We start from the raw sequence: 57671 nt of genomic DNA, 5'->3' as shown, positions 1-57671 counted from the left end.
ACCGGTCTGCTGGATAGCACCGGAGTTCACGCGCTTAAGTTCTTTTACCGTCACGCGCAGGCGGGTAATACAGGCATCGACATTCACAATATTATCGCGCCCGCCGAGTGCATCAATTAATAACGCCACGTCAGTCGATGGCGGAACTTCATTGTCAGGCGTTTTATTCTTCGCAGAGAATACATGCATAAAGTCTTTAATATTTACCATGATGAACACTCTCTTTCAGGAATGAAAAAAAACGTGCAACCGGGAAATCCTGATTGCACGTCGCTGTTAAAAATAATGGGTTAAGAAATAACAGATAAACGCCGCGACAGGATCTGACAACCGAATGCCGGAAGCGTCAGTGTGCGCGGTAATATACCGCCGTGAACCATATCGCGGTAATCATCCGGCAATGTCACCGTCTGGCTGTCGGCGGCATAGTTTTGCAGGAAGATAAATTCACTTTCACCGTCGGTGCGTCGTGCGGCAGTGACACCTTCAGGCAGATCGGTGGCTATCGCCCGTGGCAGCTTCATTTCTTTCGCCAGCGCGGTATAAAAATCGGCGTGGAATTGCTGATCGTTTCGGGAAGCCAGATAATACGCCTGCCCTTTGCCAAACAGATTCACGGTCACGGCGGGCGTGCCGGCGTAGAAATCGTCACCGTACGTCGCCAGTGCGGCCGCACCTTCCAGGTGGATCACTTCACACAATTCGCTGGCACGATACGGGCCGTTTAACCCCAGCGCATTGCCTTCAGTGCCGCTGACGCTGTTGTGCTGATCGTCGGTCAGGCTGTCGATTTCTTCCGCCCAGATACCCAGTACCGGACGCAACGGTCCAGGGAATCCGTTGAGGAAACACAAATCGCTTTCGTTAACGATACCGCTCCAGTAAGTCGCGACGAACCGCCCGCCGGCCTGCACGAACGCGGTGATCCGCTCGCCGACGCCTGCCCTCACCATATACAGCATCGGCGCAATCACCAGGTCGTAACCGGTTAAATCGCAATCGGCATTGATCACATCGACCGCAATGCCCTGCGACCACAGTGCGCGGTAATGTCCGGCAACAGTGTTTTCATATTCCAGTCCCTGATTGCGCGGTCCGAGGGAATCGTCCATCGCCCAGCGGCTTTCCCAGTCGAAGATAATTGCCACTCTGGCTTCTACGCGGCTGCCCGCCACCGGAGCCAGCGCCGATAGAATCCCGCCCAGTTCGGCCACTTCGCGCCCGACACGGGTATCGATATGCCCGACGTGATCGACGACCGCGCCGTGGAATTTTTCTGACGAACCGCGGCTTTTACGCCACTGGAAATACTGCACAGAATCCGAACCATGAGCGACCGCCTGCAAAGAAGACAGAATATGCATGCCCGGCTTTTTCAGTTTGCTGACCGGCTGCCAGTTGGTGAAACTCGGTGTCGATTCCATCAGCACAAACGGCTGGCCCTGTTTCAGCGTACGCATTAAATCGTGATACATCGCGGTGTACGCCGCCAGACCGATATCATCTTTGCGGGTATGCCACATCGGATAGCTGTCCCACGAGATGAAATCCAGCACGCTGGCGAGTTTCCAGTAATCGTAATCGTAGAAATATTCCATGAAATTGGTGGTCGCCGGTAACGCCGGATTCTCCGCTTTGAGCGGGCGGATTTCCTCGCTGCAAAAACGCGTGACCTGATCGGTGTTAAAACGACGCCAGTCGAGATTCAGGCCGTGAATGCCGCTTTCGCCCTGCGGCGACGGCGATTCGATCTGCGCCCAGTCGGTATAGGTGTGGCTCCAGAAAGTGCTCCACCAGGCTTGATTCAGCGCATCAAGCGTGACGTAACGGGCTTTCAGCCAGTCGCGGAAACGGGTCTGGCAGTAATGGCAATGGCACTCGCCGCCGTATTCGTTGGAAATATGCCAGCCAATCACCGCCGGATGATGGGCGTAACGCTTCGCCAGCGCACTGTTCATCAGTTGCACTTTTTCGGCATACACCGGCGAACTCATACAGTGATTGTGACGCCCGCCGTGCAGTGCTTTTACGCGGTCACGCCCGACGCGCAGGACTTCAGGATACTTTTGCGACATCCACGCCGGACGTGCGCCGCTTGGTGTGGCAAGAAATACCGAGATGCCATTTTCATGCAATTTGTCCAGCACCTGATCCAGCCAGCCAAAGGTAAAATGACCTTCTTCAGGCTCCAGCGCTGACCAGCTAAAAATTCCGACTGACATGACATTACAGCGCGCCTCTTTCATCATTTCGACATCGCGAATCAGCACATCGGGGCTTTCCAGCCACTGTTCCGGGTTGTAATCCGCACCATGTAATAGCCCGGAAATCTTACTGCTCAGAAGAGGAAATTTCGTCATGCTTGGGTCCTTAGGAACTTTAAGAAATATCAACTCCCCGGCCAATCAAGCCGGGGAAAAAGGGATTAATTGAAGACTTTGATGGAAGGAAGAACCTGACCGTCACAGCTGAACAACGCCTGATTTTCGCGGGCATTGCCCTCTTTCCAGTGGTCGTTGATGTAGGTCATCCCGGCCGGGGTCGCCCAGCCTGCGCCGTCAACGGCGATCCAGGTCGGTTCCCAGTAGAACAGACCCTTGCCGCGATGATCCGGCACCGCGACCAGGCTTTTGATCATGTCGCTGAGGAAATCAGCCTGCCCCTGCACCGTGCCCGGATAGCCGCCGTCTTTGGCTTCTTTTTCGGTAAAGCTGTTTTCAGCCGCATCACAGTTTTTGGTGGTATAGCCGTAAGCCACTTCCACCACGATCACGTCTTTGTTGTAGCGCTTGCTGATGTCGTCCATGTTGGTCTGCAACGCGGAAACCGGACCGTTCCAGTAGGTATAAAATGACAGGCCAATCACGTCGTAAGGCACCTTGCGCTGATTAATTTCATCGAACCACCAGCGGAAGGTGTCGTTCTTAGTGCCTTCGGCCAGATGCAGCATGATTTTGATATCAGAAGGATTTTTTTCATCAGCACGCACACCGGCAATCGCCGCATTCAGCAACCCGGCCAGACGGTCAAACTCCCCGCCGCCTGCGCCCCAGCTTTTGCCTTCAGGCCATAAAATGCCGCCGTTCATTTCGTTGCCGACCTGCACCATATCCGGCACGGTGCCTTGTGCACGGAATCTGGCGATCACCTCGCGGCTGTAATCATGAATGGCAGTTTTCAGTTGCGGATAATCCATTTTCTCCCAGCTTTTTGGCTTGAACTGTTTACCCGGATCAGTCCAGAAATCGCTGTAATGGAAATCGAGCAGGATTTTAAAACCCTGCGCTTTGGCGCGTTTCGCCAGCTCCAGCGTGGTGGCCAGATCGTTATTACCGCCACCGTACGGATGCCCCTGCGCATCTTTCGGATCCACCCACAAGCGCAGACGCACGTAGTTGAAACCGTTTTGTCTGAGGATCACCATCGCGTCGGTCTGCTTGTGGTTTTGATCAAAGAACTTGCCGCCGTGTTTTTCGACGTCAATCAGCGTCGAGATATCCGCACCTTTGATGAAATCCGCCGGGACGTTGGCGACTTTTTTAATCACCACCTCCTGCGCCACCCCGGAAAATGACACCGCCAGCAGCACGCAGGCCATTGCGCTTTTGTTGAAAATCTTCTTAGAAAAGAAAGTCATCGGATTATCCTTTTGTACTGCCAGCCGTCAGGCCGGAAACGAAGTATTTTTGTAAAGCCAGATAGAAAATGGCGACAGGCACGGCGATCAGTACCGCGCCAGCGGCGTACATGGTGTAGTTGGCACCCATTTTTTGCGCGACCAGGTTGTACAGACCAATCGGTAAGGTGTACTTATCCGGTGTGCGTAAAATGGTGCTGGAAAGAATGAAATCACCCAGCGGTCCGGTGAAGGAAAACAGCGCGATCACGGCCAGAATCGGCTTGGACAAAGGCATGATGATTTCGATGAAAATGCGGAAATTGCCCGCGCCGTCCATCCGCGCTGATTCATCCAGATCTTTCGGAATGGCGTCGAGATAGCCTTTCATCAGATAGGTGTTCATCGGGATCATGCCGCCGACGTAAATCAGCACCAGTGCCAGATGACTGTTGATAAGCCCGAGTAACTGCGCCAGCACAAAGATGGCGATCAGCGCGGAAAACTGGGGGATCATCTGCAATAACAGAAACAGCATCAGCCCGTCTTTGCGGCCTTTAAAGCGAAAACGCGAGAAGGAATAGGCGGTGAAACTGACACAAATCAGGGTCAGGATCATGGTCAGAAAACTGATTTTCATCGAGTTCCAGTACCAGCCGACATAATTCACTTCGCCGTTAAACAGGTCTTTGTAATGCTGGAACGAGACGTTCTCCGGAATAATCGACGTGCTGAGCAGGCTGTTACCGGCATTCAGTGATGCGCCGACGGTCCAGATCAGCGGATAAATAATGATCACCGCCACAATCAGCAACAGGAAATAACTCAGCCCGAGGCGGATAAACCGGTTTCTTTTAATACTGCTGTTCTTACTCATGCCCTTCCCCCGGTTACGCCATATCATCTTGTTTAAATGAATTGGTTGAGCGGAATTGCCACAGAGCAATACCGACCACAAATATCGACAGCAAAATCGTAATGGTCGCGGCAATGGCATATTGTGAAGATGACATGGTGAGTTTATATATCCACGACACCAGAATATCCGTCCCGCCTGCATTCGAACCGGCCACTGCCGGGCCGCCGTTATTAAACAGATAGATAATATTGAAGTTATTAAAGTTGAAGGTGTATTGCGTAATAATAATCGGCGCAATGGAATATAAGACCAGCGGCAATGTAATGGTTTTAAGTTTCTTCCAGGTACTGGCACCATCCATTGTCGCGGCTTCATATAAATCGTTCGGAATGGCCTGCAATACGCCGGTAGTCATGGCAAACACAAACGGGAAGCCCAGCCAGGTCTGCATCAGGATCAGCGCCGTTTTGGTCCAGAACGGATCGGTCAGCCAGGCTTTAGGCTCAATTCCTAAGGCAGCCAGAATGCCGTTATTGATGACACCGAATGAATCATTGAACATGCCCGCAAACACCAGAATGGTGACAAAACCCGGCACCGCCCACGGCAAAATAAGCACGGTGCGGATCAGCGCCTTGAAGCGCAAATCTTTCTGGTTCACCAGAATTGCCAGCATCACGCCAACCGTACATTGCAGCGTGGTCGCCAGCACGGTCCAGACCACCGTCCATTGCAATACATCCAGCAAGGTCGAACGCCAGATATTGAGCGTGAAGATATTAATAAAGTTTTTGAACCCCACCCAGTCGACTAATTTAGCCGGCGGCGTGTGGTATAAATTATAATTGGTAAAAGCAATGGAGAAGCCGAATATAATCGGGAAGACCACCACAAACACCAGCAAAATAAAGCCCGGCGTAATCATCAGATAAGGGAAACCTTCACGCAGCAGCAAATGATATTGCTTGCGCACGCTGGGTAATTCCATCCCCTGGTCGCGGCGTTTACCATTTGCCCACGCATCGCGCAGACTCCAGTAATAAAAGGCCACGCCGAACGCGCCAATCAGCAGGCTGATAATGCCTTTGGCGAGCAGAAATATCGAATTATCACGCGGCACTTCTTCGCCCAGTGTATATAAACCCCATAATCCCTGACGCAGGAAATCATAGAAGACGCCGGCGAAACAAATAAGAATGATAAAAAACAGTATTCCCTTGGCCCATTGCCGGTTATAAAACTGCCCAAAACCGGGGATCAGCGCCACAGCCAGCGCCACCGGTGCATGGTGGCTGGCAGAGAGTGGCGCCTGGTTTTCCTCATGAAGACGCATAGACACAAAGATGTTCCTTTCACTGGTGAGGGAGTGAAATCACTCCCTCCGGTCAGACATACGTGGGTTTCAGCAGGCGTTGCCGGTTATTCGTTGCTGGCTTTCGCCGCTTCGATTTGCATCTGGATATTTTTCACCGCGTCGTTCAGCGCGGCATCAACCGGCTGTTTGCCAGTCACACCCAACTGGATGCCGTTGTTCGCAGGCCCCCAGACTTCCTGCATTTCAGGTACACCCGGCATCGCCGTGGCGCGGGTTGACTGCTCGGCTACCGCGTTGGCTTTTTCATCGTTTTTAATCATCGGATCGTTAACCAGCGCCGTCAGTGCCGGGATTTCCTTGGTCACTTCGTAACGCACCTTGGCGTACTTCGGCTGGTTGATGAAGGTGATGAATTTTTCCGCCAGCGGTTTTTGCTTGCTGTAGGTTGAAACCGCATAACCTTTTACGCCGAGGAACGAACTCATCGGTTTGCCGTTTGGCAACAGCGGCAGCGCTTTCACGCCATAGTTAATGCCAGCAGCTTCATACGGCTGGAAGGCCCAGGGACCGGTGATCACCGCAGCCGCTTTCTTTTCAGTAAACAGCGAGTCGATGGCGTTCAGGCCGTTATCGCCGACAATCCCTGCCGGGAATAACCCGTCGGCATAGAATTTCTTCAGGTAAGTAATGGCTTCAATGCTGCCCGGTTTATTCAGGCCGATATCTTCAACGTTGATTTCGCCTTTAGCATCCTTACCGAATATATAGCCGCCCATCGAAGCCATCGCGCCGTAGGCGTAATACACTTCGTCAAACTTGGCTAACAGACCATATTTACCTTTCGCCCTTTCGGCTTTGGAGAAGGTGTAATACTCGTCGAGCGTTGCCGGTGCCTGTGGCAGCAAATCTTTGTTGTAAATCAGCACCAGCGTTTCCACCGCTTTCGGCACACCATAGGTCTGGCCTTTAAGCTGGAAGGCGTTCAAGGCTGGCGGCGTAAAGCTCGCAAGAAACGCTTTGTCGAGATTCAGTGGCGCCAGTAAACCCTGTACCACTGCCGTGCCCAGCTGATCATTGGGGATCACGACGACGTCGGGGCCGATACCTGCCGGACCATCCAGACGTAATTTCTCCGTTTGTTGTGCATAAGGCGTTTCCTGCACCACGACTTTGACGTTGTTCTCTTTTTCAAAATCTTTCACCGCGTCGGAAATACCGGAAGATTTCTTAATATCTTCCCAGACAAGTAACTGTCCCTCTGCTGCCCGGACGGCCTGGCTGCTGAGACTTAATGACATCAGTACCAGGGCAGTAAGGTGGGTAATTTTCATTGTCGCTCCTGAATGTGAAGGTATAACATTTTTGTAGGGTACGTAACGACAGTCAGTCAACACTTTATACAAACAACCCTTTAAAATCTGATTTAGCAATGATGAATGTCGCCTTAAAAACTATGTTATACGTTAAACTTACACACCATAAATCACTACAAAAAGATGCGCATTGTGTGATCTTCTCTCCAAAATTCAAACCCGCCTGTGCAAACGCTTACACAAGGTGGTTATAGTCCGAAACATCAGCGGTATGAATTATTCATGAGGTCAAACATGTCCAGCATCAGACTTAAAAATGTGGTCAAGCGTTTCGATAAAACAGTGACGTTGCATGGCATCAATATTGATATTGAAGACGGCGAGTTCACCGTTTTCGTCGGGCCGTCGGGGTGCGGGAAATCCACCCTTCTGCGCATGATTGCCGGGCTGGAAGATATTACGGAAGGAGACGTTTACATTGGCGAGCAACGGGTGAATGACGTCGACCCTTCACGGCGTGGCGTGGCGATGGTGTTTCAGTCTTACGCGCTGTATCCGCACATGACCATTGCGGAAAACATGGGTTACGGGCTAAAAGTCAACGGCGTACCGAAAGAGGAAATTCGTCATCAGGTGGAGATGGTTGCCAAAACCTTGCAACTTTCTCATTTGCTGGACAGAAAACCGAAACAGCTTTCCGGCGGTCAGCGCCAGCGCACCGCGATTGGTCGTGCGATTGTGCGAAATCCGCAGGTGTTTATGTTTGATGAACCGCTGTCTAACCTGGATGCCGAGCTGCGGGTGGATATGCGTTTACACATTTCCAAGCTGCATCAGGAACTGAAAACCACCATGGTGTACGTGACGCACGATCAGACCGAAGCCATGACGCTGGCCGATAAAATCGTGGTGATGAATTACGGCAAAGTCGAGCAGACAGGCGCGCCGATGGATCTGTACTACAACCCGGTGAATCAGTTTGTGGCCGGATTTATCGGCTCGCCGAAGATGAATTTTCTGCCTGCAGAGGTGCTGAGCTGGCAGCCGGAGCGGCTCGAAGTGCGCCTGACGCCGGAGAAGACGCTGACGCTGGCGCTGAACACCAGCGAACTGGCAGCAGGCGCTAAAGTGACGCTCGGCATCCGACCTGAACATCTGCTGTCGCAGGAAACTGAAAACGTGCTGGAATTTAACTGCGAAGTGGTTGAACGGCTGGGCAACAGCACCTATCTGTTTGGTCAGTGTTATGGCACCGACGGTTTCAAAATGCTGCTGCCGGGCGACATGGCGTTCAATCCTTATCAGAGCCTGACCACCTGGTTCGATGCTAAACGTTGCATGGTATTCAGCGAAGACGGTATGCGCATCAGCGCACCGAGCCTTTCACATCTGCATTAATGTTGTCAGACCGCCCGCTGCGGCGGTCTCCTCCCGCACTTTCCCCGCTAAAGGGCTTTCCCCCATCAGATTCATTTACACCCTTTCCTTTATGCAGGGCTTTTGCGCCGCATAAAGGAAAGGGGCTTACCGGGACACTTCACCTCCCGGCAGTTTCAGTGCTATATCTCTTTATCATGATTTTCAGATAAGGGATCCCCATGCCATTGCAATGCCGCATTCTTGATGATTACCAGAACGTTTCCCTTTCGCTGGCTGACTGGCGCTCACTGGCACCGCAGGTGGAATGCCAGGCGCTGACGGAACATATTGCTGATGAAAATACCCTCGCTGAAACCCTGAAAGACGCCGATATCGTCGTGATTATGCGTGAACGCACACCGTTCACCGCCGCGCTGTTTACCCGTTTGCCCAAACTGAAACTGCTGATCACCTCCGGTATGCGCAATGCCTCAATAGATCTCGCGGCGGCGAAAAAGCATGGCGTGACAGTCTGTGGCACCGGCAGCGGGCAGTCTGCGCCGGTTGAGCTGACATGGGCACTGATCCTCGGGCTGGCGCGGCATCTGATGACTGAAAATAATGCGTTTCGCCACAACGGCTCGTGGCAAAGCACGCTGGGTTTTGGCCTGAGCGGCAAACGTCTTGGTCTGCTGGGACTGGGAAAAATTGGTCAGAAGATGGCACATATCGCGCAGGCGTTCGGTATGGATGTGTGTGCGTGGAGCCAGAACCTGACCGCAGAACGCGCGGCGGAACAGGGTGTGACACTTTGCGCATCGAAAGAAGAATTACTGCAAACCAGCGATGTGGTGTCCATTCATCTGGTGCTCGGCGAACGCACGCGCGGCTTGCTGGGTGCGCAGGAACTGGCGCAGATGAAGCCCTCCGCCCTGCTGATTAATACCTCGCGCGCCGCGATTGTCGATCAGCCCGCCCTGCTCAGTGCGTTGCAAAAGGGTGTGATTGCCGGTGCCGGACTGGATGTGTTTGATGTCGAGCCGCTGCCGGCAGATCATCCTTTCAGAACGCAACCCAACGTACTGGCGACGCCGCATCTGGGCTACGTTTCAGACGGCAATTATCAGGTGTATTTCACCGAAGCCGTCGAAGACATTCAGGCGTTTCTGGCCGGAAAACCGGTACGCGTTTTGGAATAAGGTAAACAACAGGCGTAAAAAAACCGGGCATCAACCCGGTTTTTGTATTCGGTCGCGACGAAACTACTTGGTTTCGTTGGCTTTGATTTCGCCCATTGCTTTCAGCTTTTTGGACATTTCACGACGTTCTTTCGACAGGTCCGCATTGCGGATGATGTAATCATCAACGCGATCTTCATAGTCGCCGCGCATGCTGGCAATGATCGCCTGAATTTCGTCGATGCTCATACCTGGTTTGATGTAATCACTCAGGTTGTCGAGCAGCAGAACACGTTTCTGGTTGTCACGGATTTTCTTTTCGTTGTCAGCAATTTCGCGTTGTAATTTGTTTTTACGACGGAAAATGCGCACAAACTCCAGAACGTCCTGGAAACTCGGCTTATTGATATTGTCCATTTTAACACCTTCGATTAAGTTACACAGATTCAGTGACTGACTTGTCGCAACCGCTTGTCCTGCCTTAACTGTCAGCTAGCAGAAGAGTAGCAAAGATCGGGCTGCGCGCTCAGATAATCGTCCAATAACGCCATCTTACCCGTTTTAGGCCACAGACAAAAATCCCTTCATGCTTTCGGCGTTTTACCGCTGATTATTTGAGCGTCTTCTTTTTGCATCGTCATGGTGATCAGGTCGCCCATAGCCCGCAGTTGTTCCGCCACCTGTGAGCTCAGCCACACGTAGCCATACACCTGCGCTTCCAGATGATTTGCTGCATTCATTTCCGCCATCAGCGCTTTCAGCTCTTCCGCAGATTCGTTGAGCTGATGATTGATCGTCAGTTCGTCGCCTCGCGTGCCGTTCATCAGCATCAGACTGAGCTTTTCCAGCGTATTGAGCATCAGCAGTTGCGCACTGCGCAGCGTGCGGGCATTGAGCATCAGGAAATGGCTTTCGCGCGAACTCCAGTAGGCATCGGCCAGCAGTTCCAGCGTACACAACAGATTACGGCTCAGGGTCTGGATCGCATCAAACACTTCACGCGGAATATGCGATTCCTTACTGGCGGGAGCGAACAGAGCGCGCATCTTGACCATCTGCCCCATTGTCGTTTTCATTTTACCGTGCAGATGCGGGCGTTCGAGCATATTCGGCGATAACCACGCGCTGTAGAGTTTGTTCAGCGACATCAGGTAATCGGCCATCTGCATGCGCCAGTGAATAAACGCGCGCTGCGGATAAATACTGGCGAAAAGCAGCGCCAGCAGGGAACCGAAAATTACATCGCCGGAACGCCACAGCGCGGTATTCATATCGCCCGGCCCTGCGCCACACACCACCGCCAGCGTAATGCCGATCAGCAGCGCCATATACGGACGCTTGCCAAGGGTCAGATAGCCGCTGACAAACATCACAATTCCGCACCACACCAGCATCAGCGGAAAGGAGTACAGCTCGAGCCATAAGGCAATCAGCCCGGAAACGGAACCCAATACCGTGCCGGTAATGCGCTCCAGCACCCGCTGAAGCACGTTTCCCCAAAACGACATCGGTCCCATCACCACGACCAGGGTGATCAGCGGCCAGGTACCTTCGGGGATTTTCGTCAGACGGACAATCAGGAATGTCAGAATAAATGCCACCGCGATCCGCAGGGCGTGAGTCATTCTGTAATTACGGTAAATGACGTTATCCAGCGCAGAAATTTTCTTGTCGAGACGCACGTTGAGCCTGCCGTAAGGCGTAAATTCAAAGAAGGCGGTAGTTTAGCCGAGTTACCAGAGGGGATCACCCTGGTTTTTGTCAGGGATTTGGGGGATCGGTGCGGTATTGCGGAACAACGGGCCGATTTTGATGATGTGTTCCATGCCTGCGCATTTTGTCATGACTTCATTGTGGCGGATGGTATCCTAGTCGCCGTCGAGTTCATTCATTCCGCACTGATTAAGGTTATTTCCGTCATGTCAGACAAGCCGCAAAAAACTTTTTATTTCCACGATTACGAGACATTCGGTAAAAACCCGGCGCTGGATCGCCCGGCACAATTTGCCGGTGTGAGAACTGACGAAGATTTCAATATTATCGAAGAACCGCTGGTGATTTATTGCCGCCCTTCTGACGATTATCTGCCTGAACCTGAAGCGGTGATGATCACCGGTATTACGCCACAAGTGGCGCTGGAACGCGGCCTGATCGAAGCAGAGTTTACCGCGCAAATCCATAAAGCTTTCAGCGTGCCGGGCACCTGCATTGTCGGATATAACAATATCCGTTTCGACGATGAAGTCAGCCGTAATATCCTTTATCGCAACTTTTACGATCCGTACGCCTACAGCTGGCAGAACGGCAATTCCCGCTGGGATTTGCTGGATGTGATGCGCGCCTGTTATGCGCTGCGTCCGGAAGGCATCAACTGGCCGGAAAATGATGACGGTTTTCCGAGCTTCCGTCTGGAACATCTGACCAAAGCCAACGGCATTGAACACGAAAATGCCCATGACGCGATGGCCGATGTCTACGCCACTATTGCCATGGCAAAGCTGGTGAAACAGGCGCAACCACGTTTGTTCAGCTTCCTGCTCGAGCATCGCAGCAAACATAAACTTAATACCCTGATCGACATTCCTGCCATGGCCCCGCTGGTGCATGTTTCCGGTATGTTCGGCGCGGCGCGCGGGAATACCGCGTGGGTCGCACCACTGGCGTGGCATCCTGAAAACAAGAACGCCGTGATCATGTGCGATCTGGCCGGTGATATGTCGACGCTGTTAGATCTCAATCCTGATGAGATGCGTGAGCGTCTGTACAGTCGCCGCGAGGCGTTGCAGGCCGGGCAATCTCCGTTGCCGGTCAAGCTGGTGCACATCAACAAATGTCCGGTGCTGGCACCGGCCAAAACACTGTTGCCGGAAAATGCCGAACGGCTGGGTATTGACCGTCAGCGTTGTCTTGAGAATTTGCAGTTACTGCGTCAGAACCCGCAGGTGCGCGAGAAAGTGGTCACGATGTTTGCTGAAGCAGAGCCGTTTACGCCTTCCGATGACGTAGACGCCCGTCTTTACGACGGTTTTTTCAGCGATGCCGATCGCGCGGCCATGCGCATCATTGTGGAAACCCGTCCGGAGAACCTTCCCGCGCTGGATCTGACCTTTAATGATTCCCGCATCGAACCGCTGTTGTTTCGTTTCCGCGCCCGCAACTACCCTGCCACGCTGACCGATGCCGAACAGAAACGCTGGATGTTGCATCGCCAGGAGAAACTGACGGACGAGCGTGTGCAGGCGTACATTTTAGAGCTTGAATCGCTCTATAACTTGCATGAGGGGGATGTTGAGAAGATGGCGCTTCTCAAGGCGCTGTTTGAATACGGGAAGAAACTGGTGGGTTAATTTTTGGGGATTCCCGAACAACCCCTTCCGGAATAGTGAGAATTTCGGTTTTTCAAAAGCAGTTCCCATGCGGCTTTTTGTGCCGAAACCGACGAGAGAGGAAAGTGCTTTTCCTCTCTCGACTCTCCTCGCTTTTTTCACTGCGCGCTTCGCTGGTCACAATGTTTCAGGTAGCACAGCGACAGGCTGGAAATCTTGCCGCTGCGCGGTTCCTTCTCTCGGTCTTCGAGCCACAGGTCTCGAAGCCGCTCCGTTCAGCAAGATTTCTGAACCGCCCGCACGATCTCAAATTCAAAGTCGGATTGTTTTTCATCTTTTAGAAAAGTGTATTGGCGTGATCAAAAATGGCACCGAATGAACGGTTCGAGACCCAAGGCTCGACACCTGAAATGAGGGAATCGCGAAGCGATGACATTTTACGCCACTCACTGTTGCCGGGAAATATGTCCGTCATGCCTGCGGTAGCGCGTGTTGAAAAAAGCGGGGGGAATGCAAAGGGGGAAAGCACTTCCCCCTTTGTTCGGTTTCGGCGCGACACATTCAATAATCACCGTTCGTGAGAAACCGAAATATTCTCGATCAGATTTGAAAAGTCGCAATCACAGCAACCTCTGCAAAGTAGAGCCGCCATTGCAGCGGCCTTTCTGCAAAGAAAGTTTCCTGCCCTTTTCAAAGGGCAAAAATCACGCTTCCGGCGCAATCTCACCGCTCATCTGCGGTGGCTGCTTGCGAAACGCATTGGTGATGAACGCCAGATATCCGAGGCCAATCGCCCCCCAGACTAAGCCCAGAGTCATCGAACTCGATTCCAGATTCAGCCACAACGCACCGACGGTCAGCGCACCAATCACCGGCAGGATCAGGTAACTGATGTGATCTTTCAGCGTACGGTTACGTTTTTCACGGATGTAGAACTGTGAAATTACCGACAGGTTCACAAAGGTGAACGCCACCAGCGCACCGAAGTTAATCAGCGCGGTCGCTGTCACCAGATCAAAGGTTATCGCAGACATCGCCACAACACCGACCAGCAATACGTTGAACGTCGGGGTACGCCATTTCGGATGCACGTAACCGAACAGTTTTTCCGGGAACACGCCATCGCGGCCCATTACGTACAGCAGACGGGAAACACCCGCATGTGCGGCCATGCCTGATGCCAGAACGGTTACACAACTGAAACACAGAATGACGGACTGGAAGAACTTACCTGCCACGTACAGCATGATTTCAGGCTGAGACGCGTCCGGATCTTTAAAGCGCGAGATGTCCGGGAAATACAGTTGCAGGAAGTAAGACACCACCACGAAGATGATGCCGCCAATCAGCGCGGTCAGGAAAATCGCTTTCGGAATGACTTTGCCCGCGTTTGGCGTTTCTTCAGACAGTGAACTGATACCGTCAAAGCCCAGGAATGAGAAGCACAGAATGGTCGCACCGGTAATCATCGGCACCACGTGCGCATTCTCACTGAAGAACGGCTTAGTGGTTGCCAGCGTACCCATCCCCTCGCCCATATAAACGCCACGGACTAACAGACCCAGGAACACCACCATGATCGCCACCTGCACCACAACGATAATGCTGTTCAGGTTCGCCACAATCTTGATGCCGCGCAGGTTGAAGGCGGTCATCATGCCGACCAGCGCCACCACAAATATCCATGACGGCACGCCAGGGAAAATGGCTTCCAGATAGATTTTCGCCAGCAGGATGTTGATCATCGGCATGAACAGGTAGTCCAGCAGTGATGACCAGCCGACCATAAAGCCGACGTGCGGGCTGATAGCTTTTTGCGCGTAAGTGTAAGCAGAACCGGCAGACGGGAAACGCTGCACCAGTTTGCCGTAGCTCACGGCAGTAAACAGAACGGCGATCAGCGCGAAGATGTACGCTGTCGCGACGTGACCATCGGTCAGGCCGGAAACAATGCCGAACGTATCGAAAATGGTCATCGGTTGCAGATAGGCAAGCCCCATCATGACAACCTGAACCAGTGTCAGGGTTTTACGCAGTTGTACACGCTGAGTGGCCGGAGCGGCAGATGCATTAGCAGACATGGTTCAGCCCTCCCTGGATTGCAGACACCGGGCGCTTAAACGCCTCTGAAAGCAACGTACAGGGAAAACTTCGGGAGTTATTACCAGTAAACGGGGGGTAGATCTTCACGTCGCTGAACGCGGAGGTGAAGGCTGTGCGAATGTGACCGCAGCTGACAGAAGCACCGGCAGGCACCGGTACAGGTTTGAAGTATTGCCCCATATTACATTTCCTCATAGTGGCGACCGTTTTTAATTTGGGATCGCACACGAACCTTGTTATCTATCCGGATCTGGGTCCGGCCTCTGTTGAATTAGTTTGGGTACTGCATATACAAAAAAAATAACCGGCGCCTTTAAGCGTCGGTTATCTGCAGTGCGGCGTATTTTGCACAAATCACGCATGAATGACAACATTCACAGGCGTTGCGTTACAAATTCTTTTCCAGTATTGAACATAATGCGCGTATTCGTTAACCGTGCTACGCGTTGCGGAGCATCCAGTCTATCTCCGTTTCCGTCACCCTTCTCTCGAACTGCAACAGTTCATCGGATTTACAGGTGTGATAGACGTGTGAGAAACGTTCGCCGAGGATTTTCTTCAGCGCAGGCTGATCGTCAAAATCATACAGCGCATCGCTCTGGCGGATAGGCAGCGGAATACCTTCCTGTTCCAGACCGTTACCGGTGACCGGTTCGGGTAACGGCAAATCGTTGTCCAGACCATACAGCATGCCCGCCAGTACGGTGGCGACCACTAAATACGGGTTAGCATCGGCACCGGCCACGCGATATTCCACGCGGTGATCGGCGGTTCCGCTGCAAGGAACACGCAGGGCAACGGTACGGTTATTGTGCCCCCACGACGCCTGCGTCGGCACATACATGCCCGGCTGGAAGCGGCGGAAGGAATTGACGTTTGGCGCCAGCACCGCCATAGAGGCCGGCATCAGTGCAATCATGCCAGCGAGCGCGCGTTTCATCAGTTCAGAATCTTCGCCACTGGCATTGGCAAACAGGTTTTTACCGTTGTCGTCGAGCACGCTGAGATGGATGTGCATCCCGCTGCCCGCATATTCATCGTAAGGTTTCGCCATAAAGGTGGCGTCCATATCGTGATTTTCAGCTACCAGCCGCACCAGACGTTTGAGCATCAGGGCGTAATCGCAGGCGCGCAGAATATTTTCGCTGTGGTGCAGATTGATTTCGAACTGGCCCGGTGAAGATTCCGCCACCGCGCCATCCGCAGGTAACCCCTGAATGTGCGCCAGACGATCAATGTCACTGAGCACATCCGCAAAGTGATCGAGATTATCGACGGAGTAAACCTGAGTATGCATGCTGCGTTCCTGCGTCCCCGGGGTGCAGGGTGGCTGAATATAGCCTTCCGCATCACGCTGCCTGTCGAGCAGATAGAACTCCAGCTCTACCGCTACCACCGGGAACAGGCCCCGCTGGCGCAATGTTTGCCAGATATGATTAAGCACATTGCGTGGTTCAACGTTAAAGGGAGTGCCATCTTCGTCAAGCATGGTCAGAAGCAACTGGCCGGTATGTTCAGGGTCGGAAGCCGATGGCGTTAAGGTTCCGGGAACCGGCACACAGGTGCGGTCAGGTTCGCCCAGTTCCTGGCCTAGTCCGGCTTCTTCCACAACATTACCGAGAATGTCCATGGCGAAGACCGATGCCGGGAAATAACAACCTTTTTCGAGTTTACGGAGTGCTGAGACGGGAACGCGTTTGCCGCGGAAGGAGCCATTGAGATCGGTGAGCAGGACGTCGACGTGAAGGGTTTGCGGGTGACGCTCCAGGTATTGGGATACTTCATCCTGGAACGCGCTACTTCGCTCTTCAACGTGCTTAGCGAGGGGCTCGGTCCCGCTAATCTCTTTCTTAATTTCATTCATCAGTTCAGTCGCTTGCATAGGTTTTCCGCCATTTGCTGGTTTCCGGCATATCAGGCTCCAACAGGGTGCCAGCCGGTTATCTTTACCGGGTCATCACTTTGTTCAACGCTGTGCTCTCATGGAGTGGGGATCCTCTCAGTTTTTTACTCAAAGCTCTTTTATGCTCAAACCGTTTATTGCTCAAAATAACGGCCATATCATTAACCCTAGCCTTAACATTAATTATTTGCAACATGTACATTATCGCAACATATCAGTTTGAAAAGCGACCTGAGCGCTGCTAAATTGGTCAATATAAGGTCAATATTCTGAGCAGTAATGTGCGGGGAGGCACGTACTGTCAGCCAATTCATCTACTCAACGAGGCGGTATTATGGGCAATATATTTTCCACGGCATCTGCGGGAAAAGAGACGCGCTACAGACCGGTCATTGGGGTAGTCATGTGTAAAAACATCGTTGATGAAAATCCTGCCCTGACTGTCCACGAAAAGTATCTGGACGCCATTTTCAACGCCGATGCCCTTCCCGTTTGTCTGCCACATGAACTGGCAGCGCGCGAAGGCGCGATAGACCAGATTCTGCGCGGTCTCGACGGCATCTTCCTCACCGGCAGCCCCAGCAATATTGAGCCTCATCAGTACGGTGAAGAAGGTGTCGAGGAGCAGGCTGATCCCGGCCGTGACCGCCTGAGTTTGCAGTTGATTCGCGCGACGCTGGATAAAAAAATCCCGCTGTTCGCCGCCTGTCGCGGATTACAGGAACTGGTGGTTGCCACCGGCGGCAGTTTGCACCGTAAAGTGCAAGACGTGCCGGGCTATATGGATCACCGCGAAGACACCACCTTGCCGCACGACAATCAGTATGATCTCGTGCATCCGGTACATATCGAACCGGGCGGCTTACTTTCGGAATTATTACCCGATTATCAGCAGTTTCAGGTGAACTCCCTTCACGGTCAGGGAGCCAACCGTCTGGGTGACATACTGACCGTGGAAGCACGCGCACCGGACAATCTGGTGGAAGCCGTGAGTGTCCGCAATCATCCGTTTGCCCTTGGTGTGCAGTGGCATCCGGAATGGCACAGTCTGACCGACCCGGTGTCGCGTCAGCTGTTTAACGCTTTTATCGCTGCCTGTCGCAAGGGCCATCAGGCCCGGAGCGCACGAGAGGAATAAACGGATGAGCGAAGTCAGTCTGGCGCCTGGTCGCCGGCTTTCTGAAATTCGCCAGCAACTCGGGATGTCACAGCGCAAAGCCGCCGAGTTGTCTGGCCTGACACACAGCGCCATCAGCACCATCGAACAGGATAAAGTCAGCCCCGCCGTCAGTACGTTGCAAAAGTTATTGCGGGTTTACGGGCTGTCACTTTCGGAGTTTTTCGCCGAAGAACATAAAAGTAACGCGCCGCGTATCGTGATTAATGCGGCGGATTTAATTGAAATCGGCAGCCGCGGCGTGTCCATGCGCATGGTCCACAACGGCACGCCAAACCATACCGTTGCCATGTTGCTGGAAACCTATCAGCCCGGCAGCACCACAGGTGACAAAATCAAACATCAGGGTGAGGAAGTCGGCACCCTGTTAGAAGGAGAAATCATCTTAACCGTCAACGGTCAGAGTTACCCGCTGCGTGCGGGGCAAAGTTATGCCATTAACACCGCGAACCCTCATAGTTTCAGTAATATTTCGACGCGGATTTGCAGGATTGTCAGCGCGCATACCCCTAATACCTTCTAGTTGTCATCGGCTCCGGGCGTGGCAACGGGAACCCGAAGAAGGATGTCATCATGACTGCTCAAACAGGAAGTCCCCGCGCTGCCGGTGTGCCGCACACCGACAGCTATTACGCCGGTTCTGTCAACGACCACGCGCCGTGGCCGGAACTGACAGACAATATTGAGTGCGATGTCTGCATTGTCGGTGCCGGTTTTACCGGCATTTCTTCTGCTTTATATCTGTGTGAGGCCGGTTACGATGTGGTGGTGCTTGAGGCCGCACGGGTCGGCTGGGGCGCCAGCGGGCGTAACGGCGGGCAGGTGGTCAACTCTTACAGCCGCGATATTGATGTGATTGAAGACCGCTACGGACGGCAGACCGCTGATATGCTCGGCAGCATGATGTTTGAAGGGGCGAACATCATCCGTCAGCGCATCGATCAGTATGCCATCGACTGTGACTATCGCCCCGGCTGTATTTTTGCCGCGCTGAGTGCACGCCAGCTTTCGAAACTGCGCGACCAGCAAAAGCTGTGGAACCGTTACGGCCATACTGAACTGACCCTGCTGGATGAAACCGCCGTGCGGCGCGAAATCGCCACCGACCGTTACGTCGGCGGGCTGCTGGATAAAAATGGCGGCCACCTTCATCCGCTGAATCTGGTGCTGGGCGAAGCCGAAGCGGTGCGGCGTCATGGTGGGCGTATATTTGAAGGATCGGCAGTCACGCGCATTGACCACGGCGAACCAGCGTTAGTGCACACGGCCAAAGGTCAGGTCAGCGCCAAATATGTGATTCTGGCGGGCAACGCCTATCTGAGTCAGCAGCTTGCGCCGCGCCTCACGCGTCTCAGCATGCCGTGTGGCTCGCAGATTGTCGCCACAGAACCGCTGTCGGATGACATGGCACTCTCACTGTTGCCCAACAATTACTGCGTCGAAGACTGCAATTATCTGCTCGATTATTTCCGTCTCACCGCTGACAACCGGATGCTGTACGGCGGCGGTGTGACCTACGGCGGTAAAAATCCGCCGAATATCGATTCGGTGATCCTGCCCAAACTTAACCGCACCTTTCCGCAGCTTAAAGGCGTCAAGATTGATTACCGCTGGGGCGGCAATTTCCTGCTGACGTTATCGCGCCTGCCGCAATTTGGCCGGCTGGAAAATAACATCTATTACATGCAGGGTGACAGCGGGCATGGCGTGACGCTGACGCATCTGGCCGGGAAACTCATCACCGAAATGCTGCGCGGAGACGCCGAACGTTTTGATGCGTTCGCCCGTTTACCGCATATGCCGTTCTTCGGTGGCCGCAATTTCCAGGTGCCATTTACCATGCTGGGCGCAGCGTATTATTCCCTGCGCGACCGCCTGGGCGTGTAATCCTTTCATCCTGCAAAGCCCCGCAGTTTAACTGCGGGGAAATCCCTGTGTCAGCCTTTACCCGCCACCGGAAATTCGCTGTCAGTGCCGACTTCGGGCAACTCATTCAGATCTGGCTCGATCCCTTGCGAAATGTAATCTTTTGCCGCAATCGACTGTTCATTGCCTTGTGCGTCGCGGATAAGCACATGTTTGATCGCGCCATCTTTCATCACCTCACGGTGTACACCGGTAAATTCACTCATTGTGGTTTCCTTTTTGATGAACTGCACGTAGACATCGCTCATCTTTAAGCATAGTTTTTTATTCTTAAGTGCAACTAATAAAAATCCTAAATGACCTCAGCAACGCGCTCATTTTCCTGATAAATTAGAGGTATTGTCACTGATGACGACACCGCACGCCCCCGCACCACTCATGCCTTACAAGGAGAACGCTCTTGGACGCCAGCACGATTAATACTCTTTTCTTTATTGGCGCCCTGTTAGTCGCAGCGAGCATTTTGCTCAGTTCGTTCTCTTCTAAGCTTGGCATCCCTATTTTAGTCATTTTCCTGGCGATCGGCATGCTGGCAGGCATCGACGGAATTGGCGGCATTGCGTTTGATAATTACCCCGCCGCCTATCTGGTCAGCAACCTGGCGCTGGCGGTGATTTTGCTCGACGGCGGCATGCGTACCCGCGCCTCTTCCTTTCGTGTGGCCCTGTGGCCCGCGCTGTCGCTGGCGACGGTCGGCGTTCTGATTACCGCCGGTCTGACCGGGCTGGCCGCCGCGTGGTTATTCAATATCAACCTGATGCAGGGTTTACTGATTGGCGCGATTATCGGTTCAACCGATGCGGCAGCCGTCTTCTCGCTGATTGGCGGTAAAGGTCTGAACGAACGTGTCAGCGCCACGCTGGAAATTGAATCCGGCAGCAACGACCCGATGGCGGTATTCCTGACCATCACCCTGATCGACATGATTTCCAAAGGTGAACACGGCCTGAGCCTGATGTTTGTGGTGGATGTGGTGCGCCAGTTTGGCCTCGGCATTGTGTTTGGTGTGGGCGGCGGCTGGCTGCTGCACAAGCTGATTAATAAGATTACGCTGGCGGCCGGGCTGTATCCGCTGCTGGCGTTCAGCGGTGGTTTGCTGGTGTACGCGGCAACCATGTCACTGGAAGGCAGCGGCATTCTGGCGGTGTATCTGTGCGGCCTGATGCTCGGCAATATGCCCATCCGCAACCGTCACGGTATTTTGCAAACCTTCGACGGGCTGGCATGGCTCAGCCAGATTGGTATGTTCCTGGTGCTCGGTTTGCTGCTGACGCCCAGCGATCTGTTGCCGATTGCCATCGCGGCGCTGGCGCTGTCATTGTGGATGATCCTGCTGGCACGTCCGCTGTCGGTGTTTGTCAGCCTGATCCCGTTCAAAAACTTTACCCTGCGCGAACGCTTCTTTATCTCGTGGGTTGGCCTGCGCGGTGCGGTACCGATCATTCTGGCGGTATTCCCGATGATGGCCGGACTGCCTAATGCCACGCTGTATTTTAATGTCGCCTTCTTTATCGTGCTGGTCTCCTTGCTGCTTCAGGGGACGTCATTAGGCTTTGCGGCCAAAAAAGCCAAAGTGCTGGTGCCGCCGCAACCGACGCCGATTTCCCGCGTCGGTCTGGATATCGATGTGTATAACGACTGGGAACAGTTCGTGTATCAGCTCGGCTCCGATAAATGGTGCGTCGGCGCGGCACTGCGTGATCTGCAAATGCCGCAGGCGACACGGATTGCAGCGCTGTTCCGTGGCAAAGAGATGCTGCATCCGACCGGCAGTACGCGGCTGAAGGAAGGCGATATTCTGTGTGTCATCGGACAGGAAAAAGATTTACCGGAGCTGGGTAAATTGTTCAGCGACAGCAATAAAGTGGTGCTTGATGATCGTTTCTTTGGTGATTTCATTCTGCAGGCCGATGCCCCGCTGGATGCGATTTCTCAGTTATATGGTCTGAATCTGGAAGACACCGTGGATCAGTCGCAAACCCTGGGACATTTCGTCATTAAGCTGCTCGGAGGCGAACCGGTGATCGGTGACCATATCGAATGGGACGGACTGACGTGGACGATTGCGGAAATGGAAGGAAATCGGGTGAGTAAAGTCGGCGTGAGGATTGTGACGCAGAAGGCTTAAATTCCGGCTCCTTCCCCTCTCACGAGGGGAAGGAAAACGTATTACTGAGCAGCCTGCGGGTCTTTGTCGTAGTCTGAACAGGACTGATAACCTTTGTTCATGACATGACCGGTGTCGTTAAAGCTGACGAAGTAGGTCTGAGCTTTACCATCACGCGGGGCGACCGCATAAGTCTGACAAGTCCCTTTGGCGTGGATCAGCGTCGCTTCCGTTGACGGTGGTCCTGCAATGGCACGAACCTGCGATTTCGTCATCCCGACTTTGACATCACTGACTACCGGTTCTTTAACGTAACTCGCCGCACGGTCATAAGTCTGACACCCTGCCAGAACCGAAACTGCTGTAGCAACCACAAGTAACATTTTCTTGTTCATAACTTCTCCTCCTGAGTATTTTTGTATTGTTAAGCATAGAAGACATAAGGGATTTAGCCAGCCGATATGACTTCTATTTATTAATTGCACCATATTTTAAGTTTTTTCTGATAACCGGAATGGAGATTTTTAGCGCGGCCTGACATGCATTTTTATGTGTGCAAAAAGAAGATATTCAGGGCTTTTTGATCTATACATGAAAGAGGTAAGCCATTGATTGCTCGACAAGGAGCTATTACTGATGCATTTGGATCGACGCCGGTTTGTGACTTTGCTGGGTGTTATAGCCCTGATGCCGATACCCCAAACGGGCTTCGCGACTCCCCGGGAGGTTGCCATGAATACTCTGCGGATTGATAAACCCGACGGCGGTGTGCCGAATAATACGTTACCGGTGCTGATTTATCACCGCGTCATTCCGCCTGATACCGCCGATAATGCCGACTATCTCGAACACCTTTTCCGCGCCAACGGCTGGCCGCCGCAGTGGCGTTATCCCGTCTATACCTTTACGCATTTTCATTCCAACACACCTGAAGTGCTGGGTGTTTTTGCCGGTACGGCGAAGCTGCAACTGGGCGGCGAGCACGGCAATATTATCGAAGTGAAAGTCGGCGATGTGTTACTGCTTCCGGCCGGAATCGGCCATAAACAGATTTCTGCCGATGACGATTTTATGCTGGTCGGCGCGTATCCGCCGGGCATCAAAGCCGATTTATGCCATGACGAATTGCCGCAACTGGCGGCTCGCACCAAAGCGGTGAACGCCGTCCCGCTGCCCGCGACGGATCCGGTGACCGGACACAGCGAAGGCAGCATGCTGGTGTGGCATCAGAAATAACCGGGCATCACGCGGCGGTCAGGGCAAACCGCGCCACGGCTTTTTCCAGACGCTGCGACTGGTCCAGCAACTGCTGGGAAGATGCCGCCGCATGATCCGCCAGTTTGCCGTTTTGCAGCGTCACATGATTAAGCGCGGTAATGCGTTCGGAGACATCGTGAACACTTTGCCCCTGATACAACGTCGCTGCCGAAATCTCACTGACTAACGTGCTCAGGCCGTTGAAGATATGAATTATCTCTTCCAGACTTTGCCCCAGCACCGTAACGGATGCCGAACCGCGATCAATTTGCTGCACGGAATCATCAATCAGCTGGTGAATGCCGCGCGTCGAATGGCTGCTCTTTTGCGCCAGCAGACCGATTTCTTTCGCCACCACCGCAAATCCGCGTCCGTGCTGTCCGGCATGCGCCGCTTCAATCGCCGCATTCAGCGCCAGAATATTGGTCTGAAACGCCACGCTGTCGATCATCGAGACAATACTGCTCATTTCTGAAGACTGGCTGACAATCTCTTTCATCGCGGTATCCACCTGCCCCATCACTTCCCCGCCGCGCGTCGCCACGCCTTTCGCCTGCTCGGCGCGTTGACTGGCCTGCAACGCATAGGCGGCGTTTTCTTTCACACGTTCATTAAGATGGGTGATGTGTTCAGTGGCAGCGCTGAGTTCTTCACTCTGAATGGCGGCCTGTGCCGATAATTCCTCGTTACCCTTTGCCATCTGATTGATATTGATCATGATATGCGAGGAGGCATCGCGCACTTCACTGACCAGTTTTTGCAGGCCGCGCTGCATGTTGCGCAGGCTGACACCCAGCTCGCGGACTTCAATCACCCGCGCGTGGTCATCTTCGACATCGCGCGATAAATCCCCGGCAGCCAGCACGCTGATGTGCCCGATCATGCGTTGCAACGGACGGATAATCCACGCAGACACACCGCGCCAGACCAGCACCGCAATCACCGCCAGAATGACCAGCGCGCCCATAAACAGCGTTTTCGCCTGCGTCAGCGCATTGAGTAAGCGGTCGCTCAGGGACACCGCTGTGTGCTCATTAACCGCCAGATAAGCATAATATTTCTGGCTGAAGTCATCCTGAAACGCCTGGATCGGCACTTCAAAGAAGGAATCAATATTGTTGTTATTTTGCAGACCGTTCGCCTGTTCCCGCAAGCCGTCGTAGAACATCTGATAGCTGGATTTCAGCTCGGTGGCAGCCGTATCGGCGTTTTTCGTCATACCTTCGAATTGTGCAAACGCTTTTTGCGACGCGGCAAGCGAACCCAGCGATTCTTCCATCAGGCTGTTCCAGCTCCCGACCGAGCCGGTTTCTTTATCCTGCATGTAATAAATACCGGCACGGTTCAGTTTGTCGCTGGCCATCAGCAGTTCCATACGGGCTTTATCCATGACGGCTTGCTGCTGACGCAGACTTTCGGTCGCAATAACGTTGTTATGTGCATCCTGCAGGATTTTGGTGAGCACCACGGTGGAGAAGATTTGCAAAGCAGAAAACAGGGCGATAACGCAAATTACCCCGAAAAGGATCCCCCGTGGACGTTTGATGAAACCCGATCGAAACAATCTGTTGAATGGCATTTTACCAATAAGTGAACGAGAAGTTAAATTCATGATTATTCTGCATTATTTAGAGAAGAAACAGAATTTTACTCGCGGGAAATGACAGAAGTATTTCAGGGAGCGGCGCTGAACCGCTCCCTGCGATTACTTATTGTTTCGGGAAGATCCACACATGGTTTTCGGGAAGTGCCAGACGGCAATGCTGCGGGTCGCGCACATCGGTGCCGTAAGCACGGATCACAAAATCATCACCAGTTGTGCGGAACAGATATTCCCAGCGGTCACCGAGATACATGCTGGTCAGAAGCGGTAATTCCAGCTGATTCTCGCCCGGCCCGTCGGCCAGCACCACGCGTTCGACGCGGATCACCGCCGTCCCTTCTTGCCCGGCCTGCACCCCCTCACCCGCCAGCCCCCACAGCACCCAGTCGCTGCCTTCGATACGCGCTTTACCCTCACGCACTTCGGTGACCTTGCCGTGCAGACGATTGTTGCTGCCCATAAATTCTGCGGTAAACAGGGTTTTCGGCGAACCGTACATTTCCTGCGGCGTACCCTGCTGTTCAATTTTGCCGTTGTTGAGCAAAAGAATACGGTCAGAAATCGCCATCGCTTCATTCTGGTCATGCGTCACCATCAGCGCCGACAGTCCGAGTTTAATGATCAGTTCGCGCAGGAACACCCGCGCCTCTTCACGCAGTTTGGCATCCAGGTTTGACAGCGGCTCATCGAGCAAAATCACCGGCGGGTTGTAGACCAGCGCACGGCCAATCGCCACGCGCTGCTGCTGACCGCCGGAAAGCTGATGCGGGTGGCGCTTGCCCAGATGCCCGAGGCCCAGCTGATTCAGCACATCCTGTACGCGCCGGGTAATTTCACCCGCCGAAACCTTACGTAATTTCAGCGGATACGCCACGTTCTCAAACACGGTTTTATGCGGCCACAGGGCGTAAGACTGAAACACCAGCCCGAGATTGCGCTCTTCGGCCGGAATTTCGCTGCGCGGTGTGCCGTCATAAACTTTGTTTTTGCCAATGACGATAGTGCCTTTCACCGGCTTTTCCAGCCCGGCGACGGCACGCAGCAAGGTGGTTTTTCCGCTGCCGGAAGGCCCGAGCAATGACACCACTTCGCCGCGTTTCAGATCCATGGAAACGCCCTTCAGCACCGGATTATCACCATAAGTCAGGTGCAGATTGTCGACAGATAATTCAATCATGTAATTTCACTCCGAAACGAAGGGCAATACCCAGACCTAACACCACCAGCAGGATGTTAATAAAGGAGAGCGCGGCAACAATATCAATGGCGCCCGCCGCCCACAGGGAAACCAGCATCGAGCCGATGGTTTCCGTACCCGGCGAAAGAAGATAGACACCAGTGGAATATTCACGCTCGAAAATCAGGAACATCAGCAGCCACGAGCCAATCAGGCCGTAACGCGACAGCGGAATGGTAACGTGACGGGTGATCTGCCCGCGGGTCGCCCCGGTACTGCGCGCCGCCTCTTCCAGCTCCGGCCCGACCTGCAACAGTGTCGAGGAAATCAGCCGCAGACCATACGCCATCCACACCACGGTATACGCCAGCCAGACGCTGAAAATCGTACTGCGCAACGATCGCAACCAGACCACCAGGTTATCGCGCAACCACTGTGACCACGGCATGCCGGAAAGCCAGCCGGATTTGAGCGCGTTATCGAGCCACATCGGCAGGAACAGGAACACCCACAGGAAGGCCAGACCGGCCAGCAGCCCCGGCACCGCACGCGGCACCAGTACGCTGTAATCAAGGAAACGGGTGACGCCGTCGGGTTTACGGTGCATAGCAATACCGATAAACAGATAACAGGCCACTGCCAGCGCACCGCCAATGACGCCAATGGCCATCGAGTTGACGATAGCGCGCAGCAGGTTCGGCTGTTCCCAGATAGTGCGGAACGTGTTGAGCGAGAGTTCATCCCAGATGGAAACCCCGACGCCCCAGTTAGAGATAAATGCACGCAGCATCACACCAATCAGCGGAACGCCGATGGTCACCGTCAGCCAGAACGCCACCACAGCCCCGGCCACCCAGCGCCATTTTCCAAGCGGTAAAGCACGCGCCTGCGACGCTTTACCTTTCACCGTCACGAAGCGGTTGGCGGTACGCATCAGGCGGCGCTGCAACATCACCAGCGGAATAGTGATACAAATCAGCACCACGGCAACCGCAGCCATCAGATGATAAGACGGCGTACCAAGTTTGTTGGTCAGCTGATAAAGATAGGTCGCCAGCACCATGTTGCCTTCCGGGTCACCCAGTACCAGCATCAGGCCGAACACTTCCAGCCCGAGGAAGAACAGCAAAACGGTGGCGTACAGAATCGACGGGCGCACCATCGGCAGACTGACCGCCGTCATCACCTGTAACGGCGAGGCGCCTGCGGTTCGCGCGGCTTCCTCAACATCCGACCCGACGCTGCGCAACGCCGAGGAGATATACAGATAGGCGTGAGGAACATGCGTCAGACCGGCAATCACCACGATGCTCGACATGTCGTAGATGTTCCACGGCACGAAACCGAGGATCGCCTGTGCCCACAGTGAAAAGAACCCGACCGGTCCGGCGGCCACCACGTAACCGAAACCTAATACCATCGGCGACACAAAAATCGGCACCAGGATCAGCGGTTCAATCACGCGTCTGCCCGGCAAATCCGTACGCACCATCAGGAACGCCAGAATACCGCCAAGCGGGATGGCGATGACCACCAGCCCGAAGGCCAGAATAAAGCCGCTTTTCAGGGCCTTGTAGAAATCCGGATCAGTAAAGATGAATCCAAAGGATTCGAGGCTCCATTCTTTCGACGGCGAAAAGAACGGCGCGGAGAGGAAACTCTGTATCACGATGAACGACAACGGAATGTAGATAACCAGCGCCGTTATCAACACCACAATGCCGCGCGGCAGGCTCTGCCACTTTCTGCGCAATGCATTCATGTTACTTCCCTTCGGTTAGAAACAAGGAGAGCGAAATCAGGCAGGAAAAAGGAAGCGCGGCGGAAAGTGACGCGCTTCAATATGTCACTACTTGGCAGCAGCGGTACGCCACTGTTTGATGTAATCCAGGCGTTTTTTCTGTTGCAGGTATTCCAGCAGGGTTTCATCCACCGGGATGGGTTTGAGCGCGTTGCCCAGCATTTTGGTCATACCATCGATATCATTTTTGCCTTCGATATCGTTACGGATGGAGGGAATGTCAGCCTGATTGGCCAGAATGCTCTGCCCCTTCTCGGACAAGACATAGTCCAGCCACAGTTTGGCCGCGTTGCTGTTTTTCGATTCCTGACTGATGAAGGAAACGCGGGAAAGCACCAGGGTGTAATCCTTCGGATAGGAAATCCCCAGTGACGGGTCAGTTTTAGCGCGGGCTTCGGCGTAGGAACCCAGGATGTTAAAGCCGATCAGGTTTTCGCCGGAAGAGACACGTTCCATCATGGTGCCGGTAGAGGATTGCACTGCTAAGCCGCCTTTGGCCACATCAGCCAGCGTTTTGAAATAATTCGGATCGGCTTTGAAATCCTGTACGGACAGCATGAAGCCGAGACCGGATTTCTCAATATCGTAAGTCGTGACTTTTTTGTTGAACTTTTCGGTCTGGCTGGCGATCAGTTTTGCCAGTGCCGCATGGGAATCAGGCACATCACCGGCCGGGATCAGGCGTTTGTTATAGATAAACACTACCGGTTCATACGTCGTGCCGTAGGCTTTGTCTTTCCACACTGCCCATTTTGGCAGTTGCCCCTGTTCAGGGGATTTATATTCCTGCGCGTAGTCGGTCGCCAGTTTCAGCGCGGTATCCATCGAGGAACTCCAGACCACGTCGCCGCTGGTGCCGCCCGCCGCCTGTTCGCTGATATAACGGTTGTACAGCTCGGTGCTGTTCATGTCGTTGTATTCGACTTTAATGCCCGGATACGTCGCCTCGAAGCCCTGGATCAGCGGGCCAGCGGCTTTGGTGTCAGTCGTGGAATAGACCACGACTTTGCCTTCTTTAGTCGCCGCATCGACGATTTTTTGATAGTCAGCCGGGTAGCCTTGAGGTAATGCAGACATTGCAGAGGAAGACATCATTACAGCCAGAGCAATCAGAGAGATACGTAATTTATTCGACATTATTGTTAACCTCTAGTTACATTTGGGAAACTAAAAATCAACATAACGCATAACATCGGACAGGCAATAGGGTAACGTTTTTATCTTCCCGATTTGTGATTCGTGGCGTTTTTTAAGCAATTAACACCATAAAAACCACGGTGGAAAACGCAAAACAGGCCCTCTGAATGGCCTGTTTTTAAGGACAGAAAACGGGGATTATTTAAAATATCCGGCGGTATCAATATCGGTCAGTAAATCCTGATGTACGGGTTTCCAGCCCAAAATATCGCGGGTGATCTGACTTGAGGTCGGATTATTTAATGAGGCAAAATGGGTAAACCAGCCAAAATGTGCCGCCAGATCTGGCCCGTTTTTACTCACCACTGGCAGGTTCAGGTGCTTACCGATGAGGGTGGCAATCTCACGGAATGGCACACCTTCTTCTGCATTCGCGTGATAAATCGCATTCTGCGCGCCCTTCTCCAGTGCCAGCACAAACACTTGCGCGGCATCAAAACGGTTCACCGCCGGCCAGCGGTTTTCGCCATCCCCCGGATACGCTGATTCCCCCTTTTCCCGCGCCAGCGCAATGAGCAGCGGCACAAATCCATGATCGCCCGCGCCATGCACCGATGGCGGGAGACGCACCAGTGACACCCGCACGCCCTGCTCTGCCAGTTTAGCGACGGCAAGATCGGACGCCACGCGAGGATTTTGCCCGTACGGATCGGGTAAATCATTTTCCGTTGCCAGACGGCCATTGTTCACCAGCGCCGTGCCGGAGGTGACGATCAGCGGTTTATGGGTGCCCTTCAGCGCAGCGCCTAATGCGCCAATCGCCAGCCGGTCTTTTTCACAATTTTCCAGAAACTTCGAAAAGTCATGGATAAACGCGGTGTGGATCACCCCGTCGGCCTGCGCGGCGCCGGATGCGAGGCTCTCAAGATCTTCAATACTGCCGCGATGAACACCGGCACCCGCGTCGGTCAGCGCCTGCGCCGAGGCATCCGAACGGGCAAGCCCCAGCACCTGATGACCGGCCCGCAGCAATTCCTGAACCACCGCAGAACCGACAAAACCTGTTGCACCTGTCACAAATACACGCATTGCGAATTTCCCCGTTGTTGGCTAAACCTGTCGTGGCTACAAAAGCCCAGGACTTACGTCATAAAATATAGGGGCTGGAGGAAAGACGATCTATGCGCTAATGTCCGCATTATCTTTGCAATCGTCCGGAGTCGCTGATGGACCCTCTTTCAGATGTGTTATCACTGCTGAAGCCGCGCAGTTATATGTCCAAAGGTTTTGAAGCCGGAGGCGCCTGGTCGGTGCAATTTCCCGACCATTATCAGTCGATTAAATGTAACGCGATTATTCGCGGTGAATGCTGGCTGGCAGTCGATTCCGTGCCAGGCGCAGTGCATCTGAAAGCCGGAGACTGCTTTGTGTTACCCAGCGGACGCCCGTTCCGGCTGGCCAGCGATCTTAGCCTTCCGTCCGTCGATGCCGGGCCCATTTTCCAGCAGGCGCAGGATGGCGGAACGGTTTCCTGTAACGGCGGCCAGGATTTATTCCTCACCGGCAGCCAGTTTGCGGTCAGCGGCGCAAACGCCTCTACCCTGCTGGCGATGCTGCCGCCGGTGGTGCATATCTCAAAAGAATCCGACAGAGCCAGCCTGCGCTGGGCGGTTGAACGGATGATGCAGGAACTGCGTGACCAGCGTCCCGGCGGGTTGCTTATTGCGCAGCATATGGCGCACATGATGCTGGTACAGGCGCTGCGGATGCACGTCGATAACGCGCCGGAAGGTGAAACCAGCGGCTGGTTTGCCGCACTGGCCGATAAGCAGTTATCCAAAGCGTTGAATGCAATGCATGAAAACCCGGCGCAGCGCTGGACGGTGCAAACGCTGGCAGAACGGGCGGGTATGTCGCGTTCTGTATTTTCTCAAAAATTCAAACAGGCGGTGGGCAGTGCGCCGCTGGAATACCTGACGCGCTGGCGGATGTTGCTGGCTGGCGACCGGCTGGCGAATACTAAAGAACCGGTATCAGCCGTGGCGCTTTCGCTTGGGTACGAATCAGAAAGTGCTTTCAGTACGGCGTTCAAACGCACACTGGGATGTTCGCCAAGGCAATACGGGCAGAAAGAAGCCGTCTGAAGAATACGTGGAGGGGCAAAGGGGGAATTTCAGATACAAAAAAAGCCGCTAATCACTTAGCAGCTTTATTGTATTGTTTATGGCGGAGGAGGAGAGATTCGAACTCTCGAATGGTTTCCCATCGCCGGTTTTCAAGACCGGTGCCTTCAGCCGCTCGGCCACCCCTCCGTAAACAACAAGTACCTTACGACCTCAGTCGTTCTGCACGGGGCGTAGTATACAAGACCGGAAAAAAGATGCAAATATTATTTTCAGTCTAGTTTGTTGATTTTATGAGCATTTAAACCGCGTACACAAAGTCGGGCATAAATGACAGAGACAAAAAAAGCCGCTAATTGCTTAGCAGCTTTCTTGTGTTGTTTATGGCGGAGGAGGAGAGATTCGAACTCTCGAATGGTTTCCCATCGCCGGTTTTCAAGACCGGTGCCTTCAGCCGCTCGGCCACCCCTCCGCAACGAAGCGAACTATAAACAGTGCCGATCCGCTTGTAAAGCCTGATTCTGTTCTGATTGCCTGAAAAACAGGCATTCGGTTCGCAAGCGGCGATTTAAGCATCATTTCGGTGATTTTGACGTCAGGATACCGCGCAGTGCCCCGCTCCGGGCAGGTAAAGAAGGGTAAAACGTCTTTAATGACGCACCGCAACTACTTACACTGCAACCTGTTTGTATTTTCACCGACTCCAATTAGATACCCAAAATAATTTGGGTCGCAGGAAGGCGGCAAGAGAGGGAGTCCCGATGAGCTTACACAGGTAAGTGATTCGGGTGACCGGGCGAAGCCAACGCATCTGCGACACAAAGTATGAAGGGCTTAAGTGAGAATTTTATTATGAACCGCATGGATCGTATCGTTGCATCTTCGTCATCATCACGCGCTGGCTCGTTGCTAAGCACGCACCGGGTGCTGCGTAATACTTATTTCCTGTTAGCACTGACTTTGGGCGTATCCGCGATTACTGCGACAGCAAGTACGGTTCTGAGATTGCCGTCCCCCGGTTTTCTGCTGACCATCGTTGGCTTCTATGGCCTGATGTTCCTGACCTACCGCACAGCCAACAGCCCGGCGGGTATTTTATCTGCCTTCGCGCTGACCGGTTTTATGGGGTATACGCTGGGGCCACTGCTGAGTTCGCTGCTTTCCGTCGGTGCCGGTGACATTATTATGCTGGCACTGGGCGGCACTGCGCTGGTGTTCTTCTGCTGTTCAGCCTATGTGCTGACCACGCGCAAAGATATGTCGTTCCTGTCCGGCATGATGATGGCAGGTTTTGTGGTGCTACTGGTGGCGGTTATCGCTAACCTGTTCCTGCAAATTCCTGCGCTGTCACTGGCGATCAGTTGCCTGTTTATTTTGTTCTCCGCAGGCGCAATCCTGTGGGAAACCAGCAATATTATTCATGGCGGCGAAACCAACTATATTCGGGCGACCGTCAGCCTGTATGTCTCGCTGTACAACATTTTTGTCAGCCTGCTGAGCATTCTGGGCCTGTCATCACGTAACTGATAAAGCCTGAAGTGGATCGAAGCCCCGCCTGCGTGCGGGGCTTTTTATTTTGTCTGACCGGCGTTTTTGCTAAACTAACTGCCGCATTTTTACAGGTTTGAGGTTGTATGCTGGAGTTTGAAGGTCAGGTTATTGAAACCGACGCTCAGGGTTACCTGAAAAACAGTCAGGAGTGGCAGGAAGGCATGGCGCCGCTGCTGGCGGAAGAAGAAGGGATCGTTCTGACTGACGCCCACTGGGAAGTCGTGCGGTTTGTGCGCGAGTTTTACCTCGAATTCAATACTTCTCCCGCCGTACGCATGCTGGTGAAAGCAATGGCGCAGAAATATGGCGAAGAGAAAGGCAACAGCCGCTATCTGTTCCGGCTGTTCCCGAAAGGTCCGGCCAAACAGGCAACCAAAATTGCGGGCCTGCCGAAACCGGTGAAGTGCTTGTGAAAGATTTCAGTATTTGATTTTAAAATCGCTGTAATTGCCAGGCGCGGTCGGTTCACTCAGTACGCGATCAACGCGTGCATGTTTCGGCCCGCCCTGCTTTAGCCAGGCTAGCAACTGATCTACTTTCTCCTGCTCTCCGCACGCCACCACTTCGACGCTGCCATCCTCAAGATTTTTCGCGTAACCGGTCAGACCGAGACCGGTGGCCTGATGCTGTGTCGCAAAACGAAAACCGACGCCCTGCACCATGCCGTACACATAGGCGGCTATACTGACTGTTGCCATAATATTCTCTCCGTTAGCGGTATGGTTCGTTGCAATTTGACCTGCATGACCGGACAATGTCGCTCTTTTTTGTCTCCGAACCGACAGAACCTAATTTTATGACTGCACGTTTAATTCTGGCCAAAGGCCGTGAAAAATCACTTCTTCGTCGCCACCCGTGGGTGTTTTCCGGCGCGGTTTCACGCATCGAAGGTAAAGCCAATTCCGGCGAGACTATAGATATTGTAGACAGTCAGGGAAAATGGCTGGCGCGCGGCGCCTATTCGCCGTCCTCGCAGATCCGTGCGCGCGTCTGGACATTCAAACAAGATGAAGACATTGATATCGCGTTCTTCATCCGCCGTTTACAACAGGCGCAGAGCTGGCGCGATTATATCGCTAAGCGCGACGGACTGGACGGTTACCGCCTGATTGCTGGGGAATCCGACTGCCTGCCAGGTATCACTATCGACCGCTTCCAGAATTTCCTGGTGCTGCAATTGCTGTCAGCCGGTGCGGAATATCAGCGTGCCCCGCTGATTGCTGCACTGCAACATTGCTATCCGGAATGTGCAATCTGGGATCGTTCCGACGTGGCCGTGCGTAAAAAAGAAGGGCTGGAACTGGCTCAGGGACACGTATTTGGCGACGAGCCTCCTGCCTTGTTGCCGATTCAGGAACACGGAATGAGCCTGCTGGTGGATATTAAAGAAGGTCACAAAACCGGTTTCTACCTTGACCAGCGTGACAGCCGCCTTGCCGCACGTAATTATGCCGCAGGCCGCAACGTTCTGAACTGTTTCTCTTATACCGGCGCTTTCGCGGTGTCTGCGCTGATGGGCGGCTGTACAAAAGTCACCAACGTGGATACCTCCCAGGCAGCGCTCGACGTGGCCCGTCAGAACGTTGAACTGAATAAACTGGATCTCTCGAAAGCAGAATTCGTGCGTGAAGACGTGTTCCAGCTGCTGCGCAAATACCGCACCGAAGGCCAGCAGTTCGATATGATCGTGATGGATCCGCCGAAATTCGTTGAGAACAAAAACCAGCTGGCAAGCGCCTGCCGTGGTTACAAAGACATTAATATGCTGGCGTTGCAACTGTTACGTCCGGGGGGGATTCTGCTGAGTTTCTCCTGCTCCGGATTGTTGCCAACGGATTTATTCCAGAAAATTCTGGCTGATGCGGCGCTGGATGCCGGTCGTGAGATCCAGTTCGTCGAGCAGTTCCGTCAGGCAGCCGACCATCCGGTGACCGGCGCTTACCCTGAAGGCCTATATCTGAAAGGGTTCGCCTGCCTGGTAATGAACTGACAAAATAAGCACGGTGTGCTGTTGCGGCGGCACGCCCGCGAATTTTAAGCAGATTACGTGGTCAAAACTTGAAATAGCCCGTTTTATCTCCATATAGAGATTAATGAATTATTTTTGGGAGGTGACTATGATTGCCAGTAAATACGGTATCGGACAGCAGGTCCGCCACAGAATGTTAGGTTATCTGGGTGTGGTTATTGATGTTGATGCACAATATTCGCTCGATAAGCCTGACGTCAATGATGTCGTTGCTGATGATTCAATGCGTACCGCTCCCTGGTACCATGTCGTGATGGAAGATGAAGAAGGTCAGCCGGTTCACACTTACCTGGCTGAAATTCAGATCGATCATGAAGCGGCACGTTCGCATCCTGAACAAGCCTCGCTGGATGACCTGGCAGCCTCAATCCGTAACCAGTTACAGGCACCGCGACTGCGTAACTGAGCATGATGGCTTTTTCCTGACAAGATGAAAGATAAAAACCGGCGCAGTAGCCGGTTTTTTTACGGGCAGGATCCGCAGACGTTTACTTTTCCATGCCCAGTCGCGGAATTTCAATTTTCGGGCAGCGATCCATCACCACCTTCAGCCCAGCCTCTTTTGCCAGCACAGCAGCCTGTTCATTAATGACGCCCAGTTGCAGCCACAGCACTTTCGCCTTAATCGCAATCGCTTCCTGCGCCACGCCATAAGCGGCATCCGCATTACGGAACACGTCCACCATATCTACCGGATGGGGAATTTCTGCCAGAGAACCATAAGCTTTCTGGCCGAGCAGTTCCTGCCCCGCCAGCTTCGGACTGACCGGGATCACCTCAAAGCCCTGAGAAAGTAAATACGCCATGACGCCGTAACTTGGTCGGCCGGGATTATCACTGGCCCCCACCAGCGCGATGGTTTTCACTTCTTCAAGAATCTTGCGGATATCATTGTCTTGCACGGGTTTATCTCCTTTGGCCTGTATGCATTAAGTGTAACGCAGCCTGACCATTTCGACAGTCTGTACGTGAAAAAGAGCCGCTGCAGGATCGCGCTGGTGGGAAATTAAAACATTTTGTAAAACTTTGACACACAATCGTCATTCCTGAATAATAGAGGATGAGCAACGTTGTATCTGAGGAGAGAGGAATGAAAATCTGTCATGCGCTGGTCGCATTAGCGAGTCTCAGCCTGATGGTGTCAGCTTCAGCGACCTCACTTAAATTGTCCCCCGATGTCGATGTTCTGGTAATCGATGGCAAACAGATGTCTGGCGCAATCCTTAAAGGCGCAGACAGCCTTGAACTCGATGGCGGTCAGCACCAGATTCTGTTTCAGGTCAGCAAAAATGTCCGTTCCGTCGCTCAACAGGCACCGATAATCTACCATTCGCCTGCCCTTATCGTGACCTTCAATGCTAAAAGTAATCGTTCCGTTTCTTTCGTTCTGCCAAAACTGAGCAACGACAATGAAACGACACAATTTAGCCAGCAGATGAATTATCAGCTCATTGATGAACAAGGCCGTCAGATACCGACACAACGTGACGTCCTGAATATGTTTAATCCCGGGCATACTGCCGACGCTGAAAAATTAATGATGACTTACAATTTGTCGGGCGCACGTGCGGCGGTTCCTTCATTCGCCAAAGGCAGCATGGATAAAAAATCTGCGTTAGCCACCGACGCAACATCTCAAATTTCTATCGTTTATCTTCATCCGTTGTGGACACGTCTGGCCGCGAATGCTGGCTTTGAGCGGTTGTTACTCTGGTTAAAACTGCCGGATAATCAGGAACGCGCGTCATAACTTAATCTGCATCACGCATTCCTCCTTCTTAACGGCGAATTATTCCCCCTGAGCTATGCAGTAAAACGGAGTTTCAGTATTCTGTGATCCACTTTTACTTTCGCGTTGAAGGGAATTAGATGGAATACACGACCCGCACGATCGCAAAACAAAAACATATAGCCCTGGTCGCGCATGACCACTGCAAAAGTACCCTGCTGAAATGGGTTGATAAAAACGTTGCTGAGCTTTCGCAGCATATCCTGTATGCCACCGGCACGACGGGTAACCTGGTTCAGCGTAATACCGGGATTAATGTCAAAAGCATGCTAAGCGGGCCGATGGGCGGCGACCAGCAAGTGGGCGCGCTGATTGCCGAAGGCAAAATCGATATGCTGATTTTCCTCTGGGATCCGCTCAATGCCGTTCCGCATGATCCGGATGTGAAAGCCCTGCTGCGCCTGGCGACCGTATGGAACATCCCGGTGGCAACCAATCTGTCTACTGCTGACTTCCTGATCCAGTCTCCGTTGTTCCAGTCTGAAGTCGAAATCACTATTCCTGACTACCAGCGCTATCTGTGGTCACGCCTGAAAGAATAATGATTCAATAGGCTGATTTTTAAAAGTAAAAAGCCCGGCGATTGCCGGGCTTTTTATTGATCTTATCTACGGTTTTCGCTGGACCAGTACACCGATATCTTCAAGCTGTTCTACGAAGACGGAAGGACGTTCTTTATCCTGCAGCAACCAGACCTGATGCTTCGCACGCGTCATCGCCACATACAATAAACGCCGCTCTTCGGCATCCAGAAAGTTTTCCGGTTCAGGCAATAACACTTCCTCCAGCAAAGATTCCCGCGCGGGCGCAGGGAAACCGTCATTGCCATCATGCAATCCGACGATAATCACGTATTCAGCCTGTTGTCCTTTACTGGCATGAATCGTCATGAAATCAAGATTAAGCTTTGGCCAGCGGGTCGCGGCTTTCTCCAGAATTTGCGGTCGAAGATGGTGATAACGCGCCAGCACCAGAATATGTTCATCAACGGTGACATAGCCGCTAAGTTTATCCAGCAATTTTTCCATCTGGTCCTCAGGCAGTATCACGACATTTTTCTTGTTGCCTTTGGTCAGACTGTTCAGCAGCTTCTTCAACTGATAAGGGTTTTGCTGCACAAACTTATTGGCAATTTCACCGATGCGGTCATTGAACCGGTAAGTCGTATCCAGTGCGCATTGCGCTCCTTCGCCAAAATTGTCAGCAAACGCCGTGGTCAGGGACAACTCCGCACCGCTGAAACGGTAAATCGCCTGCCAGTCGTCCCCCACAGCAAACAAACTGGTATGTTTGTTAAGTTTACGCAAGGCAGAAAGCAGCAGTGCACGCTGGGGGGAAATGTCCTGGAATTCATCCACCAGAATATGCTTCCACGGGCTGACAAAACGCCCTTTTTCCAGAATATTGACTGCCTGATGGATAAGCCCGGAAAAGTCCACTGCGCCCTCTTCTTTCAGTGCCGTTTTCCAGGCTTTCATCAGCGGTGCCATCAGACGAATACGCTTTGTAAACAGATCTTTGACGTCTTCCGGCGCGCTTTCGATCATCTCCGCCTGACTGCCACCGTGCATACGCATCAGGCTGAGCCAGCGTTCAAGGCGGCTTCCGAGGCGCTCCGCCAGCGATTTATTTTTCCAGTAATCACCCTCAGGAACGGTCCATTCCAGTTCGTCTGTCATCCATTGCCGCCAGCCGCTGGCCTGCACTTTTTTCTCTGCACACTGCTGCTGCCATGTCTTAATCAGTAAGCTGCGCCGGGCTTTCGAATCGGTTTCAAGTTTGCTGATTTTGGGGGCTTTTTTGCTGCCTTCCTGGATAATCTGCAAAGCGAGCGCATGAAATGTCTTGGCCTTGATGCCTTCAGTATGCAAACGCTCTTTGATACGCCCGTTCATTTCATCCGCTGCCTGACGACCAAAGGCCAGCAACAGAATTTGTTCAGGATGCGCTTCCTGACGGCGCAACAGCCAGCCCGCGCGCGCCACCAGCACCGACGTTTTACCACTGCCCGCGCCAGCCAGCACCAGCACCGCGTCTTCACCGTTCACGACAGCGCGGCATTGGCTGTCATTGAGCGGTGACACTTCAACGGTATCAAAAAAGTCACGGTTATCAGCAATCACCCTGTCAGTCCAAGCCAGATTGCGCCGGTCGACACTGCGTTTACCCTGCTCAAGCCAGCGCAGACAGGTCTGATAATCTTCCCGACAATTATTAAATTCAGTAAGACGTTCAACAGGCACCGGGATCGCAGAAAATGCCTCAGTAATGTCTTTCTGCACATCCGCCAGATCAATGCGTTTGAACCATTTGTCTTGCTGTTCAATCTGGGTAATTTTTTCAACCTGCCCGCGCAATACTCCGGCGCTGACCTCGCTCATCTCGAGACTCCAGGTCTGCCAGATATTGAGCAGGTATTGATAAAAACGCTGTGTTTCCTGCCATTCGGTGCCGTGCAGCCGGACCACTTTTTGCTCCGGCAATTCAAATTCAAGCTCCCCCCAGACGATGCCACGTTTGCAGCGAATCTGAATAAGCTGATTAAAAGGGATCAGATAGTGATGTTTATCGCCGCTGACTTCCACGCCGGCATTAAGCAGACGCACCCGGTTATAAGGGTGCTGCGCCAGATGTTTCCCGAATGAGGTCGATTTCAGTTCCATATCATCACACCGTGTTTTTCTTTAATTCCTGACATTTTACATGCAAGAGCATTTAAGAGTTTACCTTTGATAAGCGCAGGCGATCCACGCTCCAAAACAGAGTAGAATAAGAGGTATGTTTGCGTTATGTGAACACGAAATTTATCAACTTTTTAACCTCTTCGGGAAGAGCTGCCATGCGTACCGTACTCAATATTCTTAACTTTGTTTTAGGTGGTTTTTTCACCACGCTTGCCTGGCTGCTTGCTACGCTGGTCAGTATCGTGCTGATCTTTACTCTGCCCCTCACCCGTTCTTGCTGGGAAATCACCCGTCTTTCACTGCTGCCATTTGGCAATGAAGCCGTACATGTCGATGACCTGTATCCGGAAAAACGCAGCGCGTTGCTGTCCGGCGGAGGTACTCTGTTGAATATCTTCTGGTTTATTTTTTTCGGCTGGTGGTTATGCTTGTCGCATATCGTTGCCGGTATCGCGCAATGTATCAGCATAATCGGTATTCCGGTGGGCATTGCGAACTTTAAAATTGCTGCCATTGCACTCTGGCCGGTAGGACGCAGGGTCGTTTCCGTCGAGCTGGCAAAGCAAGTTCGTGAAGCTAATGCAAGCCGTCAGAGAGAAAACGGACGCATTCGCTGATTGCGATGTTTCAACATTTTTGAATTTTAAGGTGGGTTTTTCGTGCTTTCTATTGCACCCGGTTTACGGCGCTATGCCTATAACAGCAATATTCTTTATCACATCAGGATTTTCATTGCGCTGACAGGGGCTGCGGCATTGCCATGGTGGTTGGGTCAGTTCACGCTGACAATCCCCCTTACACTCGGTGTGGTTGCTGCGGCTCTTGCCGATCTTGATGATCGTCTCGCTGGCCGTCTGCGCAATTTGCTGATTACCCTGGTCTGTTTTTTTATTGCTTCAGCATCCATAGAATTACTCTTCCCCTATCCGTGGCTTTTTGCGCCCGGGCTGATGATTTCAACCTGCGGATTCATCCTGCTGGGGGCCCTGGGGCAGCGTTATGCCACGATTGCCTTCGGCGCGTTGCTGATCGCCATATATACGATGCTTGGCACCAGCATGTATCACATCTGGTATCAGCAACCGCTGATCCTGCTTGCGGGTGCTATCTGGTATAACCTGCTGACGCTGGCTGGCCATATTATTTTCCCCATCCGTCCGTTACAGGATCAGATCTCCCGCTGTTTCACGCAACTGGCGGCTTATCTTGAAGCTAAAGCAACGTTGTTTGATCCCGATCAGGAAGATAACAACCAGCAACTGGTCGAGCTGGCCATGGCCAACGGTCAACTGGTCTCCACACTGAACCAAACAAAAAATACGCTACAGACCCGGCTGAAAGGAGATCGTGGCCAGAAAGGGACCCGCCGGACATTACATTATTATTTTGTGGTGCAGGATATTCATGAGCGCGCCAGCTCGTCCCACGTGCAGTACCTCAAACTCAGTGAACAATTTCATCACAGTGATATTCTGTTCCGCTTTCAGCGCCTGATGAGCATGCAGGCGCGGGCCTGTTTACAGCTGTCACAATGCATTCTTTATCGCCAGCAATATACCCACAACAGCCAGTTCGAACGGGCGTTTTCCCGGCTGGAAGAAGCCCTCAAACGTCTGGAATCTCATCACGAACACCGTGAGACATTACAGGCGTTACGCCATCTTTTACGCAATCTGCATGCAATTGACGCGCAACTGGCAAATATCGAGTCGGAGCAGTCTCTGCCGGAAAACCAGACCGGCAAAAGCCCGTTTGCGGAAGACCGTCTGACTGGCCTTGATGATATCTGGCTGCGCATTTCCCGCCATTTTACGCCGCAATCGGTGTTGTTCCGTCATGCAATTCGTATGTCTGTCGTGCTCTTTGTAGGCTACGTTTTCATTCAGGTCAGCGGCTTAAATCACGGCTACTGGATCTTGCTCACCAGTCTTTTTGTCTGTCAACCAAACTACAGTGCGACCCGCCGGAGGTTAGCTCTGAGGATAATCGGAACACTCGCCGGTATTGCTCTCGGGATCCCTATCTTGTATTTCGTTCCGTCCGTTGACGGGCAAATGATTCTGATCGTCATCAGCGGGTTATTGTTCTTTGCGTTCCGCACAGTGCAATACGCGCAGGCCACAATGTTCATCACCCTTCTGGTGTTGTTATGCTTCAATTTGTTAGGCGAAGGATTTGAAGTCGCTATCCCGAGAGTAATCGATACGCTGATTGGTTGTGGTATCGCCTGGGCGGCAGTGACCTTTATATGGCCCGACTGGAAATTCAGGCAACTTGATAAGGTGGTCAGAAAAACGTTCGATGCTAATTGCCGTTATCTTGATGCTATTCTGGTGCAGTACCATCAGGGGAAAGACAACAGTCTCGAGTACCGTCTGGCCCGCCGTGATGCGCATAATTGCGATGCCGAACTGGCGTCCGTGGTGTCGAACATGAGCTCTGAGAGAAATAACGAACCGGCGACACTCGAAGCGGCGTTTCGCCTGTTATGCCTCAATCATACTATGCTGAGCTACATTTCAGCGCTGGGTGCCCATCGCGAAAAACTCAATGATGCCGAAACCCTGAGGTTGCTGGATGATGCAGCATGCTGCGTTGACGGCGCTTTGCATCATCTGCCTTCTGAAGCAGAACGCATCCAACACGCGCTCGGTGAACTCACTGCACGTATTCAGATGCGTACAACGGATATCGACAGTAAAGAGCAGCTCGTGCTTCAGCAAATTGGATTACTGGTGGCTCATTTGCCTGAGCTCACCAGTCTTAATACTAAGATCCTGCCGGCACAAAATCGGCTCTAGTTGCAGATAACTTACGCAAACTTAGTGCACAACCGTTGATAGCTGCTCTTGGTGATGGTTAAACCAGTGAGTTAATGACTCTCTGGATTCCATCGGCAAAGCGGCTTCATGGAAGCCCAAAATTGCCCCTTCGAGTGCCATCAGTAAATTAATCCCTAAATTCTTTTTTTTAATGGCACACAGTTTGAGGTAGGTATGGCAGGCCCCCTGTAACCGCAAGTCCCCCGAGTTCTCAATGCCGACTTGCCAGAGCATCCTTTCTAGCGCCAGCGAGAGATTGGGTAAATCTTTCAATCGGACCGCTTCGTTGTTTTTTTTCAGCTCTATATCCCGCAACATCCCTTGCAACGATAATCTGCCCAGCTCGCACAGTGCCTGGTGATCACTCCATTGCCGGGCACTCACTTTGAAATAACGCAACTGCACATCCATGCCTCGCTTGCGATAGGTCAGCCTCTCCATCTTTTTGCGGCGAAAATGAGTTTCGGTTTCTCCGGTCGCTCGCAGATAGAGTTCACCATCAGAAACCAGGGCGAACATGACGCGGTCAGCGGACAAGCTCATCCCCCCAAATTGGGTGCGGGAACGAATATTACCCAACGGGGCAAAAATATCCAGACACTCAAGCACTCGTTTTTTTGATTTGTTTATCATTGCGTTATCCTTTTCACGTTAATCCCTTGCTTCCATTTTGAGTTACCAAAACAGCTAAAAGCAAAATACGCAATCTTATGAACTCCAACAAACATAAAATGCCGTTACAGCCTGTTGCCTTCAAAATTTGCGAGATATCTTGGAAAAATTGGGTTGATCTTTGCTCACCGCCAGAGTACTGTACATACATACAGTAACTCACTAGAGTACATCATTATGCGAACTCAACACCATACAAATCATCATTTTAGTCAGCTTGCTTTGCCCGTCACTCCGTCACAGGTAAATACGTCTGCATCCTTGAATAATGGTCTGATCACTGAGTTCGTCTATAGTGCGAGCCAACCTGCTTTTGCGCAGTTATTACTGCCCTTACTGCAACACCTGGGTATGCAGTCTCGCTGGTTGTTGTGGCTCACACCTCAACAAAAACTGAGCCGTCATTGGTTATCTCAGTCAGGTCTGCCGGTGGATAAGATGGTGCAAGTTAATCAAATTACGGCGATGTCGACGGTAGATGCGATGGAGAAAGCCTTGCAGACGGGTAACTACAGTGTCGTGTTGGGATGGCTTCCGGATTTGAGTGATACTGAGAGGGAAAGATTGCAAATTGCAGCACGCCAGGGTGGTGCTTACGGCTTCATAATGAGACCGACAAATGAACAGAATTCAGCTTGTGGACATCATTCCACAGTAAAAATTCACTCTTCCGTATACCATTAGTTCAAAATAGGAATCTTCCTATGAAAATAATGCGGAACTTAGTGATTTGTGCTGAATAATGCCTGCAAGCCAGTAAAAACGGGCTTCCGGAATGCAGATTAGTGCCAGATTTTGTCAGCAAATTGCCAAAGCCGTTAAGAAATGTGTCCGTTTTTCCCTTTTTTTCCACGGTGTTAACACATCAAGCTTGTAAGTTTCGCGCCACGTTGTAGACTTTACAACGCCAAGGTTGCTCGATAATGCCAACGTAAAGTGGCAAGTTCTGAAATGAAGCAATAATCTTGGCGTAAGGATTTTAACCAAGGGCTTAAAAAGCTTAAAGCTCAATTGCCTATTTGGATGATAACGAGGCGCAAAATGAAAAAGACAGCTATCGCATTAGCAGTGGCACTGGCAGGTTTCGCTACCGTAGCGCAAGCCGCCCCTAAAGATAACACCTGGTATACCGGTGGTAAATTGGGCTGGTCCCAATACCATGACACTGGTTTCGCAAACGCTTACAACGGTATCGGCAACGGCCCTACCCACGAAAGCCAACTGGGTGCAGGTGCGTTCTTGGGTTACCAAGCGAACCAATACCTGGGCTTTGAAATGGGATATGACTGGCTTGGCCGTATGCCTTACAAAGGCAGCGTAAATAACGGCGCGTTCAAAGCACAAGGCGTTCAGCTGGCTGCTAAACTGAGCTACCCGCTGACTGACGATCTGGACCTGTACACCCGTCTGGGTGGTATGGTTTGGCGTGCAGATGCTAAAGGTAACTTCAACAACGGTGCTAATGGTCGCGTAAGTGATCATGACACTGGTGTTTCTCCACTGGCAGCAGTTGGTGTTGAATACGCAGTAACCAAAAACTGGGCTACCCGTCTGGATTACCAGTGGGTTAACAACATTGGTGACGCGGCTACCGTTGGTGCACGTCCTGATAACGCAATGCTGTCTGTAGGTGTTTCTTACCGTTTCGGTCAAGATGAAGCAGCTGCTCCAGTTGTTGCTCCAGCACCAGCTCCAGCTCCAGTTGTAGAGACTAAGAAATTCACTCTGAAATCTGACGTTCTCTTCAACTTCAACAAAGCGACTCTGAAACCAGAAGGCCAACAGGCTCTGGATCAGCTGTACAGCCAGTTGAGCTCTATCGATCCTAAAGACGGTTCTGTTATCGTTCTGGGTTACACCGACCGTATCGGTTCAGAACAATACAACCAGAAACTGTCTGAGCAACGTGCTCAGAGCGTAGTAGATTACCTGGTATCTAAAGGTATCCCTGCTAACAAGATCTCTGCACAAGGCCAAGGTAAATCTAACCCAGTTACCGGTTCTACCTGTGACTCCGTTAAAGGCCGTGCTGCTCTGATCGACTGCCTGGCACCAGACCGTCGTGTAGAAATCGAAGTTAAAGGCTACAAAGATACTGTTACTCAGCCACAGGCTTAATAACACGCTTTAGCTTTTGCTACAGATACTAAAAACCCCGCCATGGCGGGGTTTTTTTTATGCCTTCGGTCAGAGCAAATAGCTGACTCCCTGAGACGCGAAAGCAAATCTATCCAATATCTTTCTTGCCGAGTATTTGTTCTAAATCTTCTTTCAATGAAGACATCTGATTCGCGTATTTCTCTTTACGCTCGGCATCTTCAAGCAGTTGAATGATCGTGTCAGAAAGCGTGACACCACGCCTTTGTGCCAATCCCGCTAAACGCTGCCAAACCAGAAATTCTAAATCGATAGATTTTTTGCGAGTGTGCTGATGCTCGGCATTGAAGTGACGCTTACGGCGTGCACGAATCGTTTGCTTAAGACGATTTTCCAGCGCCGGATTCATATTATTAACAATCCAGTCTGACACTTTGACCGGCTCGTTTTCCAGGTTGAGAAGTTGATTCACGGATTCCTGGGCAGCGCTGTTTTCCAAATGGCGGGTGATCCGCTCACCTTCCCGGTGTTTTTTCACCAGATACTTCCATTTCCAACCACTTTCGAGATTTTCCAGTTGCTGATATTTCATCGTGAACTCTTCGGTGACCACGTAACTTTACTAAGCATAACAGCTTTAATTCAATTTTCACCCCAAATAAAACCGCTTATTTTGGTTGTTTTTTGCCCACCTGTACAGCAATGTGCACTAAGACCAATTCCGCTACGACTCTCATTGTATGCAGCCGGATTTATTCTTGTATAATCGCACTTTCCCTTTTTATAGAAAACAGCTAACACATTGACCAATAACCGACTTGACTGGCAGCTTTTACTGCCCGACTCCGCGCCTTACGAGGCAATCTTTGCAACGGCTGCCCAGTTAGCCCCTGTCGATTTTGCAGGAATTCAGCCCCGGCTGGAAAATGGTTTAACGCTGTTTTGTCATCCCCGCTCACGTGTGCGTTTTATGACGCTCAAGGCGCAGGAAAATCGCGAATACTTGTCACGCATTACGCAGGTGGTCAGCGACTTACTACCTGAACCGGCGGAAGTCACGGGTAATCGTTACCATATTGAAGGCAATAAGGTAACGCTGCTGGCGGCGAAGACAGCGGAAGATGCATTCGCGGCGAAATCGACCTGCCAGTATCGTGAATGGGTTGAACCTGAACAGCTGTTCGGGTGCGTGCGCATTTACAAAGACCAGATCCAGCTGGAGCCGGGATTGGTACACCAGGTGAATGGCGGTGTGCTGGTACTTTCCATCCGTACCCTCATTGCGCAGCCTCTGATGTGGTTGCGTCTGAAACAGATGATCACCGAAGGTCAATATCATTGGGTCTCACCAGATGAGACGACACCTTTACCTGTGACAGTCCCTCCGATGCCTTTGGATATTCGCCTGATTCTGGTCGGTGACCGCTTATCGCTTGGTGACCTCAGTGATATGGAGCCAGAGTTGGTGGATTCTTCCATTTATGGTGAATTTGAAGCCGACCTGCCGCTGACGGAAGAAAGCGATATGGAAACCTGGTGTGGTTATGTCAATACGCTGGCTGATGAGCTTGAGATCCCACGCCTGGCCGCTGATGCATGGCCCGAGTTTCTGAAAATGGCCATTCGTCACAGCACCGATCAGGGCAGTCTGACACTCGATCCGGTATGGCTTAACACCCAACTTAGCGAAGCTGCACTCTATAATGAAGACGAGTTGCTGAGCGTTAAGTCTCTTGAAGCGGCATCCGGTGCACGTGCATGGCGTGAGAGTTATCTCCAGGAGCGTATGCAGGATGAAATCGAACTTGGACAAATTCGCATTGAAACAGAAGGCGAAGTTGTCGGGCAGATTAATGGCCTGTCTGTACTGGAATATCCGGGGCATCCGCGAGCGTTGGGTGAACCTTCCCGAATTAGTTGTGTCGTACATGCCGGCGACGGCGAATTTACAGACGTCGAACGTAAAGCCGAGTTAGGTGGTAATCTGCATGCCAAAGGCATGATGATTATGCAGGCCTTTCTGATTTCCGAGTTAGAACTCGACCAGCCTCTGCCCTTTTCCGCCTCGATTGTATTTGAGCAGTCTTACGGAGAAGTGGACGGCGACAGCGCTTCACTTGCTGAACTCTGCGCACTGATCAGTGCGTTGTCGATGCAGCCGATCAACCAGCAAATTGCGGTCACCGGCTCTGTCGATCAGTTTGGGAATGTGCAACCTATTGGTGGCGTAAACGAGAAAATCGAAGGTTTCTTCGAAGTTTGTCAACGTCGCGGTTTGACCGGTAAACAAGGGGTCATTCTGCCAACCAGCAACGTGCGCAACCTGTGCCTGCATCAGCAGGTTCTGGACGCCGTTCGCGAAGGCCAGTTTCATTTATGGGCAGTTGATAACGCAGCCGAAGCGCTACCTATCCTGACCGGATTGATTTACACAAACGAAGAAGAAGCTGAAGAAGAGCGTCCGAGTCTGCTGGGATTAATTCAGCAGCGTATTGCGCTGGCGACATCGCAAGGCAGCCCGCGTTATCCGTGGCCTCTTCGCTGGTTGAACTGGTTCAATCGCAGCTGATCGGAGTTGTTCAGCTTACAGCTGTTCGCTAAACTTCGCCCTTCATTAAAATAAGGCTTACATAGAACATGGTAGATAAACGCGATTCCTATACGAAAGAAGACCTCATAGCTTCTGGCCGCAGTGAACTGTTCGGCGCTGGTGGCCCTCCGTTACCATCAGGCAATATGCTGATGATGGATCGTATCGTTAAGATGCAAGAAGACGGCGGCACCCATGGCAAAGGCTATGTTGAAGCTGAATTAGATATCAACCCTGATCTGTGGTTCTTTGGTTGTCACTTTATTGGCGATCCGGTAATGCCTGGTTGTCTGGGTCTGGATGCCATGTGGCAGTTAGTGGGCTTCTATCTGGGCTGGCTCGGTGGCGAAGGCAAAGGCCGCGCACTGGGTGTGGGTGAAGTTAAATTCACTGGTCAGGTTCTGCCAACCGCAAAACTGGTCACCTACCGCCTGAATTTCAAACGTGTTATCAACCGTAAACTGATCATGGGCGTAGCTGATGGTGAAGTGCTGGTTGATGGTGTGGTGATTTACACCGCAACTGATCTGAAAGTGGGTTTGTTCAAAGACGCGGCTGCTTTCTAAGAGAGCCTGTTGCTGAGTCTGATAAAACGGTGAGTCTGATGGGCTCGCCGTTTTTTATGCGTGTTTTTCAGCGAACAGGGATGGTATTTGCCACAAACAAAAACCTCCGCGCACAGCGGAGGTTGTTCCTTATTCTGACAGGGTAGCCGCTTAAGCGGTAACAGCCCTGTCCTCCATGGCTTGTCGCCAACCCCCGAGCCAGTGTGATCGGGCATCTAATGATTGGTACGGACAAATCTCTTTTGAGCGTCCGCCAATACCTGCTTGATATCCACGTGATTGTGCCCGTTCCAGGCGATCGCGTTTTTGTCTCTTCATGCCTTGTATCCCTCATTATTCAGGTCAGGTGGAAAGAAAACAGTGGCCCGCTTCTGCGTCCACATCTAACAAATAGCTGCAATATGAGGAGAGGTCAATGCGCAAAATTCACGCCAATGTCACATTCGTGAGCTATATTATTGGATTGTGCACAAAATAATCGCGCCAGTTAATCCCTCATCTGGCTGATCCCCATAAAAAAATCCCGGTGTCTGTCAGGTCAGAAACCGGGATTTTTTATCTTTAACTTAAAAAATATTAAGCTTAAAAAAACGTCATCTTATCTGCGCAGCAATCTGGCCCGCTTCTTGCTGCCAGCCGGTAGCCAACGTTCTGACCAGCGCGTCATAACCATCTTCGTTTTGCTTGAGATTCAGGGTGAAATCACGCTGAATCATCTGCCCGTTGCGTGTCAGGCTCCAGCTGCCACTGACGATCACAATACCGTCATAGCGGCCATGGAAACCGGTGACATTAACGTTCAGCACATCCTGATCGTCGGTATTCGCCGCCTGAGTGGAAACCAGCGAGCCCGGCAAGTCCCGGCGTAAATAGGTGACCAGTGCTTGCTGTAGTTGCTGATCCAACGGACTGGCCCAGAGATTATTCTGGGTCAGCGTGTACTGCACATCATTGGTCTGATATACCAGCCCTGACCCTGCCAGATAATCAGCAACACTCACCCGCTCAACCCACAGATGCCGCTGTACGGCACCTGCAGACATCACGCTACCTGTTGTTACGGTGCTGCTCAGCACAGGCAACTGGTAGTAGGTTTTCTGATCACTGCTGCTACAGGCAGTCAGGAATAATGCTAAGACGACAGGTATCCATTTCATCATTATTTGGCCTTCTTCGGCTGAGGATCATCTTGCCCTGGGGCAGCGAAAATCAGTGCGTTACTTTTCTGATTCAGCGTTTTCAATACCGGTTGCAGCTCACGCAGGGTTTTATCCAGACTCTGCATATCGCCGACCAGATTGCCGTACGCTGGCGAACCAGGCTGGAAGCCTTTCAGGCTGCGGTTCAACTGAATCAGCGTCTGCTGCATATCCTGAGGCAGATTTTTCATCTCTTTACTGCTGACAATCGCGTTCAGAGACTCAATCGTTTTCTGCGTTGACTTCATCGTCCTCTGACTTTCAGCCAGCGTACTTGTCGCTTCGCGCATCATCGGTTCGATTGGCAAATTGTTGATCTTATCGAGGGTTGTCATCAGTTTTTGCTGAATCTGTGCAAAGCCTCCGCTCACCGTCGGCAACAATTTATGCCCGCCAATTTCCAGCGGCCCTTTCCACGGTTTTTCATTCGGATAGAAATCCAGATCGATATACATCGCCCCTGTTAACAGGTTGGCGGATTTCATCGAAGCACGCAGACCCTGAGCAATACCGTCACGGATATGATCTTCAATATTGAAATTACTGCCCAGCAGTTGAACGAAGCGATCGGGTTCAATGCGGATCAGCACAGGAATACGATAATCGTCCGACATCTGCTGTTTCACCACATTCATCGGATAAGGCACTTCGGCCACAGTACCCAGACGAATACCACGGAATTCAACAGGTGCGCCAGGTTGCAGACCGCGAATAGAATCCGAGAAGAACATCACGTAATCCGTGTGACGGGTATACAGCGATTCCTGAATGCTTTTCTGATCATCAAAGAGCTTATAACTGTCACCATTTTTGGCTTCGTTGCCCTGCGTCCAGCCATTCGGAATATCAAAGCTGACACCACCACTAAATAACGTGGTCAGTGACCCCATTTCGACACGCATACCGGCGGCAGACATATCGAAGTTCACGCCGCTGTCTTTCCAGAAACGCACGTTATCAGTTACCAGTGTGTCGTAAGGCGCACGGATGAAAAGCTGGTATTTGATGTTACGTGCTTTCGGATCAAAGTGACTGGTTTCCACCGTACCGACCTGGAAACCCCGGAACAACACCGGGTCGCCTGGACTCAGCTGACCGGAACGCTCACTTTCCAGACTCACGCGGATCCCTTTCGCATCAGGTGAAGCCAGCGGGGGGGAGTCATCCAGTTTATATTCTGATTTTTCTCCCCCCTTGTTACCCGGCTGCAGCTGAATATAAGCGCCGGACAATAATGTGCCCAGACCGGAGATGCCTTCACGTCCGATTTGCGGTTTCACTACCCAAAAAACAGAGTCCCCGCGCAGCATTTTTTCCATGCCGGTGTTCAGTCGTGCTTTGATGATAACTTGTTGTAAATCATCGCTAAGCGTAACGGACTCTACTTTACCGACATCGACGTTACGGCTTTTGATGGTGGTTTTGCCACCTTCGATACCCTCAGCAGTGGTAGTGATCAGCGTGACTTCCGGGCCCTGATGGCTGTAGTGATAAAACAGGATCCACGCGCCAATCAGCGCAGTGACGATCGGTACGATCCACACTGGCGACCAGCGTTTAATTTTCTCTACTTTGGCAGTTCCGTCATGCTCTGCCATGTTATTTCCCGCCATCTTGTGGCTCCTTTGTAGACTTCATTCCAGCACGATCCCAAATGAGCCTTGGGTCAAATGTCGTTGCGGCAAACATGGTGAGGATAACTACGCCGGCGAACAGCAGCGCGCCAATATCCGGATAAATACTCATCAGTTGCCCCATTCTCACCAGCGCCGCCAGTACCGCAATAACAAACACGTCGATCATTGACCAGCGGCCAACGAACTCAACCACCTCGTAAATGACATGTAATCGTTCCCTGTCGATCTCTTTATTACTGTTCGCATCCCAGCATAGCCAGCCAATAGCGATCATTTTGAGCGTCGGTACCATAATACTGGCGATCAAAATAACCAGAGCCACGGGATAGGAACCTTCGCTCCATAACAGCGCCACCCCGGCCATAATCGTAGACGGTATCGGATTACCCAGTACCTGAGTGATCATGATAGGCAACAGATTTGCCGGGATATACAGCAGAACGGAGGTCACCAGCAGAGCCATTGTCCATTGCAGACTATTTTTACGCCGTGCATGACCATGGGTTTTGCAACGGCCGCATTCTTTCTGATCAACCGGTAAAATTGCCATGCAGCAATGACAGGATCGCAGACCCTGACGCAGACCGCTTTCTCCCATGCGCAGTGGCTGATCTACCGCCGGAGCAGGTTCGATGTGCTGCCATATCCAAAGACGGTCAGTGCATTGAAAGGCACGCAATTGCAGAAGGCAAAACAGGACATAGGGATAAAAACTGCTGCCCACGCCCACGTCGCCATAAGCCATGAGTTTCACGAAGCTGACCAGTACCCCGGCAAGGAAAATCTCGACCATACACCAGGCTTTCAGTTGGAATAAGGTCCGGGCAATGACAACTTTCCAGCGAACGGGAATATTGAAACTCTGGCAGAGGATGATAATGGACAGCATGCAGATGGCCGGGAGCAGTTGCACCACGATCATGAATAACGACGCCATGCTGGCATAGTCTTCTGAAACCAGAACCTGAGGGATTTGCACCAGCGTGACTTCGCTGCTCAGCCCGGCAACATTCATATTGACGAAAGGAAAGAGATTGGCCAGCAACAGCATGAACAACGCACTGATGGCATAACCGACAGGACGTCTTCGAGGCTCATTCCAGCGGGAGGTTAGCGTAGTGTGGCAACGGGGACACACCGCTTTTTGCCCGATGTGCAGGCCGGGTATTGCCACCAGCATATCGCATTGGGGACATAATATGTGCGGGTCATGATCATGGGCGTCAGAACACACTATCGACTCCTCAACAGCGGAAAGACTACGAATATCGGCAACCGGCCTTCCCTTTATCCGGTTGCCAATCATGAGGCAGTGTTAAGCGTTCTTCTGCGCTTCCAGCGCTTCCCAACGTTCAAACGCCTGCTCTAACTCAAGCTCTGCGGCAGCGAAAGCGGTGAGCACCTGCTGCGTTTCTTCATGAGGAAGGGTGAAGAAATTCGCATCGCTCATTTGCTGTTGCAAGGCACTGATTTTTTCTTCCAGAGTGCTGATTTGCGAAGGCAATTGTTCCAGCTCACGTTGCTGATTATAGCTGAGCTTATTCGCGGTGCGTTTGGCCGGTTCTGCTTTAGGTTGTGCAGCGGGTTTATTTTCCGTGGTCACCGCCTGACGGATTGGCTTCTGGTTGCGGCGCTGATGCTGTGCATCATGGTAACCACCGACATAGCTGTTGATCACGCCATCGCCTTCATAAATCCAGCATTCGGTTGCCGAGTTATCAACGAATTCACGATCATGACTCACCAGCAGTACCGTGCCCTGATAGCTGTCGATCATCTCTTCCAGGAGTTCAAGAGTTTCCACATCCAGGTCGTTGGTCGGTTCATCGAGGATCAACAGGTTGCTTGGGCGCAGGAATAATTTTGCCAGCAGAAGGCGGTTACGTTCGCCACCTGACAGCGCTTTTACCGGTGTCATGGCACGTTTCGGGTGGAACAGGAAATCCTGCAGGTAGCCCAGTACATGGCGTGCACGGCCATTGACCATCACTTCCTGCTTACCTTCGGCCAGGTTATCCATCACCGTACGCTCAGGATCCAGCTCAGCACGGTGCTGGTCGAAGTACGCCACTTCCAGTTTAGTACCGCAGTGAACACGGCCGCTGTCTGCCTGAATTTTACTTAACATCAGTTTCAGCAACGTCGTTTTACCACAACCGTTCGGGCCAATCAGCGCAATTTTATCACCACGCATGACTTGCGCAGAGAAGTTGCTCACCAGTTGTTTTCCGGCAATGCTGTAATAAACGTCTTCCATTTCAAAGACAATCTTGCCTGAACTCGCGGCTTCGACCACCTGCATTTTGGCGGTGCCCATCACTTCCCGGCGATCGGAACGCTCTTTACGCAGGGCTTTCAGAGCGCGTACGCGGCCTTCGTTGCGGGTACGGCGGGCTTTGATACCCTGACGGATCCACACTTCTTCCTGCGCCAGTTTTTTATCAAACTCGGCGTTCTGCAGTTCTTCAACGCGTAAGGCTTCTTCTTTTGCCAGCAGATAGGCTTCGTAATTACCTGGATAAGACACCAGTTTGCCGCGATCAAGATCGACAATGCGCGTCGCCATATTGCGGATGAAAGAACGGTCATGGGAAATGAAGATAATGCTGCCCTGGAATTCCTTCAGGAAATCTTCCAGCCACGCGATACTTTCGATATCCAGATGGTTCGTCGGTTCATCGAGCAGCAGAATATGAGGCGCGCTGACCAGAGCACGGCCCAGCGCCGCTTTACGCAGCCAGCCGCCGGACAGGGATTTCAGCTCTGTATCTGCATCCAGACCCAGCTTCAGCAATACTTCGTTGATACGGCTGTCGAGCTGCCACAGGCCCTGATGATCGAGGATCTCCATCACCTGAGCCAGTTTGTTCATGTTCTTTTCGCTCGGGTCGGTTTCAACCAGATGCGAAATCGCGTGATACGCCTTCAGATGTTCAGCCTGCTCGAACACACCTTCGGAGACGAAATCAAACACCGTACCTTCGACATTGCGCGGCGGATCCTGTTGCAGACGCGCAACAATCAAATCCTGCTCATACACGATACGCCCGTCATCGAGCGGCACTTCGCGGTTCAGGATCATCATCAGCGTCGATTTACCGGCACCGTTACGGCCAACCAGACAGACACGCTCATTCGGCTCGATGTGTAATTCGGTGTTATCCAACAGCGGCGAGTCACTGAATGACAGCCAGGCACCTGACATACTAATTAACGACATAAACTTTATTTTTCCTCGCCGGCATGGGACAGCAGCCAGCAGTTATGAATCTGACGATTACGGGCGAAATCCTGTGACAGGGTTTGGCTGGTGATTTCTTTCGCGCTCAGCCCCAGTTTACTCAGTCCGTCGAGATCCATCTGGAAACCGCGCTTGTTGTTGGAGAACATAATGGTGCCGTTGCGACGTAAAATGCGTTTCAGATCTTTCATCAGAGCCAGATGATCACGCTGTACGTCAAAACTTTCGGCCATACGTTTCGAGTTGGAGAACGTCGGTGGATCGATAAAGATCACATCAAACTGTTCGTCACACATGCCCAGATAAGACAGGCAATCCGCCTGGATAAGTCGATGCTGGCGGCCGGTCAGATCGTTGGCACGCAGGTTCTTTTCCGCCCATTCCAGATATGTGCGGGACATATCTACCGTGGTCGTGCTGCGCGCGCCGCCCAGGCCAGCATGAACACTGGCGGTACCGGTGTAAGCAAACAGGTTAAGGAAGTCTTTACCTTTGCTCATTTCACCCAGCATTTTGCGGGCGATGCGGTGATCAAGGAACAAGCCGGTATCGAGATAATCCGTCAGGTTAACCCACAGTTTAGCGTTGAATTCCTCAACCAGCAGGAACTCACCTTTCTGCGCCAGTTTCTCGTACTGACTGGTGCCTTTCTGGCGCTCACGGGTTTTCAGGATCAACTGGCTGGATGAAATATCCAGTACAGACAGGGTGGCGTTTATCACGTCAAACAAGCGCTGACGGGCTTTTTGTGCATCAACCGTTTTTGGCGGCGCATATTCCTGCACCACCACTTTGCTGCCATAGCGGTCAACCGCAACGTTATAATCCGGCAAATCGGCATCATACAGGCGATAGCATTCAATGCCCTGCTGTTTGGCCCATTTTTCCAGTTTTTTGACGTTTTTACGCAGGCGGTTAGCGTAATCTTCCGCCATTTGCGTACCGGCCGCACCCGTCGGGTTTTCTGCCAGCTGATAGTTTTTCTGCACACATTCCAGCGGGCCGTTTTTAGCTTTGAACTGGCGCTCAGCACGCAGTTGCAGGCAGCTCAGCAATTCCGGTGACGCACTGAACAGCGACAACTGCCAGCCACCAAATTTGGTCTTCATGATGCGGCCGAGCATGTTATGCAGCGCAATCAATGCCGGTTCGCTTTCCAGACGCTCGCCGTATGGCGGGTTGCTGATGACCGTACCCACCGGGCCTTCCGGCAGCGGATTCACCAGTTTCCCAACTTCTGAGGCTTCAAAGCTGATCAGTTCCGCAACACCAGCGCGACGGGCGTTCGCACGCGCCATCTCAATCACGCGACGGTCGATATCAGAACCGAAGAAACGGGACGTGGTTTCCTGCACCGCACGGCGGGTACGAACCTGCGCTTCTGCGGTCAGTTCGCGCCACAGTTCAGCGTCAAATTTATTCCAGCCGGTAAAGCCCCAGTGCTGACGATGTAAGCCCGGCGCGCGATCGGCAGCGATCATTGCCGCTTCAATCAGCAATGTCCCGGAACCACACATCGGATCGACCATCGGTGTGCCCGCCTGCCAGCCGGAGCGCATTACAATCGCTGCTGCCAGGTTTTCTTTCAGCGGCGCCTGACCGGTCAGATCGCGGTAGCCGCGCTGATGCAGGCCTTCGCCGCTGAGATCCAGCGCGACGCTGGCGGTATCACGTTGCAGGAAGACGTTTACGCGGATGTCGGGCTGCTGTTTCGCCACATTCGGACGTTCGTCCATTTTGCGGGTAAAGCTGTCGACGATGGCGTCCTTCACTTTCAGTGCACCGTACTGGCTGTTACGGATTTCGTCATTCAGGCCGCTGAAATGCACAGCGAAGGTTTTTTCCACGCCAAAAACGGCCGGCCAGTCGATCGCCATCACGCCAAGATAAAGATCCAGATCGCTGTGAACTTTGAATTCGTTCAGCGGCAACAGGATGCGCGAAGCCAGACGGCTCCACAATAAGCTGCGGTACAGCAGGCGATCGTCACCTTCAAAATGCACCCCTCCCTGCACAACTTTACAGGCTTGCGCACCCAGCGTTTCCAGTTCGCTTTTTAACAGTTCTTCCAGTCCACGCGCCGTGCTGGCAAACAAAGAGTTCATATCGACATATCACCAAAAATAAAATTGTTGCGCATTATAGCTAATCCCCGCCTCTTGTCATAAAGTCTCTGGTTCTTCTTAAGACTTTACACTCTGAGAGGCAGTCTTCAGTGCCCATTCTTTCACGTTTATTTGTTCACCCGGTCAAATCCATGCGCGGCCTGCAGGTTTCATACTCGCTGGTGACAGCAACCGGCCTGGCGTTCGATCGCCAGTTTATGATTACCGATCCGCAAGGCATGTTCATTACAGCCCGCCAGTATCCGAACCTCGTTCTGTTCACGCCGGTTTTGTTGCCCGATGGTCTGATGATCTCCGCGCCCGAAGGCGAAAGCATCACAGTCAAATTTCGTGATTTCGCAGGCGTTCACTCGCCGACGGAAGTCTGGGGCAATCAGTTTACCTCACTCATCGCGCCGGAACCCGTAAATCGCTGGTTAAGTGGCTATTTAAAGCGTGACGTTCAACTGCGCTGGGTTGGCGATGAACCGACGCGCCGGGTAAAAAAACATCCGGAAGTGCCGCTGTCGTTTGCTGACGGATTCCCGTATCTGCTGATCAATGAAGCCTCAATGCAGGATTTACAGCGCCGCTGTCCGGGCGGTGTCAGGATTGAGCAATTCAGGCCGAACATCGTGGTCAGCGGCGCACAAGCCTATGCCGAAGACAGCTGGCAGACGATCCGCATCGGGGAAGTGATTTTCGATCTGGTGAAACCTTGCAGCCGCTGTATTTTTACCACAGTCAGTATCGAAAAAGGTCGCAAACATCCGCGTGGCGAACCGTTGAAAACATTGCAGGGTTATCGTACCGCCAGCGACGGCGATGTCGATTTCGGTCAGAACATGATTGCCCGCAACAGCGGCGTGATCCGCGCAGGCGACAGCGTTCAGGTGCTGGCAACCAGGCCACCACGGCCTTACTGCGCGGGCGATATCATTGAAAATGTGGAAGCGCCAAAAAGCACCGCGCAGGACGTCAGCATTAATTATCAGGGAACGCAGTTTACCGGCAACAATCAGCAGATTTTGCTCGAGCAGCTGGAATTGCAGGGATTACGTATCCCCTATTCCTGTCGTGCAGGAATTTGTGGCGCGTGCAGGATGATATTGAAAGAAGGAAAAGTGGCACCGCTGAAAGAGAGTGCAGTGGGAAAAGATGGAACGATATTAGCGTGTAGTTGTATTCCGGCTACGGATATCGTGCTCGGCTAGAGGTGTATTTAATGAGGATCAGGCAGGAAACTAAACTGCCTGATCGTAAACATCATCCCTGTCAACGCGGAATGCTGCTGGCATTAGCCGGTCATGCATCACTTTAATAGCATCCCCCAGCACCATGCCGCGCCCTGCGACCGTCAGCCGTTCCTGCGCCAGCAGGCACAGACTGGCATTATCACCGGATTCCAC

General features: G+C 52.3%; 51 protein-coding genes and 2 tRNA genes (2 of these 53 running past the window's edge). 22 read left to right on the top strand and 31 right to left on the bottom strand.

The genetic code is table 11. The features are described 5' to 3' along the window. From GW591_RS03335 to GW591_RS03310, 6 genes are all read right to left on the bottom strand, one after another. Nucleotides 1-210, bottom strand: partial view of a glucose PTS transporter subunit EIIB gene (locus GW591_RS03335; RefSeq protein ID WP_013574915.1) — the 5' portion only. It extends 108 nt beyond the left edge of the window; the window shows 210 of its 318 coding nt (coding positions 1-210); it begins with the start codon at nt 208-210; the stop codon falls past the left edge of the window. Between the two features lie 80 nt (nt 211-290). Continuing rightward, nucleotides 291-2360: a beta-galactosidase gene (locus GW591_RS03330; RefSeq protein ID WP_015689636.1), complete on the bottom strand. Its 2070-nt coding sequence runs from the start codon at nt 2358-2360 to the stop codon at nt 291-293. Nucleotides 2361-2425: 65 nt separating this feature from the next. After that, entirely contained in the window at nt 2426-3637 is a 1212-nt protein-coding gene (locus tag GW591_RS03325; RefSeq protein ID WP_013574913.1) for a glycoside hydrolase family 53 protein, read from the bottom strand. Between the two features lie 4 nt (nt 3638-3641). Beyond that, nucleotides 3642-4493, bottom strand: a complete 852-nt coding sequence (locus GW591_RS03320; protein ID WP_013574912.1) for a sugar ABC transporter permease — start codon at nt 4491-4493, stop codon at nt 3642-3644. Nucleotides 4494-4506: 13 nt separating this feature from the next. Next, nucleotides 4507-5808: a carbohydrate ABC transporter permease gene (locus GW591_RS03315; protein ID WP_015689635.1), complete on the bottom strand. Its 1302-nt coding sequence runs from the start codon at nt 5806-5808 to the stop codon at nt 4507-4509. An 86-nt stretch (nt 5809-5894) separates the two neighbouring features. Further along, nucleotides 5895-7121 carry an extracellular solute-binding protein gene (locus GW591_RS03310; protein WP_013574910.1) on the bottom strand — a complete coding sequence of 409 codons (1227 nt, stop codon included), beginning with the start codon at nt 7119-7121 and terminating at the stop codon, nt 5895-5897. A 276-nt stretch (nt 7122-7397) separates the two neighbouring features. Between GW591_RS03310 and GW591_RS03305 the strand changes: the two genes are divergently transcribed. Both GW591_RS03305 and GW591_RS03300 read left to right on the top strand, forming a co-directional pair. Next, a complete protein-coding gene (locus GW591_RS03305) occupies nt 7398-8501 on the top strand; it encodes an ABC transporter ATP-binding protein (RefSeq protein WP_015689634.1) in 1104 nt (367 codons plus the stop codon). 200 nt (nt 8502-8701) lie between these two features. Further along, complete coding sequence (locus tag GW591_RS03300) at nt 8702-9661, top strand: D-2-hydroxyacid dehydrogenase family protein (RefSeq protein WP_015689633.1); 960 nt, start codon at nt 8702-8704, stop codon at nt 9659-9661. Nucleotides 9662-9724: 63 nt separating this feature from the next. Here the strand turns inward: GW591_RS03300 and GW591_RS03295 are convergent, their stop codons facing one another. Both GW591_RS03295 and GW591_RS03290 read right to left on the bottom strand, forming a co-directional pair. Beyond that, nucleotides 9725-10057, bottom strand: coding sequence for a DUF496 family protein (locus GW591_RS03295; RefSeq protein ID WP_013574907.1), 333 nt, complete (start codon nt 10055-10057; stop codon nt 9725-9727). A gap of 167 nt (nt 10058-10224) precedes the next feature. Beyond that, nucleotides 10225-11322: an FUSC family protein gene (locus GW591_RS03290; RefSeq protein ID WP_013574906.1), complete on the bottom strand. Its 1098-nt coding sequence runs from the start codon at nt 11320-11322 to the stop codon at nt 10225-10227. Between the two features lie 237 nt (nt 11323-11559). Here GW591_RS03290 and sbcB point away from each other — a divergent pair, with 237 nt between their 5' ends. Then, nucleotides 11560-12987, top strand: coding sequence for an exodeoxyribonuclease I (gene sbcB / locus GW591_RS03285; RefSeq protein WP_015689632.1), 1428 nt, complete (start codon nt 11560-11562; stop codon nt 12985-12987). Nucleotides 12988-13670: 683 nt separating this feature from the next. On the opposite strand, the gene GW591_RS03280 is transcribed toward sbcB, so the two are convergent. After that, nucleotides 13671-15047: an APC family permease gene (locus GW591_RS03280; protein ID WP_013574904.1), complete on the bottom strand. Its 1377-nt coding sequence runs from the start codon at nt 15045-15047 to the stop codon at nt 13671-13673. Between the two features lie 461 nt (nt 15048-15508). Beyond that, nucleotides 15509-16933, bottom strand: coding sequence for a glutamine synthetase family protein (locus GW591_RS03275; protein WP_049804358.1), 1425 nt, complete (start codon nt 16931-16933; stop codon nt 15509-15511). 373 nt (nt 16934-17306) lie between these two features. Here GW591_RS03275 and puuD point away from each other — a divergent pair, with 373 nt between their 5' ends. The 3 genes from puuD to GW591_RS03260 are packed head-to-tail and all read left to right on the top strand — an operon-like array spanning nt 17307 to nt 20036. After that, entirely contained in the window at nt 17307-18110 is an 804-nt protein-coding gene (gene puuD / locus GW591_RS03270; protein ID WP_015689631.1) for a gamma-glutamyl-gamma-aminobutyrate hydrolase, read from the top strand. Nucleotides 18111-18114: 4 nt separating this feature from the next. Further along, complete coding sequence (gene puuR, locus GW591_RS03265; protein WP_013574900.1) at nt 18115-18672, top strand: HTH-type transcriptional regulator PuuR; 558 nt, start codon at nt 18115-18117, stop codon at nt 18670-18672. 50 nt (nt 18673-18722) lie between these two features. Continuing rightward, nucleotides 18723-20036 (top strand): NAD(P)/FAD-dependent oxidoreductase, encoded by a 1314-nt coding sequence (locus tag GW591_RS03260; RefSeq protein ID WP_051931096.1) that lies wholly within the window; start codon nt 18723-18725, stop codon nt 20034-20036. Nucleotides 20037-20086: 50 nt separating this feature from the next. Here GW591_RS03260 and GW591_RS03255 read toward each other — a convergent pair whose 3' ends face one another. Further along, a complete protein-coding gene (locus GW591_RS03255; protein WP_037036572.1) occupies nt 20087-20281 on the bottom strand; it encodes a hypothetical protein in 195 nt (64 codons plus the stop codon). 194 nt (nt 20282-20475) lie between these two features. Here GW591_RS03255 and GW591_RS03250 point away from each other — a divergent pair, with 194 nt between their 5' ends. Beyond that, the gene (locus tag GW591_RS03250) at nt 20476-22203 is read left to right on the top strand and encodes a potassium/proton antiporter (RefSeq protein ID WP_013574897.1); all 1728 of its coding nucleotides are present in this window, start codon (nt 20476-20478) and stop codon (nt 22201-22203) included. 41 nt (nt 22204-22244) lie between these two features. Here GW591_RS03250 and osmE read toward each other — a convergent pair whose 3' ends face one another. Then, nucleotides 22245-22577 (bottom strand): osmotically-inducible lipoprotein OsmE, encoded by a 333-nt coding sequence (osmE, locus tag GW591_RS03245; RefSeq protein WP_013574896.1) that lies wholly within the window; start codon nt 22575-22577, stop codon nt 22245-22247. Nucleotides 22578-22818: 241 nt separating this feature from the next. Between osmE and GW591_RS03240 the strand changes: the two genes are divergently transcribed. Further along, entirely contained in the window at nt 22819-23418 is a 600-nt protein-coding gene (locus tag GW591_RS03240; protein ID WP_166860091.1) for a cupin domain-containing protein, read from the top strand. Between the two features lie 7 nt (nt 23419-23425). Here GW591_RS03240 and GW591_RS03235 read toward each other — a convergent pair whose 3' ends face one another. From GW591_RS03235 to GW591_RS03215, 5 genes are all read right to left on the bottom strand, one after another. Beyond that, nucleotides 23426-25051, bottom strand: coding sequence for a methyl-accepting chemotaxis protein (locus GW591_RS03235; RefSeq protein ID WP_166860087.1), 1626 nt, complete (start codon nt 25049-25051; stop codon nt 23426-23428). Between the two features lie 97 nt (nt 25052-25148). Next, nucleotides 25149-26219, bottom strand: a complete 1071-nt coding sequence (locus tag GW591_RS03230; RefSeq protein ID WP_013574893.1) for an ABC transporter ATP-binding protein — start codon at nt 26217-26219, stop codon at nt 25149-25151. Next, entirely contained in the window at nt 26212-27981 is a 1770-nt protein-coding gene (locus tag GW591_RS03225; RefSeq protein WP_013574892.1) for an ABC transporter permease, read from the bottom strand. The genes GW591_RS03230 and GW591_RS03225 overlap by 8 nt, the downstream gene beginning before the upstream one ends. A gap of 87 nt (nt 27982-28068) precedes the next feature. Next, the gene (locus tag GW591_RS03220) at nt 28069-29157 is read right to left on the bottom strand and encodes an ABC transporter substrate-binding protein (RefSeq protein ID WP_013574891.1); all 1089 of its coding nucleotides are present in this window, start codon (nt 29155-29157) and stop codon (nt 28069-28071) included. 198 nt (nt 29158-29355) lie between these two features. Beyond that, nucleotides 29356-30246, bottom strand: coding sequence for an SDR family oxidoreductase (locus GW591_RS03215; RefSeq protein WP_013574890.1), 891 nt, complete (start codon nt 30244-30246; stop codon nt 29356-29358). A 137-nt stretch (nt 30247-30383) separates the two neighbouring features. Here GW591_RS03215 and GW591_RS03210 point away from each other — a divergent pair, with 137 nt between their 5' ends. Then, nucleotides 30384-31301: an AraC family transcriptional regulator gene (locus tag GW591_RS03210; protein WP_166860083.1), complete on the top strand. Its 918-nt coding sequence runs from the start codon at nt 30384-30386 to the stop codon at nt 31299-31301. A gap of 80 nt (nt 31302-31381) precedes the next feature. Here the strand turns inward: GW591_RS03210 and GW591_RS03205 are convergent. Next, a tRNA-Ser gene (locus GW591_RS03205) sits at nt 31382-31469 on the bottom strand. Nucleotides 31470-31664: 195 nt separating this feature from the next. After that, nucleotides 31665-31752: transfer RNA gene (locus GW591_RS03200), tRNA-Ser, on the bottom strand. Between the two features lie 389 nt (nt 31753-32141). Here GW591_RS03200 and yccA point away from each other — a divergent pair. After that, nucleotides 32142-32807 (top strand): FtsH protease modulator YccA, encoded by a 666-nt coding sequence (gene yccA / locus GW591_RS03195; protein WP_015689627.1) that lies wholly within the window; start codon nt 32142-32144, stop codon nt 32805-32807. Nucleotides 32808-32914: 107 nt separating this feature from the next. Then, the gene (gene tusE / locus GW591_RS03190) at nt 32915-33244 is read left to right on the top strand and encodes a sulfurtransferase TusE (protein ID WP_013574887.1); all 330 of its coding nucleotides are present in this window, start codon (nt 32915-32917) and stop codon (nt 33242-33244) included. Between the two features lie 6 nt (nt 33245-33250). Here tusE and yccX read toward each other — a convergent pair whose 3' ends face one another. Further along, nucleotides 33251-33529: an acylphosphatase gene (gene yccX / locus GW591_RS03185; protein ID WP_013574886.1), complete on the bottom strand. Its 279-nt coding sequence runs from the start codon at nt 33527-33529 to the stop codon at nt 33251-33253. A 98-nt stretch (nt 33530-33627) separates the two neighbouring features. On the opposite strand from yccX, the gene rlmI reads away from it, so the two are divergent. Then, nucleotides 33628-34821 carry a 23S rRNA (cytosine(1962)-C(5))-methyltransferase RlmI gene (rlmI, locus tag GW591_RS03180; RefSeq protein ID WP_015689626.1) on the top strand — a complete coding sequence of 398 codons (1194 nt, stop codon included), beginning with the start codon at nt 33628-33630 and terminating at the stop codon, nt 34819-34821. A 127-nt stretch (nt 34822-34948) separates the two neighbouring features. Further along, nucleotides 34949-35266, top strand: a complete 318-nt coding sequence (gene hspQ, locus GW591_RS03175; RefSeq protein WP_013574884.1) for a heat shock protein HspQ — start codon at nt 34949-34951, stop codon at nt 35264-35266. 82 nt (nt 35267-35348) lie between these two features. Here hspQ and GW591_RS03170 read toward each other — a convergent pair whose 3' ends face one another. Next, nucleotides 35349-35762, bottom strand: a complete 414-nt coding sequence (locus GW591_RS03170) for a CoA-binding protein (RefSeq protein WP_166860080.1) — start codon at nt 35760-35762, stop codon at nt 35349-35351. 188 nt (nt 35763-35950) lie between these two features. Here GW591_RS03170 and GW591_RS03165 point away from each other — a divergent pair, with 188 nt between their 5' ends. Then, on the top strand, nt 35951-36610 hold the full coding sequence (locus GW591_RS03165; RefSeq protein WP_013574882.1) for a DUF2057 family protein: 660 nt from the start codon (nt 35951-35953) through the stop codon (nt 36608-36610). A gap of 119 nt (nt 36611-36729) precedes the next feature. Next, complete coding sequence (mgsA, locus tag GW591_RS03160; RefSeq protein ID WP_013574881.1) at nt 36730-37191, top strand: methylglyoxal synthase; 462 nt, start codon at nt 36730-36732, stop codon at nt 37189-37191. A gap of 66 nt (nt 37192-37257) precedes the next feature. Here mgsA and helD read toward each other — a convergent pair whose 3' ends face one another. Continuing rightward, nucleotides 37258-39312 carry a DNA helicase IV gene (gene helD, locus GW591_RS03155; RefSeq protein WP_166860077.1) on the bottom strand — a complete coding sequence of 685 codons (2055 nt, stop codon included), beginning with the start codon at nt 39310-39312 and terminating at the stop codon, nt 37258-37260. Between the two features lie 176 nt (nt 39313-39488). Here helD and GW591_RS03150 point away from each other — a divergent pair, with 176 nt between their 5' ends. Next, nucleotides 39489-39950 (top strand): YccF domain-containing protein, encoded by a 462-nt coding sequence (locus tag GW591_RS03150; protein WP_013574879.1) that lies wholly within the window; start codon nt 39489-39491, stop codon nt 39948-39950. A 42-nt stretch (nt 39951-39992) separates the two neighbouring features. Then, the gene (gene yccS, locus GW591_RS03145) at nt 39993-42134 is read left to right on the top strand and encodes a YccS family putative transporter (RefSeq protein ID WP_013574878.1); all 2142 of its coding nucleotides are present in this window, start codon (nt 39993-39995) and stop codon (nt 42132-42134) included. A 21-nt stretch (nt 42135-42155) separates the two neighbouring features. On the opposite strand, the gene GW591_RS03140 is transcribed toward yccS, so the two are convergent. Beyond that, the gene (locus GW591_RS03140) at nt 42156-42788 is read right to left on the bottom strand and encodes a TfoX/Sxy family DNA transformation protein (RefSeq protein ID WP_119261440.1); all 633 of its coding nucleotides are present in this window, start codon (nt 42786-42788) and stop codon (nt 42156-42158) included. 216 nt (nt 42789-43004) lie between these two features. Between GW591_RS03140 and sulA the strand changes: the two genes are divergently transcribed. After that, nucleotides 43005-43511, top strand: a complete 507-nt coding sequence (gene sulA / locus GW591_RS03135; RefSeq protein WP_013574876.1) for an SOS-induced cell division inhibitor SulA — start codon at nt 43005-43007, stop codon at nt 43509-43511. 357 nt (nt 43512-43868) lie between these two features. After that, nucleotides 43869-44945, top strand: a complete 1077-nt coding sequence (ompA, locus tag GW591_RS03130; RefSeq protein WP_013574875.1) for a porin OmpA — start codon at nt 43869-43871, stop codon at nt 44943-44945. A 109-nt stretch (nt 44946-45054) separates the two neighbouring features. Here ompA and matP read toward each other — a convergent pair whose 3' ends face one another. Continuing rightward, a complete protein-coding gene (gene matP / locus GW591_RS03125) occupies nt 45055-45516 on the bottom strand; it encodes a macrodomain Ter protein MatP (protein WP_037035996.1) in 462 nt (153 codons plus the stop codon). 210 nt (nt 45517-45726) lie between these two features. On the opposite strand from matP, the gene GW591_RS03120 reads away from it, so the two are divergent. Beyond that, nucleotides 45727-47493, top strand: a complete 1767-nt coding sequence (locus GW591_RS03120) for an AAA family ATPase (RefSeq protein WP_121019477.1) — start codon at nt 45727-45729, stop codon at nt 47491-47493. Between the two features lie 68 nt (nt 47494-47561). Next, complete coding sequence (gene fabA / locus GW591_RS03115) at nt 47562-48080, top strand: bifunctional 3-hydroxydecanoyl-ACP dehydratase/trans-2-decenoyl-ACP isomerase (RefSeq protein ID WP_119261438.1); 519 nt, start codon at nt 47562-47564, stop codon at nt 48078-48080. Between the two features lie 150 nt (nt 48081-48230). On the opposite strand, the gene rmf is transcribed toward fabA, so the two are convergent. The 6 genes from rmf to rlmKL form a co-directional block, all read right to left on the bottom strand. Next, a complete protein-coding gene (rmf, locus tag GW591_RS03110; protein ID WP_013574871.1) occupies nt 48231-48398 on the bottom strand; it encodes a ribosome modulation factor in 168 nt (55 codons plus the stop codon). 275 nt (nt 48399-48673) lie between these two features. Next, nucleotides 48674-49240, bottom strand: a complete 567-nt coding sequence (gene pqiC / locus GW591_RS03105) for a membrane integrity-associated transporter subunit PqiC (RefSeq protein WP_013574870.1) — start codon at nt 49238-49240, stop codon at nt 48674-48676. Then, nucleotides 49240-50892, bottom strand: coding sequence for an intermembrane transport protein PqiB (gene pqiB, locus GW591_RS03100; RefSeq protein ID WP_112197638.1), 1653 nt, complete (start codon nt 50890-50892; stop codon nt 49240-49242). The genes pqiC and pqiB overlap by 1 nt, the downstream gene beginning before the upstream one ends. Beyond that, nucleotides 50879-52153 (bottom strand): membrane integrity-associated transporter subunit PqiA, encoded by a 1275-nt coding sequence (gene pqiA / locus GW591_RS03095; RefSeq protein WP_369794817.1) that lies wholly within the window; start codon nt 52151-52153, stop codon nt 50879-50881. Before pqiA ends, pqiB begins: the two co-directional genes overlap by 14 nt. A 78-nt stretch (nt 52154-52231) precedes the next feature. Further along, a complete protein-coding gene (locus GW591_RS03090; RefSeq protein WP_166860074.1) occupies nt 52232-54136 on the bottom strand; it encodes an ABC transporter ATP-binding protein in 1905 nt (634 codons plus the stop codon). A gap of 5 nt (nt 54137-54141) precedes the next feature. Beyond that, entirely contained in the window at nt 54142-56262 is a 2121-nt protein-coding gene (gene rlmKL / locus GW591_RS03085) for a bifunctional 23S rRNA (guanine(2069)-N(7))-methyltransferase RlmK/23S rRNA (guanine(2445)-N(2))-methyltransferase RlmL (RefSeq protein ID WP_013574866.1), read from the bottom strand. Nucleotides 56263-56372: 110 nt separating this feature from the next. Here rlmKL and GW591_RS03080 point away from each other — a divergent pair, with 110 nt between their 5' ends. Further along, on the top strand, nt 56373-57476 hold the full coding sequence (locus GW591_RS03080) for a YcbX family protein (protein WP_112197637.1): 1104 nt from the start codon (nt 56373-56375) through the stop codon (nt 57474-57476). A 30-nt stretch (nt 57477-57506) separates the two neighbouring features. Here GW591_RS03080 and GW591_RS03075 read toward each other — a convergent pair whose 3' ends face one another. After that, nucleotides 57507-57671, bottom strand: partial view of a cell division protein ZapC gene (locus GW591_RS03075; protein ID WP_013574864.1) — the final stretch only. Its footprint extends 384 nt past the window's final position; 165 of the gene's 549 nt are visible here — the last part of the coding sequence; its start codon lies beyond the right edge, outside the window; the stop codon is at nt 57507-57509.

The organism is Rahnella aceris, from assembly GCF_011684115.1.
GTDB lineage: Bacteria > Pseudomonadota > Gammaproteobacteria > Enterobacterales > Enterobacteriaceae > Rahnella > Rahnella aceris.
Note: the sequence above shows the minus strand (reverse complement) of the source record. Positions and strands in the feature narration are given on the sequence as shown.

What these genes read in the sequence shown, in the direction of transcription:
- GW591_RS03210 (WP_166860083.1), top strand. Translation starts at nt 30,384, where the DNA reads ATGGACCCTCTTTCAGATGTGTTATCACTGCTGAAGCCGCGCAGTTAT.
- GW591_RS03275 (WP_049804358.1), bottom strand. Translation starts at nt 16,933, where the DNA reads ATGAATGAAATTAAGAAAGAGATTAGCGGGACCGAGCCCCTCGCTAAG.
- GW591_RS03090 (WP_166860074.1), bottom strand. Translation starts at nt 54,136, where the DNA reads ATGTCGTTAATTAGTATGTCAGGTGCCTGGCTGTCATTCAGTGACTCG.
- GW591_RS03255 (WP_037036572.1), bottom strand. Translation starts at nt 20,281, where the DNA reads ATGAGTGAATTTACCGGTGTACACCGTGAGGTGATGAAAGATGGCGCG.
- GW591_RS03150 (WP_013574879.1), top strand. Translation starts at nt 39,489, where the DNA reads ATGCGTACCGTACTCAATATTCTTAACTTTGTTTTAGGTGGTTTTTTC.
- GW591_RS03140 (WP_119261440.1), bottom strand. Translation starts at nt 42,788, where the DNA reads ATGATAAACAAATCAAAAAAACGAGTGCTTGAGTGTCTGGATATTTTT.
- pqiC (WP_013574870.1), bottom strand. Translation starts at nt 49,240, where the DNA reads ATGATGAAATGGATACCTGTCGTCTTAGCATTATTCCTGACTGCCTGT.
- GW591_RS03230 (WP_013574893.1), bottom strand. Translation starts at nt 26,219, where the DNA reads ATGATTGAATTATCTGTCGACAATCTGCACCTGACTTATGGTGATAAT.
- tusE (WP_013574887.1), top strand. Translation starts at nt 32,915, where the DNA reads ATGCTGGAGTTTGAAGGTCAGGTTATTGAAACCGACGCTCAGGGTTAC.
- yccA (WP_015689627.1), top strand. Translation starts at nt 32,142, where the DNA reads ATGGATCGTATCGTTGCATCTTCGTCATCATCACGCGCTGGCTCGTTG.
- rlmI (WP_015689626.1), top strand. Translation starts at nt 33,628, where the DNA reads ATGACTGCACGTTTAATTCTGGCCAAAGGCCGTGAAAAATCACTTCTT.
- yccX (WP_013574886.1), bottom strand. Translation starts at nt 33,529, where the DNA reads ATGGCAACAGTCAGTATAGCCGCCTATGTGTACGGCATGGTGCAGGGC.
- GW591_RS03235 (WP_166860087.1), bottom strand. Translation starts at nt 25,051, where the DNA reads ATGAATTTAACTTCTCGTTCACTTATTGGTAAAATGCCATTCAACAGA.
- helD (WP_166860077.1), bottom strand. Translation starts at nt 39,312, where the DNA reads ATGGAACTGAAATCGACCTCATTCGGGAAACATCTGGCGCAGCACCCT.
- ompA (WP_013574875.1), top strand. Translation starts at nt 43,869, where the DNA reads ATGAAAAAGACAGCTATCGCATTAGCAGTGGCACTGGCAGGTTTCGCT.
- GW591_RS03240 (WP_166860091.1), top strand. Translation starts at nt 22,819, where the DNA reads ATGCATTTGGATCGACGCCGGTTTGTGACTTTGCTGGGTGTTATAGCC.
- GW591_RS03220 (WP_013574891.1), bottom strand. Translation starts at nt 29,157, where the DNA reads ATGTCGAATAAATTACGTATCTCTCTGATTGCTCTGGCTGTAATGATG.
- sulA (WP_013574876.1), top strand. Translation starts at nt 43,005, where the DNA reads ATGCGAACTCAACACCATACAAATCATCATTTTAGTCAGCTTGCTTTG.
- GW591_RS03300 (WP_015689633.1), top strand. Translation starts at nt 8,702, where the DNA reads ATGCCATTGCAATGCCGCATTCTTGATGATTACCAGAACGTTTCCCTT.
- GW591_RS03215 (WP_013574890.1), bottom strand. Translation starts at nt 30,246, where the DNA reads ATGCGTGTATTTGTGACAGGTGCAACAGGTTTTGTCGGTTCTGCGGTG.
- GW591_RS03295 (WP_013574907.1), bottom strand. Translation starts at nt 10,057, where the DNA reads ATGGACAATATCAATAAGCCGAGTTTCCAGGACGTTCTGGAGTTTGTG.
- pqiB (WP_112197638.1), bottom strand. Translation starts at nt 50,892, where the DNA reads ATGGCGGGAAATAACATGGCAGAGCATGACGGAACTGCCAAAGTAGAG.
- puuD (WP_015689631.1), top strand. Translation starts at nt 17,307, where the DNA reads ATGGGCAATATATTTTCCACGGCATCTGCGGGAAAAGAGACGCGCTAC.
- GW591_RS03330 (WP_015689636.1), bottom strand. Translation starts at nt 2,360, where the DNA reads ATGACGAAATTTCCTCTTCTGAGCAGTAAGATTTCCGGGCTATTACAT.
- GW591_RS03305 (WP_015689634.1), top strand. Translation starts at nt 7,398, where the DNA reads ATGTCCAGCATCAGACTTAAAAATGTGGTCAAGCGTTTCGATAAAACA.
- GW591_RS03310 (WP_013574910.1), bottom strand. Translation starts at nt 7,121, where the DNA reads ATGAAAATTACCCACCTTACTGCCCTGGTACTGATGTCATTAAGTCTC.
- mgsA (WP_013574881.1), top strand. Translation starts at nt 36,730, where the DNA reads ATGGAATACACGACCCGCACGATCGCAAAACAAAAACATATAGCCCTG.
- osmE (WP_013574896.1), bottom strand. Translation starts at nt 22,577, where the DNA reads ATGAACAAGAAAATGTTACTTGTGGTTGCTACAGCAGTTTCGGTTCTG.
- GW591_RS03320 (WP_013574912.1), bottom strand. Translation starts at nt 4,493, where the DNA reads ATGAGTAAGAACAGCAGTATTAAAAGAAACCGGTTTATCCGCCTCGGG.
- fabA (WP_119261438.1), top strand. Translation starts at nt 47,562, where the DNA reads ATGGTAGATAAACGCGATTCCTATACGAAAGAAGACCTCATAGCTTCT.
- sbcB (WP_015689632.1), top strand. Translation starts at nt 11,560, where the DNA reads ATGTCAGACAAGCCGCAAAAAACTTTTTATTTCCACGATTACGAGACA.
- puuR (WP_013574900.1), top strand. Translation starts at nt 18,115, where the DNA reads ATGAGCGAAGTCAGTCTGGCGCCTGGTCGCCGGCTTTCTGAAATTCGC.
- rlmKL (WP_013574866.1), bottom strand. Translation starts at nt 56,262, where the DNA reads ATGAACTCTTTGTTTGCCAGCACGGCGCGTGGACTGGAAGAACTGTTA.
- GW591_RS03315 (WP_015689635.1), bottom strand. Translation starts at nt 5,808, where the DNA reads ATGCGTCTTCATGAGGAAAACCAGGCGCCACTCTCTGCCAGCCACCAT.
- GW591_RS03165 (WP_013574882.1), top strand. Translation starts at nt 35,951, where the DNA reads ATGAAAATCTGTCATGCGCTGGTCGCATTAGCGAGTCTCAGCCTGATG.
- GW591_RS03225 (WP_013574892.1), bottom strand. Translation starts at nt 27,981, where the DNA reads ATGAATGCATTGCGCAGAAAGTGGCAGAGCCTGCCGCGCGGCATTGTG.
- matP (WP_037035996.1), bottom strand. Translation starts at nt 45,516, where the DNA reads ATGAAATATCAGCAACTGGAAAATCTCGAAAGTGGTTGGAAATGGAAG.
- GW591_RS03325 (WP_013574913.1), bottom strand. Translation starts at nt 3,637, where the DNA reads ATGACTTTCTTTTCTAAGAAGATTTTCAACAAAAGCGCAATGGCCTGC.
- rmf (WP_013574871.1), bottom strand. Translation starts at nt 48,398, where the DNA reads ATGAAGAGACAAAAACGCGATCGCCTGGAACGGGCACAATCACGTGGA.
- hspQ (WP_013574884.1), top strand. Translation starts at nt 34,949, where the DNA reads ATGATTGCCAGTAAATACGGTATCGGACAGCAGGTCCGCCACAGAATG.
- GW591_RS03280 (WP_013574904.1), bottom strand. Translation starts at nt 15,047, where the DNA reads ATGTCTGCTAATGCATCTGCCGCTCCGGCCACTCAGCGTGTACAACTG.
- GW591_RS03260 (WP_051931096.1), top strand. Translation starts at nt 18,723, where the DNA reads ATGACTGCTCAAACAGGAAGTCCCCGCGCTGCCGGTGTGCCGCACACC.